General features: G+C 68.8%; 39 protein-coding genes, 1 pseudogene and 1 riboswitch (1 of these 41 running past the window's edge). Of the genes and pseudogenes, 15 read left to right on the top strand and 25 right to left on the bottom strand.

Annotated features, from left to right (window positions below; all coding sequences use genetic code 11):
• Nucleotides 1-649: 649 nt before the first annotated feature.
• Together D4740_RS00905 and D4740_RS00900 are read left to right on the top strand one after the other, a co-directional pair.
• A complete protein-coding gene (locus D4740_RS00905) occupies nucleotides 650-1,588 on the top strand; it encodes an N-acyl homoserine lactonase family protein (RefSeq protein WP_119835056.1) in 939 nt (312 codons plus the stop codon).
• A gap of 124 nt (nucleotides 1,589-1,712) precedes the next feature.
• Nucleotides 1,713-2,258, top strand: coding sequence for a GNAT family N-acetyltransferase (locus D4740_RS00900; RefSeq protein WP_310732057.1), 546 nt, complete (start codon nucleotides 1,713-1,715; stop codon nucleotides 2,256-2,258).
• On the opposite strand, the gene D4740_RS00895 is transcribed toward D4740_RS00900, so the two are convergent.
• Nucleotides 2,255-3,376, bottom strand: a complete 1,122-nt coding sequence (locus tag D4740_RS00895) for a 6-phosphofructokinase (protein ID WP_119835055.1) — start codon at nucleotides 3,374-3,376, stop codon at nucleotides 2,255-2,257. The two genes, D4740_RS00900 and D4740_RS00895, sit on opposite strands and share 4 nt — an antisense overlap.
• Before the next feature lie 226 nt (nucleotides 3,377-3,602).
• On the opposite strand from D4740_RS00895, the gene D4740_RS00890 reads away from it, so the two are divergent.
• Nucleotides 3,603-3,959 (top strand): RNA polymerase-binding protein RbpA, encoded by a 357-nt coding sequence (locus D4740_RS00890; protein ID WP_119835054.1) that lies wholly within the window; start codon nucleotides 3,603-3,605, stop codon nucleotides 3,957-3,959.
• Here the strand turns inward: D4740_RS00890 and D4740_RS00885 are convergent.
• The 7 genes from D4740_RS00885 to D4740_RS00855 form a co-directional block, all read right to left on the bottom strand.
• A complete protein-coding gene (locus D4740_RS00885) occupies nucleotides 3,941-4,714 on the bottom strand; it encodes a polyprenol monophosphomannose synthase (RefSeq protein ID WP_119835053.1) in 774 nt (257 codons plus the stop codon). The two genes, D4740_RS00890 and D4740_RS00885, sit on opposite strands and share 19 nt — an antisense overlap.
• Nucleotides 4,715-4,792: 78 nt before the next feature.
• Nucleotides 4,793-6,445 carry an apolipoprotein N-acyltransferase gene (gene lnt, locus D4740_RS00880; protein ID WP_259390575.1) on the bottom strand — a complete coding sequence of 551 codons (1,653 nt, stop codon included), beginning with the start codon at nucleotides 6,443-6,445 and terminating at the stop codon, nucleotides 4,793-4,795.
• Entirely contained in the window at nucleotides 6,430-9,549 is a 3,120-nt protein-coding gene (locus tag D4740_RS00875; protein ID WP_119835052.1) for an RNA helicase, read from the bottom strand. The genes lnt and D4740_RS00875 overlap by 16 nt, the downstream gene beginning before the upstream one ends.
• Before the next feature lie 79 nt (nucleotides 9,550-9,628).
• Nucleotides 9,629-10,456, bottom strand: a complete 828-nt coding sequence (gene tatC, locus D4740_RS00870; RefSeq protein ID WP_119835051.1) for a twin-arginine translocase subunit TatC — start codon at nucleotides 10,454-10,456, stop codon at nucleotides 9,629-9,631.
• A gap of 166 nt (nucleotides 10,457-10,622) precedes the next feature.
• Nucleotides 10,623-10,895, bottom strand: a complete 273-nt coding sequence (gene tatA / locus D4740_RS00865; RefSeq protein ID WP_119835050.1) for a Sec-independent protein translocase subunit TatA — start codon at nucleotides 10,893-10,895, stop codon at nucleotides 10,623-10,625.
• A gap of 143 nt (nucleotides 10,896-11,038) precedes the next feature.
• On the bottom strand, nucleotides 11,039-12,256 hold the full coding sequence (locus D4740_RS00860; protein ID WP_259390574.1) for a WYL domain-containing protein: 1,218 nt from the start codon (nucleotides 12,254-12,256) through the stop codon (nucleotides 11,039-11,041).
• A gap of 16 nt (nucleotides 12,257-12,272) precedes the next feature.
• Nucleotides 12,273-13,448, bottom strand: coding sequence for a YafY family protein (locus D4740_RS00855; RefSeq protein ID WP_119835049.1), 1,176 nt, complete (start codon nucleotides 13,446-13,448; stop codon nucleotides 12,273-12,275).
• A 68-nt stretch (nucleotides 13,449-13,516) separates the two neighbouring features.
• Here D4740_RS00855 and D4740_RS00850 point away from each other — a divergent pair, with 68 nt between their 5' ends.
• Nucleotides 13,517-14,728: a DUF3866 family protein gene (locus D4740_RS00850; RefSeq protein ID WP_119835048.1), complete on the top strand. Its 1,212-nt coding sequence runs from the start codon at nucleotides 13,517-13,519 to the stop codon at nucleotides 14,726-14,728.
• Nucleotides 14,729-14,857: 129 nt separating this feature from the next.
• On the opposite strand, the gene D4740_RS00845 is transcribed toward D4740_RS00850, so the two are convergent.
• On the bottom strand, nucleotides 14,858-15,595 hold the full coding sequence (locus tag D4740_RS00845) for a DUF6882 domain-containing protein (RefSeq protein WP_119835047.1): 738 nt from the start codon (nucleotides 15,593-15,595) through the stop codon (nucleotides 14,858-14,860).
• Between the two features lie 143 nt (nucleotides 15,596-15,738).
• Here D4740_RS00845 and D4740_RS00840 point away from each other — a divergent pair, with 143 nt between their 5' ends.
• Nucleotides 15,739-16,002, top strand: a complete 264-nt coding sequence (locus D4740_RS00840) for a phosphoribosyl-ATP diphosphatase (RefSeq protein ID WP_119835046.1) — start codon at nucleotides 15,739-15,741, stop codon at nucleotides 16,000-16,002.
• Nucleotides 16,003-16,114: 112 nt separating this feature from the next.
• The gene (hisG, locus tag D4740_RS00835) at nucleotides 16,115-16,960 is read left to right on the top strand and encodes an ATP phosphoribosyltransferase (RefSeq protein ID WP_119835045.1); all 846 of its coding nucleotides are present in this window, start codon (nucleotides 16,115-16,117) and stop codon (nucleotides 16,958-16,960) included.
• A 20-nt stretch (nucleotides 16,961-16,980) separates the two neighbouring features.
• Here the strand turns inward: hisG and D4740_RS00830 are convergent, their stop codons facing one another.
• From D4740_RS00830 to fmt, 11 genes are all read right to left on the bottom strand, one after another.
• Entirely contained in the window at nucleotides 16,981-18,036 is a 1,056-nt protein-coding gene (locus D4740_RS00830) for an ABC transporter substrate-binding protein (RefSeq protein WP_119835044.1), read from the bottom strand.
• An 86-nt stretch (nucleotides 18,037-18,122) separates the two neighbouring features.
• The gene (locus tag D4740_RS00825; protein ID WP_310732056.1) at nucleotides 18,123-18,851 is read right to left on the bottom strand and encodes an ABC transporter permease; all 729 of its coding nucleotides are present in this window, start codon (nucleotides 18,849-18,851) and stop codon (nucleotides 18,123-18,125) included.
• Between the two features lie 294 nt (nucleotides 18,852-19,145).
• Nucleotides 19,146-19,283, bottom strand: a riboswitch (FMN riboswitch).
• Between the two features lie 50 nt (nucleotides 19,284-19,333).
• Nucleotides 19,334-20,818, bottom strand: coding sequence for a sodium/proline symporter PutP (gene putP, locus D4740_RS00820; RefSeq protein WP_119835043.1), 1,485 nt, complete (start codon nucleotides 20,816-20,818; stop codon nucleotides 19,334-19,336).
• A gap of 279 nt (nucleotides 20,819-21,097) precedes the next feature.
• Nucleotides 21,098-22,558, bottom strand: coding sequence for a sugar porter family MFS transporter (locus D4740_RS00815; RefSeq protein WP_119835042.1), 1,461 nt, complete (start codon nucleotides 22,556-22,558; stop codon nucleotides 21,098-21,100).
• A gap of 185 nt (nucleotides 22,559-22,743) precedes the next feature.
• Nucleotides 22,744-23,286, bottom strand: a complete 543-nt coding sequence (locus tag D4740_RS00810; RefSeq protein WP_119835041.1) for a holo-ACP synthase — start codon at nucleotides 23,284-23,286, stop codon at nucleotides 22,744-22,746.
• A gap of 195 nt (nucleotides 23,287-23,481) precedes the next feature.
• A complete protein-coding gene (locus tag D4740_RS00805) occupies nucleotides 23,482-33,012 on the bottom strand; it encodes a type I polyketide synthase (RefSeq protein ID WP_119835040.1) in 9,531 nt (3,176 codons plus the stop codon).
• A gap of 215 nt (nucleotides 33,013-33,227) precedes the next feature.
• A complete protein-coding gene (locus D4740_RS00800) occupies nucleotides 33,228-34,796 on the bottom strand; it encodes an acyl-CoA carboxylase subunit beta (RefSeq protein ID WP_119835236.1) in 1,569 nt (522 codons plus the stop codon).
• A gap of 66 nt (nucleotides 34,797-34,862) precedes the next feature.
• On the bottom strand, nucleotides 34,863-36,737 hold the full coding sequence (locus D4740_RS00795; protein WP_119835039.1) for a biotin carboxylase N-terminal domain-containing protein: 1,875 nt from the start codon (nucleotides 36,735-36,737) through the stop codon (nucleotides 34,863-34,865).
• A 511-nt stretch (nucleotides 36,738-37,248) separates the two neighbouring features.
• Complete coding sequence (rpe, locus tag D4740_RS00790) at nucleotides 37,249-37,908, bottom strand: ribulose-phosphate 3-epimerase (protein WP_119835038.1); 660 nt, start codon at nucleotides 37,906-37,908, stop codon at nucleotides 37,249-37,251.
• A gap of 48 nt (nucleotides 37,909-37,956) precedes the next feature.
• Nucleotides 37,957-39,567: an RsmB/NOP family class I SAM-dependent RNA methyltransferase gene (locus D4740_RS00785; protein WP_119835037.1), complete on the bottom strand. Its 1,611-nt coding sequence runs from the start codon at nucleotides 39,565-39,567 to the stop codon at nucleotides 37,957-37,959.
• A complete protein-coding gene (gene fmt / locus D4740_RS00780; protein ID WP_119835036.1) occupies nucleotides 39,567-40,526 on the bottom strand; it encodes a methionyl-tRNA formyltransferase in 960 nt (319 codons plus the stop codon). The genes D4740_RS00785 and fmt overlap by 1 nt, the downstream gene beginning before the upstream one ends.
• Before the next feature lie 222 nt (nucleotides 40,527-40,748).
• On the opposite strand from fmt, the gene D4740_RS00775 reads away from it, so the two are divergent.
• The 9 genes and pseudogenes from D4740_RS00775 to D4740_RS13060 form a co-directional block, all read left to right on the top strand.
• A complete protein-coding gene (locus tag D4740_RS00775; RefSeq protein WP_119835035.1) occupies nucleotides 40,749-41,975 on the top strand; it encodes an arginine deiminase in 1,227 nt (408 codons plus the stop codon).
• 87 nt (nucleotides 41,976-42,062) lie between these two features.
• Nucleotides 42,063-43,073 (top strand): ornithine carbamoyltransferase, encoded by a 1,011-nt coding sequence (argF, locus tag D4740_RS00770; RefSeq protein WP_119835034.1) that lies wholly within the window; start codon nucleotides 42,063-42,065, stop codon nucleotides 43,071-43,073.
• Between the two features lie 2 nt (nucleotides 43,074-43,075).
• Complete coding sequence (gene arcC / locus D4740_RS00765; protein WP_119835033.1) at nucleotides 43,076-44,011, top strand: carbamate kinase; 936 nt, start codon at nucleotides 43,076-43,078, stop codon at nucleotides 44,009-44,011.
• A gap of 142 nt (nucleotides 44,012-44,153) precedes the next feature.
• On the top strand, nucleotides 44,154-45,281 hold the full coding sequence (locus D4740_RS00760; protein ID WP_119835032.1) for a serine/threonine protein kinase: 1,128 nt from the start codon (nucleotides 44,154-44,156) through the stop codon (nucleotides 45,279-45,281).
• 165 nt (nucleotides 45,282-45,446) lie between these two features.
• The gene (locus tag D4740_RS00755; RefSeq protein WP_259390573.1) at nucleotides 45,447-46,463 is read left to right on the top strand and encodes a DMT family transporter; all 1,017 of its coding nucleotides are present in this window, start codon (nucleotides 45,447-45,449) and stop codon (nucleotides 46,461-46,463) included.
• A gap of 122 nt (nucleotides 46,464-46,585) precedes the next feature.
• Nucleotides 46,586-47,362, top strand: a complete 777-nt coding sequence (locus D4740_RS00750) for a creatininase (protein ID WP_119835031.1) — start codon at nucleotides 46,586-46,588, stop codon at nucleotides 47,360-47,362.
• A gap of 257 nt (nucleotides 47,363-47,619) precedes the next feature.
• Nucleotides 47,620-49,260, top strand: a complete 1,641-nt coding sequence (locus tag D4740_RS00745; protein WP_119835030.1) for a BCCT family transporter — start codon at nucleotides 47,620-47,622, stop codon at nucleotides 49,258-49,260.
• Between the two features lie 231 nt (nucleotides 49,261-49,491).
• On the top strand, nucleotides 49,492-50,862 hold the full coding sequence (locus D4740_RS00740) for an MFS transporter (RefSeq protein WP_119835029.1): 1,371 nt from the start codon (nucleotides 49,492-49,494) through the stop codon (nucleotides 50,860-50,862).
• Between the two features lie 223 nt (nucleotides 50,863-51,085).
• A pseudogene (locus D4740_RS13060) lies at nucleotides 51,086-51,313 on the top strand (TetR/AcrR family transcriptional regulator); the annotation flags it as partial.
• Nucleotides 51,314-51,743: 430 nt separating this feature from the next.
• On the opposite strand, the gene D4740_RS00730 reads toward D4740_RS13060, so the two are convergent.
• From D4740_RS00730 to gmk, 5 genes are all read right to left on the bottom strand, one after another.
• Nucleotides 51,744-53,840, bottom strand: a complete 2,097-nt coding sequence (locus D4740_RS00730) for a primosomal protein N' (protein WP_182911295.1) — start codon at nucleotides 53,838-53,840, stop codon at nucleotides 51,744-51,746.
• 86 nt (nucleotides 53,841-53,926) lie between these two features.
• Complete coding sequence (gene metK, locus D4740_RS00725) at nucleotides 53,927-55,135, bottom strand: methionine adenosyltransferase (protein ID WP_182911294.1); 1,209 nt, start codon at nucleotides 55,133-55,135, stop codon at nucleotides 53,927-53,929.
• 60 nt (nucleotides 55,136-55,195) lie between these two features.
• Nucleotides 55,196-56,605 carry a phosphopantothenate--cysteine ligase family flavoprotein gene (locus tag D4740_RS00720; protein WP_119835027.1) on the bottom strand — a complete coding sequence of 470 codons (1,410 nt, stop codon included), beginning with the start codon at nucleotides 56,603-56,605 and terminating at the stop codon, nucleotides 55,196-55,198.
• 130 nt (nucleotides 56,606-56,735) lie between these two features.
• On the bottom strand, nucleotides 56,736-57,164 hold the full coding sequence (rpoZ, locus tag D4740_RS00715; protein ID WP_119835026.1) for a DNA-directed RNA polymerase subunit omega: 429 nt from the start codon (nucleotides 57,162-57,164) through the stop codon (nucleotides 56,736-56,738).
• Nucleotides 57,165-57,208: 44 nt separating this feature from the next.
• On the bottom strand, nucleotides 57,209-57,671 hold the 3' portion of the coding sequence (gene gmk, locus D4740_RS00710) for a guanylate kinase (protein WP_119835025.1). It continues 137 nt past the right edge of the window; 463 of the gene's 600 nt are visible here — the last part of the coding sequence; its start codon lies off the right edge, out of view; its stop codon occupies nucleotides 57,209-57,211.

The following is a 57,671-nucleotide window of genomic DNA, read 5'->3' as shown; positions in this document are numbered from 1 at the left end:
TCGGCGGGGACGGACGGGAGGGATGTGGTCGTCGGTCGCTCCGATAATGACATAATGTACATTATCGGATCAGGTGGACGGGGAGCGGAGAGGGCGGGACGCGCGAACTCACCTCACCCGCTGGACCCCTGCTGCCGAGCCGTCTGCGCACGACGGATGGCAGCGGCAAATGGCCGCCTCTCACCTCCAGGTGGGTGGCACCCTGAGGCCGCCTTGACGCCACCGCAAGGCCGAGCCGCCGGGGCGACTTAGGCCAGACCATGGCCACACCATGGCCACACCATGGCCACACCATGGCCACTCTGTCATTGCCGAGAGCGAACGCGAGGAGATTGTGACTAATATGTGTAGTAGGTCACTGCGTATACGCGTTACGGTACTCGGACAAAGTTATGTTATTTCAGTTCCGGTGTAACGTCATTGGCGCGTTGATGGGCTGACAGGGGTACTGCTCCTGCCTGGTCCCGTACCCGCCTCACGTGGTCGGGCCAGGTGGCCACGGCTGTCCGGGGTCTCTTTTGCGACCGGGTACCCGTCGGCTACCGGGGACTGCGCGTCCTGTTCCCTGTGAGACCAAGAGCAGACAGGTCCCAGGATCTTTGCGGCGGCCTCTGACCTCTGGCACCGGTCAATCAGGAAAGAGGCCCTGATGCTCTCCACTGCTACATCCACTATCTTGTCCCCCAGCAGGTCGGCAGCAACGTCGGCCACCTCCCTGACCGTCCTACGGACGGGCTCGGTCGTCGTTGACGAGGCGCTCCCGTACTACCGTGACAGCGACAGCCCTCTCGCCTGGGCGCACGTCGGCCGGGGCCGCAGCCACCTGGTCGAGATCCCGGTGTCCTGCTATCTCATTGAGGGACCCCACGGTCTTGTCCTTATCGATGCCGGGTTCAGCATCCACAACCGGACGCTGCTGGGCCAGGTTGCCAATATCCGTTTTCAGCGCACCATAACCAAGATACTGTTGCCGAGTGGTGCTGCCATCCACGAGCAGCTGGAGGAGCGTGGCATCCGTCCGCAGGACCTGGATCTTGTGCTTATGAGCCACCTCCACTGCGACCATGTCGACGGCGTGACCCACCTCAGGGAGGCGCCGCGCATCCTGGTGTCGGCGCCCGAGTGGAAGGCAGGTAACACCGACCCCTTCCACTACCACCGGCACGAGTGGAAGGACGCGCAGATCGACACGTTCTCATGGAACACCGTCGTCGGCCCCTTCGGTGCAGGCTATGACGTCTTCGGAGACGCAAGCCTCGTCATGGTTTCCCTACCCGGGCACTCCCACGGCATGTGCGCCACTGTCCTGCGGTCCCAGGACCAGCAGGTCGACGCCGGTCCGCAGACATGGGCCAACGGGGCCGACGCTCCCGGGGTGCATGACCCCCGCAGGTTTGTGCTCCTCAGTGCCGACGCCAGCTACGGGCAGGCCTCCTACGAGGAGGGGCTGCGTCCCAGCGTCGTTGTCAACGCCGACCAGGCGCAGCGCTCTCTCGACTGGGTGCGCTCTGTGAGGAAGGACCCGCGCTGCCTGGGCGTTCTCGCCAACCACGACCCCGACGTGCTTCCGGGAACCTGGCACCTCTAGCACAGAGCCCGTACGCAGTCCTACCCGGCCAGCCACAGACGTGGACCCGTAGGTCAGGTGCGGTGCGTCAGGCTACTCAGCCGTGTCCCTGGAGCAGGTAGGAGCAGGTCCTAGAGTGGGCGCCGTGACTCAGCCTGTCCGCATCCGCTCCGCCGTCATGTCAGACTCCCCCGCTGTGCGCGAGATCCGCAATCGCGCCGTCCGGGAGTCACTGGCTATCTGGACCAGCCGTGAGCAGACACCGCAGGAGGCTGCTGCCTGGCTGGAGCCGCAGGTTGCACGAGGTACCGCTCTTGTTGCCGTCGAGGACACCGACAGCGACTCGCGGGTCCTCGGGTTTGCCGTCGCCACACCGTGGCGCAACTATGAGGGCTACGCGCGCACGGTGGAGGACTCGGTCTACCTCTCCCCCGCTGCCCAGGGCCAGGGCACGGGTGGTCGGCTTCTGGACGCGCTCGTCACGGCCTGCCAGCAAGCGGGCGACCGGACCATAGTGGCAGCCATTGAGGCAGGAAACACTGTCTCTGTGCGACTGCACCAGCGCCACGGCTTTACCGTCGTCGGCACCATCCCCCAGGCTGGCGAGAAGTTCGGTCAGATCCTGGATCTGACCCTCATGAGCCGCACGCTGCCGGGGGCGGCTCCCGCTGCGACTTTTACGAGCCTCTAGTCTCCCAGCGCTGTCCCGACGGCGCGGGCCGCCTGGATCCACTCGTGGTCGGCTGGCACGTACTTGACGTGCCCGGCGACGTCCTTGAGCGGGACCAGGGCGGTGCCCTGCCCCCGGTCAGCGACCATGACCCCGTACCTGCCCTCGGCAATAGCGCTGGCGGCGGCGACGCCCAGGCGAGTTGCCAGCATACGGTCCGCCCCGCACGGGGACCCGCCTCGCTGCACGTAGCCCAGGATGGACACCCTGGCCTCCAGGCCGGTAGCCGCCTCCAGCTGCTCGGCCAGGGTGAAGGTGTTGGCGCGGTGCGAGGCCTCCAGGGCCTTGACCCCGCGCTTGGCCACGGCCTTGCTCTGCGGTGAGGAGGCGTCCTTGACCAGTGCCCGGGCGTGCTCCAGCTCCTGGTAGTCCGCCAGGCTCAGGGCGCCCTCGGCTACCGCCACCACTGAGAAGCTGGAGCCGTGCGCCCTGCGTCGCTCGATCTTATTGGCAATGGCCTCCACCGAGTAGGGGATCTCAGGCAGCAGGATGACGTCGGCACCTCCGGCTATACCGGCGCCCAGCGCCAGCCACCCAGCACGGTGACCCATGATCTCGGTGAGGATGATGCGGTGGTGGGAGTGGGCGGTGGAGTGGAGGCGGTCCACCGCCTCGGTGGCGATTTCCAGGGCCGTGGCGAATCCGAAGGACGTGTCGGTGTGGACGATGTCGTTATCAATAGTCTTGGGCAGGTGGACGACGTTGAGGCCCGCGTCCATGAGCCTACGGGCGTTCTTGGCGGTGCCGCCCCCTCCCAGGCAGACCAGGGCGTCAAGCTGGTCCTTCTCGTAGTTCTCGACGATGGTGGGCACCATGTCCCGCACCTCGCCGTCAACCAGCATGCGGTGCACCTTGTCCCGGCTGGTCCCCAGCATGGTGCCGCCAGTGGTGAGGATGCCTGACAGCGCCGAGGAGTCCAGCCTGGTGAAGCGGTTCTCTGCGAGTCCGCGCATCCCGTCACGGAAGCCGATTAGCTCCCACCCGTGCTCCTGGATCGTGGCCTTGCCAAGTCCCCGAATCGCCGCGTTGAGGCCGGGGGCGTCCCCGCCCGCTGTCAGGATGCCGATGCGCTTGGTCATGGGCTAAGTATGCCGTGTGTGCCGTGGTGCCGTCCTGCTGCATGGTCACCGGGCACGGTGCCCCACCGTGACCTGTCGGGGCTGCCCTCGGTAGGACCAGTAGGGCGGCCCGTCCGGGACCCGGGTTCGGATGGCGTCGGGAACAATCTGGGGCACCTCCCTGTTGATACCTGGTGTGCCTGCCAGCCACGGCACGGCAGCAGCGACAGACGGGAGAAGGCAGCACATGGCAGACCGAGCACTACGGGGTATGACCATTGGCGCGAAGTCGATGGAGTCGGAGGACGGCGTCGAGTTCGCCGAGCGGATGATGGTCACCTATGAGTGCCCAGTGGCTCACGTCACTACGATTCCGATGTCTACCGAGGCGGAGGTGCCTGCTTCCTGGGAATGCCCGGAGTGCGGCAGGCCAGCGGCCCGGCGCGGGGAGGACGAGGAGTCTGACTCTGAGGACCCCCGCAAGATCCCGCGTACGCACTGGGACATGCTGCTGGAACGCCGAGGGGTAGAGGAGCTCCAGGCACTGCTGGACGAGCGCCTGGAGATGCTGCGCAGCGGTGCGGTCTATCGCGAGCGGTTGTAGCGGGCCGCTCGCGCCACCCTGCCTATGGCCGCGCGCAGCTGCCTGCTGCGTCTGGCCAGGCCCCAGCGTGTGACCAGTGCCAACTCCTCGGTGACGATCCCTCGGGACAGCTTGGACTGTCCTGCCTGTCGCTCCACAAAGGTGATGGGCACCTCGACGATGCTGCCTCCGGCCTCGTCGATGATTTTGGTCATGTTGACCTGGAAGCCGTAGCCCAGAGCCTCGACCTCTCCCAGGCCCACCCCCTGCAGGAAGGAGGCGCGGTAGACCCGGAACCCCGCTGTCGCGTCCCTGACGTGCATGCCCAGCATGGCGCTGATGTAGAGGTTGCCCGCACGTGAGAGCACGACCCGCCTTGTGTCCCAGCCCTGGGTGGCCCCGCCGGAGACCCAGCGCGAGCCGATCACCAGGTCAGGCTCATCGACCATCTGCGCCCTCTGCACAAGAAGTGCCAGGTCCTGTGCCCTGTGGGAGCCGTCGGCATCCATCTCGACCAGCAGCTCGTAGCCAGAGGCCAGTGCCCAGGAGAAGCCTGCCAGGTAGGCGGGCCCCAGGCCGTTCTTACCCGAGCGGTGCAGGACGTGGACGTGGTCGTCAGTCTGGCAACGCTCGTCGGCGTAGTCGCCGGTGCCGTCCGGGGAGCCGTCGTCAACGACAAGGACGTGTGCCTGCGGGACGTAGTGTCTGATTCCCTCCAGTGTGGTGGGCAGGGAGTCGATCTCGTTGTAGGTGGGGATGATGACAAGTGTCAGCACGGGGTGTCTCCAGAACGGCGCGTGGCTTGCAGGGCTGTGACGCAGGGCCGAACAGCGGCCCGGTCGGCAGCCGGGGTCTCAGGAGCCCGGCCGTGGCGCTGCCACCCGGTGGCGCGCCGCCCCCACCATACCTGCTAGGACCAGGATCGCTGACAGGCCGAGCACGCCACGCCCGGGCCAGTCACCGAGCCGGTCCGCGACAGTCACCGAGCCGCGCAGCCCGACGTCCGCCACGAGGCTCGCCTGGGTGTACGGCTCGACGGCCTGCTGCACCACCCCGTCGGGACTGATGACTGCCGTGTGCCCCACGGTGGAGACCTGGACCAGGCTGCGCCCGTGGATGACCGCCTGGACCCGTCCCTGGGCAAGCTGCTGGGCTGCCTCGCCCGAGTGCAGGAAGGAGGCATTGTTCGTGGGGATAATGATGGCCTGGCCGCCCTGGAGCACCCCGGAGCGCAGCGTGTCGTCGTAGGCGACCTCGAAACAGATACCCACCGCCAGGGTGACCTCACGGTCCTGGGCAGCGGCTGGCACCGTGAGAGTGTGGGGGCCGGTGCCAGGCAGCAGGTCAACGCTGACGCGGTCAACCTGGGTCGTCACCTGCCGCACCAGGTCACGGGCCGGGACGTACTCCCCGAAGGGGACAGGGCGGTGCTTGCGGTAGTAGTCCCCGGCTCCCTCCCCTGCGGTCCAGACGAGGACGTCGTTGTAGCGCACGCCGTCCTCGTAGGGGACGGCTCCCAGGAGAAGGGGCGTACCGACGGCACGTGCGGCGTCATCGACGACGGCGGCACTGGCGGCGTGGGACCGGGGGTCCAGGTCAGCCGCGTTCTCCGGCCAGACAACCAGGTCGAGGGTACCGGCGCCCGCGTCGGCTGCCAGCTGGTGCGTGGCCTCAGCGTGGTTACTGGTCACCTCCAGGGCGCGGGCGAAGGCGTCCTCAAAGTCCTCGGCTACATTGCCCTGGACGGCACCGATGCGGACGCTGCCCTCGTCCTGGGCCTGCAGCGCGGAGGAGGCCCAGGCGGCAGCAGTACCGGGGGCCAGGACCAGTACCGCGGCACCAGCACTACCAGCGAGCACTGGCAGGAGGCGTGCGCGCCTGAGCCCGCTCAGGGCCTCAGCCCCACAGGCACCGGCGGCGGCGACCAGGAAGCTCAGACCCAGGCTGCCACCGTAGGCGGCTGTCGGCAGCAGCGGTGCGTCCGCCATGGCGAAGGCCAGCCGACCGAAGGGGAACCCTCCCAGGGGCCAGGAGGATCGCAGCTCCTCCGTCCCTGCCCACAGGAGGGCGAAGACCACCACGCGAAGCACCCCGCGCGCAGCCGGGAGCGGGACTTGGCGAGCCCACGCGGGTGAGTCGGTCCCACCCGAGACCGCCCCGGACTCCTCCAGGAGCGGTAGGCGGCTGACCGTGGCCCAGGCACTGCCTAGGAGCGCCAGGTAGAGGGCCTCGAAGGCGACAAGAGCACTCCAGCCCACGGGATTGCCCATGGCTACGGCAGTGAAGTGCAACAGTGGCGTAAAAAAACCCACCCCATAGGCCAGTCCGAGCCCGCTTCCGGCCCAGGCACCTCGTCCCTGGGTCAGGGCCATGAGCCCGCCCGGCCCTGCGACGGCAGCGGGCCACAGGTCCAGTGGGGGGAAGCCCGCCCAGGTGAGCGCTCCTGCAGCCGTGGCCAGGAGCACCGGAAGCAGGCTCCTGACGTTCCCGGCTACACGCCCGACCACGCCACGACTCCCCGGTCCAGCTCCCGTGCCGCCTCAGCAGCACGCTGGGACACGGTCCTGACTGCCTGTGCCCGGGCCGGGTCCGCCGACAGGGTCGGTAGGGAGGCGACCTGGCTGACCACGTCCAGGACCTGCTTGCACCAGCGTACGAAGTCCCCCGCGGTCAGCTCGCCGCCGTCCATGACCTCAGCCAGGTCTGCACCCTGGCACCAGGCCAGGACGGAGCCGGCCAGAGCAGGCTCTGACCCGGAGGAGGGCTCGATCCCTGCCAGCTGCTCCAGGTCGTTGACACGTCGGGCCACGTTGTGCTGGGCACGCAGCGCCTGGCCCAGGGACGATCCTGGCGCCACGGGCGGGCCCACCAGCCGGGCTGGTACACGAGGCTCGTAGACGAAGGCACTCAGCGCCGCCGCGAGCTCGTCTGACCCCAGGCTCTCCCACACCCCGGTGCGTAGGCACTCGGCGACAAGAAGGTCCCGCTCAGCGTAGATACGGGCCAGGAGCCTGCCCGCACCGGTGACACGCAGCTGCTCGTGCTGCCCTCCGACCGGCTCCAGGTAGCCCAGGTCAACCAGGACCTGGCACACGGCGTCGAACAGACGCGCGATGGTGCCGGTGCGGGTCTCCACCCGGGCATGGAGCCGATTGATCTCAGCGAGCTGCTTGGCCCACCTGCGCCCTGTACGAGCGTGCTCCTCCCTGTCCGGGCACCCGTGGCACGGGTGGCTGCGCATCTGCTGACGCAGCTGGTCGATGCGGGCTGCTATGTTTCCCGCGTCCTCCTGATTTGCGCGGTCTTCGTGCGCGCGTGCCCGACCCGGACGTGACCGATGTGGGCGACGCCCCGTATCCAGCTCTCCTGCGCGCAGGGCGTGTCGCAGTCTGCCGACCACCCGCTCGCGGTCCCGGGTGCTGCGCGGGTCTGTTCCCTGGTCCACCGGCAGCCGCCCGACACGCAGCACTCCCTGCGGGGAGGTGTCCGGCGTCAGGGTGTGCACGCGGCCGTCCTCACCCACGACTGTCAGCGCCGGGGTGCCGCTGCGGTCGGTACCGACCTCGAGCACGACTCCGTGCAGGTGACGACGACCCTTGCGGTAGGTCACGACGTCTCCCCTGCTCAGGGAGGTCATCGTCCGCGCTGTCTCGGCGCGGTGGGCAGTAGCCCCCTGACGGGAGAGGTCGGCCTCGGCCTCGGCGATGTCCTGACGCAGGCGTGCGTACTCTCGAAAGTCCCCGAGGGAGCAGGTCATAGCCTGCTCCAGGTCCTCAAGCCGACGGCGCTTCCGGCGGATCTGGGCCGCGGTCTCCACCACGCTGCGGTCAGCCTGGAACTGGGCGAAGGAGGACTCCAGGATCTCTCGCGCCCTGGTCCGGGAAGTGCGAGCCAGGAGGTTGACTGCCATGTTGTAGGTCGGCCTGAAGGCGGAGACCAGCGGGTAGGTGCGGCGTGACGCCAGTGAGGAGACGGTGTCTGGCTCGACGTCGTCAGCCGCCAGGACCACGGCATGCCCTTCCACGTCGATGCCTCGTCGTCCTGCGCGACCAGTGAGCTGGGTGTACTCCCCGGGGCTGAGGGGAACGTGGGCGGACCCGTTCCACTTGCGCAGGGACTCCAGGACGACAGTCCGCGCTGGCATGTTGATGCCCAGTGACAGGGTCTCGGTTGCGTAGACGACCTTGACCAGGCCGGCGCGGAAGAGTTCCTCGACAGTCTCCTTGAATACTGGAAGCAGACCCGCGTGGTGAGCCGCGACGCCACGCTCCAGGGCGTGTGTCCAGGCGTGGAAGCCGAGCACGTCTAGGTCTGCGGAGGGGATGGTCGCGGTACGTCTCTCGATGACCTGGCGGATCTGCTCAGCCTCGCTCTGCGTGGTCAGGACGGTTCCAGCGGCCACGACCTGGCTGACAGCCTGCTCGCAGCCTGCCCGGGAGAAAACGAAGACGATGGCTGGCAGCAGCCGGGCCCGCTCAAGAGCTGTCACCACAGCCACACGTGAGGGAGGACTCAGGCGGCCGTGGCGGATGCCACGGCCGTATGCGCGGTCACGGCTGCTGCGTTCGCGGCCGTATCCGCGGTCCTGTCCCTGTCCTGCCCGGGAGGCACCTGCGCGGTCGCGACGTCTCCTCTCCCGTACGCTACCGCCCCGGCGCTGACCCGGGACCCGGCTCCCTCCTGCCCGCCGGGGACGGTAGGCCCGGCCTGTCGAGGAGTACCCCAGGCTGCGGGAGTCAGGCCGCGTGGTGGCCCGGCGGGCGGCGTCCACCGCTGTGAGCAGCTCAGGATTGATCTGGGGGCTGTCCTCTCCTGCTCCCTTCGGGGAGACGGACGGGCTGGGCGGCTGCGAGCCCGTAGGGGCACCACCGGAGGCACCGGGGTCCTCATTCAGGTTGTCGTCCAGGTATGCGACCGGGTCTGGTGAGTCGGAGGAGGCATACAGGGGAAGGATGCGACCCCCTACCATCATGTGCTGGGTGAGGGGTACAGGGCGGTGCTCAGAGACCACGACCGCCGTCGAGCCTCGGACCTCCCCCAGCCAGGCGCCGAACTCCTCTGCGTTGGACACCGTGGCAGACAGGGAGACCACTCGGACCTGCGGCGCCAGGTGGATCATCACCTCCTCCCACACCGGGCCGCGGAACCGGTCAGCCAGGTAGTGGACCTCATCCATGACGACGTACCCGAGCTGGTCCAGGTCGCGCGAGCCGGAGTAGAGCATGTTGCGCAGCACCTCGGTGGTCATGACGACAACCTGGGCGCGGGGGTTGACCGAGGTGTCACCGGTGAGCAGGCCGACGCGGTCCGCCCCGTGGCGCTCGACCAGGTCCAGGTACTTCTGGTTGGACAGAGCCTTGATAGGGGTGGTGTAGAAGGTCTTGAGACCCCGGGCCAGCCCCAGGTGGACCGCGAACTCGCCGACCACGGTCTTGCCAGCCCCCGTCGGAGCGGCGACGAGGACGCCGTCGCCTCGCTCCAGGGCCGAGCAGGCCTCCTCCTGGAAGTCGTCAAGCGGAAAGGGGCAGGTCGAGACGAACCGGGCCAGCTCACTGCGCAGCGCTGCCTGGCGGCGTCGAGAGTCAGCATAGCGTTCTGCAGGCGAGCTCATGGGCACTACCCTACGTCTCCCTGCCGACACTGCTGCCAGGCCCTGGCCACCATACGGGCAGGAGCAAGCCGGCAGCCTTCTAGGAGTCGGCCAGGGCAGCGTCCAGCTCCGCGTCAAGCCGGGCACGCCGACGCTCCACGCGCTTGTCGTGGTGCACAGCAATGAAGCATGCCAGGAAGTACAGCCCACAGATCGGCAGCGCCATAAAGATCATGGACCATGGGTCCGGCAGCGGGTTTGCCACTGCCATGAGGGCGAAGATGCCCACCACGGCCCAGCGCCACCCCTTGAGCAGGGTCCTGCCTCGCACCAGTCCCAGCTGATTGAGCGCCACCATGAGCTCGGGCAGGAGGAAGGCCAGGCCGAAGACCAGGACCAGTCGCATGACGAAGGACAGGTAGAGGCTGGCGTCGATAAGCCCGGTGGCGGTGACGAAGGAGGGGATGAATCCGGTGAGGATCCACACGGCGTGCGGCAGGATGAAGACACCGACCCCTACCCCGGCGGCAAACAGCAGGAGGCCAGCCAGGCCGTAGGCCCAGGTGTACATCTTCTCCCTGCGGGTCATTCCCGGGCCGACAAAGGCCCAGAACTCATACATCCACAGGGGTGAGGAGAGAATAAGCCCCAGCCACAGGGAGACCCGGATCCGCATGTCGAAGGAACCCAGCACGGTGTTGAAGTTGATGGCCAGGTCCGCGCCCCTGGCGTTGGCGTTCTCGATCGGGTAGGCGATGATGCTGAAGGCCCACTCGTAGGCCAGGTAGCCAACAACCGCCCCCACCAGGATCCCGATGACAGAGATGATGAGGCGGTTGCGCAGTTCTCGCAGGTGCTCCCCGACCGACATCCGCGCCTCGGGGTTGTCCTTGCGTCGGGCCATGGAGACCCTGGGAAGCTTGGGCACCGCGTGAGTCCTCTGTGTGCTGGAGTAGATAGTGCTGGCTCTGGTTCACGCGGGCACCGTAGCCCCGCCAGGCGGGGCCACGGCACTCGCATACGGCCACGTACGACACCTGCGGCGCGCCGACCTGGCGCCGACACAGGCTGGGCCGACCTGCAGAGGGTGGCGGCTACTGGCGGGACCCGGTCTGCTGGCCCTGGTGGCCAGCAGACTGCCCCGGCTGAGTCGGCTGGGTAAAGTAGGTACCCTGCTGGGGCTGCTCGATCTGAGCGGCAGGCTCGCTGTCCTTGTCCTCATCTTCGCGGAGGTCCTTGACCTCCTTCCTGAACACCTTCATGGACTGCCCGACGCTCCTGGCGATGTCGGGCAGCCGGTTGGCTCCGAAGATGAGGATGACGATGATGATGAGGACGACCCAGTGCGTAGGCCTCAAGGCTCCCATGGCTGTCTCCTGCCTCTGACGAACTCGCGCCCGCCTGCTCAAGCTCGCGCCCGAAGGCGGCCGACGTGCTGGTGTACCCGCATGCCGACGGGCCAGGTCGCGGCGGACCGGCCCGAGCCAGGACCAAGCGAGGCAGTAGGAGTCTACCGCTTGCCCGGCCGAGGCTCTAGTGCGCCTTCTGTGCGTTCTGCCTCCGCGCGCTCCCCCGTCCCTGGCACCTGCTGCCGACCGTTCCCAGCCTGCTGCCCCACGCCGCTGACGTCACCGCTGACGTCACTACTGACGTCACCGCCGTGCGGGAAGTCAGGCAGGAGCCGGTAGTAGGACTCCAGTGCCTGGTTCGCGGAGGCCGCGGCCTGGCTCAAGAGCTCCTGCGGCTCGACGCTGACCAGGTGCGCTCCGCAGGACAGGACCAGGCTGGTCAGCCAGACCTGGTCGCGGCCTTCCACCTCTGCCCGGATTGTCCCGTCAGGCAGTTCCTGGACGCTGTCGCAGGGGACCTGCTCCACCAGCCAGCGCCCGGAGGGGCGCAGGACCAGGACGGCACGGGGCAGGGGCTGAGCCGTCGCGCTGTTCCCGCCGTCGGTGACGCGGGAGGAGGCAGGGGTGTCGGCCGCGACGGGAAGAACCGTGGCAGCCAGAACCCGGTCCAGGCGAAAGGTACGCTCCGCCCCGGCAGACAGGCACCACCCGCGCAGCCTCAGGAAGGTACCGTCGCTGGTGAGCTCGACAGGGTCTACGTCGCGCTCGGAACGGGTGTCCGTGGCTGAGACGTAGACCAGGTGCAGGCGACGTCGCCGCTCCAGCGCCTCACGTACTGCTGCCAGCACCTGGGACGAGTGGCTGACCTCGGGCTTGCCCGGCAGGTCCTGGTCTGCTGTGCGCGTACCACCTCCCGGCGCAGGCGCCCAGGGACCGTGCGTCTCGTGGCCCTGAGTCCCCCTCTCGCTGTCTTTCCCACCATCCTTCCCGTCAGGTCGCTCAGAGGTCAGCAGGTCGGACAGGACCGTCTCGGTGGAGGCCAGCACCTGCGCCGCTGCCGCGTCTGGGGCGAGCACGGAGCGCAGGACGCGCACCGCCAGCAGCAGTGAGGTCGCCTCCGGGCGTGACAGGCGTACGGGGCGGTCGAGTCCCAGGGGCTCGACCAGGCTGAGACGGCCCTCCTCAAAGCGTGCGGCGTCGAAGTCGACCAGGTCGCCGGGCATTCCGCCGGGAAGTCCCGAGACCCACAGGGTGTAGACGTCCTGCCTGATGACGGTCGGGGTGACACCAAAGTGCGCCGCGGCCTCCTCCAGGCTCGCCCCGTCGTGCTGCGCCACCCAGGCAGGCAGGGCTAGCAGGCGGGCCAGCCGCTGAGTCATCGGCTGCCGAGCCACCTCAGCACTCTCCTGCGTGCGCAGCCAGGTGCCCGGCCTGCCCGTCCCGGTGCAGGGCCTGTGCTCGTGGCAGGCCACCCGCTGCCAGCGCTGCAGTACCGTGCAGGTGGGACAGCACCATATCGCGCAACAGGGGCGGGTCCAGGACCAGCACGGCCTCCCCCAGCCCGGCCAGGCTCCCGGCGAAGGCGTAGGAGTCCTCGTAGCGCACGCGCAGCAGGTCGTAGCCAGCCAGGCGGGCGCAGGGACAGAGGTCTGCCAGGCTGCCAGCACTCGCACCGGTCCCGTCACTAGTACCGTCACCAGCACCGCTGTGCTCCCGCTGCTGCGAGGGTCCCGGTACTGGAGGCTCGCACAGCGATCCAGAGGGGTCGGGCTGGTGAGCCTGGCGGACAGGGAGGTAGTCCACGGCCTGCGACCTCAGGCTAAGCCCGCGGCCAGGAAGCAGAGCGAGCACCGCCTCGTGCGGTGTCGGCTCCTGCTGCGGCGCGGCAGGGGTGAAGGCATGCCTGTCACTGACTACCGTGACCTCGCCACGCAGGCGGGCCAGACGGAAGGTGCGGTACTCGCCGGTGTCCGTCTCCAGACCGTCGAGGTACCAGGCACCGTTACTCAGACGCAGCCGGTGGGGCTCGACTGTGCGGGAGCGGGTGGTACCTGAGTGGGCCGAGAGGTAGTCAAAAGTCACCCGTCGCCGCTCGTCGACGGCAGTGACAAGCATCTCAGGAAGCTCCTTGCCCACCAGGTCGGCGCTCAGGGCGGGCAGAAGGGGATCCTCCGCCCCCTGGGCAGAGCGGCTGACAGCACGCAGCTTGGTGAGCGCACGACGGGCGGTGGCCGGGAGCCAACCGTCCTGCCAGGCCGAGGCAGCCAGCTCCAGCGCGGCCACCTGACCCGGCTCCAGCCTCAGCGGCGGTAGCACATAGTCTAGGTCCTCGATGCGGTAGCGAGTCTCCTCCAGGCTGCCCGTCGTGGTCAGGGTGATGCCCAGGTCGCGTAGCGTCTCCTTGTCCCGCTCCAGCTTACGGCGGGCGGAGTCCGGGCCCGTGGCGTCGTAGCCGGGAACCTTTCGGAGAATCTCGCTGGTCGTCATCCCTGTCGCCGTGCTGCGCAGGGTCACCACAAGGCTGACCAGGCGCTCGTCGGGGCTGTGCGGTGGGGTGATGTCCTGGCTCACGGCACCCAGCGTAGAGGGTGGGAGGGCGACCGCTGCGCTGCCACAGGTCGGTCGCTAGGCTGGCACCTATGATGTGGCGCGACGGCACCGTGCTCAGGCTGCTGCGGACCTGGGGCTGTCCGCCCCTGCGATGCGCCCTGCTCGAGGTGGAGATATCGGCGGCTCCCACAGGTGCTCGTGGGCTCCAGCCCGGTGAGCGGGTGCGCGCCCTGGTCTACGAGGCGGTCACCGGGCTACCGGGCACCGGTGAGCGCCTGCGCCTGGAGGTCTCCGCACTGGACCGTGCCCTGGGGACGGGCGGGCACGCCATGGTCTCCTCCCGCCCCGACGTGCTGCCGCCGGACTCACCGCCCCGGGGGCACCTGGTCAAGGCTCGCTACATGCCTGACCAGGTCATGGTTACCGGTGTCGACGAGCAGGGAACCACGCACCACCGGCTCCTGTCCTCCCCTGTCGGCGCTCTCACCCTGGAGGGGATGCCGGTGGTGGTCGCGGACCTTCACTCCAGCCTCCCCGCCGTGCTGGCGGGCCTGCGCAGCCCCGGCAGCCAGGCGCAGGACGCCCCGGCCGCACCCGGCCCGGACCTGGAGGCACCCGCACGGGTCGTCTACGTCATGACCGACGGTGGCGCCCTGCCCCTGCCCTACTCACGGACGGTATCTGCCCTCGTGGAGGCCGACTGGCTGGTCGGCACGGTCACTGCCGGCCAGGCCTGGGGCGGGCAGGTCGAGGCCGTCTCCGTCCACAACGCCCTGCTGGCAGCCCGCCACGTCCTGGGTGCTGACGTCGCCGTGGTCACCCAGGGGCCGGGCAACCTGGGCACGGACACGCCCTGGGGCTTCTCCGGCACCGCCTGCGGCGAAGTCATCAATGCAGCTGCGGTCCTGGGGGGTCACCCAGTGGCCTGCCTGCGGGTCTCCCAGTCGGATCCTCGACAGCGGCACCGAGGTGTCTCCCACCACTCCATGACCGCCTACGGGAAGGTGGCGCTGGCTGCCGCCGACGTCGTCGTCCCTCGGTTGGAGGGTAGCCTTGGCGCCCAGGTGCTGGACCAGGCCCGGGCACTGACCGCCCCCCGGGCCGGAGCACATAGGCACCACCTGGTGCAGGTTGCTACCGACGGGCTGGTTGCCGCGCTCCACCACGCCCAGCGGGAGACGGGTACAGTCCTGTCCACCATGGGCCGGGGCCTGGAGGAGGACGAGGCTGCCTTCGTGGCAGCAGCAGCGGCGGGCCGACACGTCCGTGACCTGCTGGCCAAGGGGCAGGCTGCGGCCTGAGCCTCTGGGCGCAGCCAGGACGCCGAGAGCTACCCATACGGGTCACACGGGTGAGGCAGCGGACACGGCAGGCGGGCAGCACCTACAGGTAGGGCACGGGCCTGCGGCTCCTTGAACGGCTCGGCCAGGTCAGGTCATGAGGACGTCGGTGACACGTCCCTGGGCGTCGCGAGTGACAAAGAGCGTGTAGACATGGCCGACAGCGTCAGCCAGCCGGTAGGTCGTGGTGGCCCCGCTGACGTGGCGGCTCAGGCTCCAGCCCGGCATAAGGTCCACCAGCCCGTCCAGGGACCAGTCGATGTCGTCAGCGGCCAGGGTGTAGCGGGTCAGGGAGGGGAAGAGCCGCGACAGCGTGGGCTCGGGGACCGGCAGGGACAACCCCTGGAGCAGGAACACCTGACGGGAGCCGCCGCTGCCCACAGCCCCCGAGTAGTACATGGCTCCGGGGCCGAAGACCACGGTCGCCAGCATCCCCACGTCGTGACTGAGCGCCTCGGCAGCCTCCACCGGGTCCTGGCCCTCCTCGACCTCGTAGCCCGCCTCCTCCTGCTGAAGCACCTCGATACCGTGGGCTGCGCCGAGCTGGCGAATCCTGGCCGCTGCGGGGTCGGGACCCACGTAGGGTGCGAAAGGAGCCGCAAAGCCCCACACGAGTGACGGGGGCGTCACCGCGACGGAGGCCAGGACCTGCGCCTGAGCACGAACCTCGCCCCGTGGGGAGCTAAAGGTGATACGGCGTTCCGGCAGGTCAGCCTCCCACTGGTAGTCCTTGCCCAGCCTCCTGCCCAGGACCTCTGTGAGAGCCTCCTGACGGGCCAGGGCGTAGACTGCCGCGCGCTGGCTGACGCGACGAAGCTGGGCGATCACGGCTCCAACGTTAGCAAGACATTACGAGAAAGTTACGACATTGTTCCCGGCCGTGTGCCCCGCTGCTGCCCAGATGCTGCGACGCCGGGGCACCCCGAGGAACCAGCTCGGCCGCGCCCTCCGGGCTCGGCTAGCCTGTGCCTATGAAGAGCTTTGAGGACCTGTTTGCCGAGCTAGAGCACAAGGCTGCTACCCGTCCCGAGGGCTCCGCTACGGTGGAGGAGTTGGACCGCGGCGTGCACTTCATCGGCAAGAAGCTTGTCGAGGAGGCTGCTGAGGCCTGGATGGCCTGCGAGCACGAGTCCGACGAGGCCGCCTGCGAGGAGATGAGCCAGCTCCTCTACCACCTCCAGGTCATGATGGTCGCCAAGGGATACACGCTCCAGGACGTCTACCGCTACCTGTGACGCCTCGCCCAGGTCCCACCGCTCTGCCTGTTCTCCCGCTCTGCCCGTCGTGTCGGCGGTCTCGGTGGCCCCGGCTGCCGCGCCTACGTCGTCCCAAGTAGTCAGGATCATTGTGCTGCGCATCGCTGTCCCCAACAAGGGCTCCCTGTCGGAGCCCGCCGTCACCCTCCTCACCGAGGCCGGCTACCGCACCAGGCGCTCCGGCCGCGAGCTGGTGGTGCTCGATGAGGCGAGCGAGGTCGAGCTGTTCTTCCTGCGTCCCAGGGACATTGCCGTCTACGTGGGCCAGGGAACCGTCCACGCCGGCATCACGGGACGGGACCTGCTCCTGGACTCCGGCGTGGACGCCGTGGAGCACCTGCCCCTGGGCTTCGCCCGCTCCACCTTCCGGTTCGCTGCACCTGCAGGAACGATGTCCACGCTGGCTGACGTCGAGGGAAAGCGGGTGGCGACCTCCTACGACGTCCTGGTCAGCCAGTACCTGGAGTCTCATGGAGTCCAGGCGCAGACCGTCCACCTGGACGGTGCCGTGGAGTCCTCGGTGTACCTGGGAGTCGCCGACCTCATCGCTGACGTTGTCGAGACCGGGACCACCCTGCGCGCCGCAGGCCTGGAGACCTTCGCGGACCCGATCCTCACCAGCGAGGCTGTGCTCATTACCACCCGACAGCTCCAGGACGAGCCGGGGCTGGCCACACTGGTACGCCGTCTCCAGGGTGTGCTCAGGGCACGTACCTATGTCCTGGTGGACTACGACGTCCCTGCCGACAGGCTGGACCTGGCCGCGCAGATCACCCCGGGTATCGAGTCCCCTACCGTCTCACCGCTGCAGAACCCCGACTGGGTCGCGGTGCGCGCCATGGTGCCGCGTAGGGAGGCCAACCGTGTCATGGACGAGCTCTACGAGGTGGGCGCGCGCGCCGTCCTGGTGTCCTCGCTCCTGGCCTGTCGGTTGTGATCGCTGCTTGCCGGCAGGCCTCACCCCTGTACCAGGGGGTCGCACACGGACGCGACCTCGGTGGCGGTGGAGCCCAGAAGGCTATGCGTCTCCAGGAAACCCAGCATCTGTGCCACGCTCTGGCTGGACAGCGCCCCTACCGGCGTGTCCGTCCCAGGACGGATCAGCTCTGCGGTGGCGACGGCGACCTCGCGAGCCTCAGCGGCACGCGAGGGGTCAGCCAGGTCGGGCACATAGTCCCTGGCCGCGGACACGGCGCCGTCAGGGTCGTCGACGAAGGCCTCCATGCCCGCCACCGAGGCACTGACCAGCCGGGCTAGCTCGTCCCTGCGCTCGTCAAGGACTGCGCCGGTGGTCACCACGGAAGCCCCGACAAGGGGGACCTCCTCAGCGACGGCTACCGTACGCACCGGTGTGCCTGCCTGGGGGATCTGGACGGCGTCGTTGTTGGAGAAGCCGATGATGGCGTCCACCCGGCCACCCACCAGGGCGGCCTGCTGGGTGTAACCGATCTCCGTGATGGTGAGGTCGTCCTCACTGAGGCCGGCAGCGTCCAGGGCAACCTGGAGGGCGTACCAGCTCTCCCCGAATCGTCCCGGTATGCCGATGCTCCTGCCCTCAAGGTCGGCAGGCGTGGAGACAGGTGAGTCCTGCGCCACGATGATGCAGGCAGGATGCACCTGGTAGAACCCGCCGACCACCACCAGGTCCGAGCCGTTGGAGGCGGCGACGACGGCCTCGTCGGCACCCGCGACAACCACCTGCTCGCTGCCTGCGGCAAGCGCGTCGAAGAGCCCCTCGCTGGCACCGTGGTGACGCAGGCTCACACCGGGGTCGTAGTGGCCCTCCGCCAGCGCCATGTAGAAGGGGGCGAACTGGATACTGGGCGTGTAGGTCAGTCCGATCACGAGGCCTCCCTCTCCGGCCGAGGCCGTAGCGCCTGTGCCGGACCGGCTGGTCGTGCCGTCGGCGCAGGCGGCCAGAGCCACCGCTGCGGGCAGAAGACCTGCAGTGCCGACTAGGCGACGACGGGTCGTAGGGTGACCGATGATGTCAAGGGTCGTGTCGGGGGTCATGCTGTCTCCTCCGGGTAGGTAGGGGCGTGCAGGCGTGCCTGCGCGCTGGCTCGTGGGCGGGCGGGTTGCTGCCAGCCTCCGCCCCGTCACGTGGCACGGCGACCGCGCAGGGCACTGACGGTGCGGCTGCGCCGCTCCAGCTCGTAGAGGATCCAGTGAATTGCCGAGGCCAGGCCGCACAGCAGGACAATCGTGGCGAACAGCCCCGTGGTGTCCACCGCGTCGCGCTGGGAGGACAGCGCCATTCCCAGTCCCTGACCGCCCATGACCATCTCGCCGACCACGGCACCGGTCACCGACAGGGTGAACCCCGTGCGGGCACCTGACAGCACGGCTGGCAGCGCCATGGGCAGCTCGATGTAGACCACCATGGACAGCCCGTGGGCGCCGTCGAGCCGAGCCGCGTCAACCACGTCGGCGTCAAGGCCCCGCAGCCCCAGCAGGACGCTGACGGTAATAGGGAAGAAGACCATGAAGGCGCACAGGAGCACCACGGGTAGCGTCCCGTACCCCACCCACAGCACGAGCAGGGGTGCCAGCGCCACGACAGGAACAGCCTGGCTGGCCGCCACGTAGGGCAGGAGCGCCCGGGAGAACAGGCTCCAGTGGTGGAGTCCCCAGGCTAGCGGCAGCGCGCAGGCCGACGCGGCCAGGCATCCCAGCACAGCCTCGCGCAGCGTGACCCAGGCGTAGCCCAGGAGCCCGGCCTCACGCACGGACAGCCACAGGCGCTGCGCCACCTCAGACGGGCCGGGCAGGAGCATCTGGGGCACCACGCCGCAGGCTGTCGTGACGTACCAGGCCACAAGGATCACAAGGCCCAGGAGCAGGCTGGGCCACGGGCCACGGGAGGACGGGCGTGCGTACCCTCTCCCGGGCTGAGGAGGCTCCACTGGCTCCGTACGACGTGCTGACGTCCTCGGCGCCGCCGACAGCGTGGTCAGGGTGGCCACCGCTTCCTCCCTCCTGGATCGTCCGGGGGGCGGGTGCTCCCCGGCAGGCGCGTCCGGGAGGGAGTGTTCCAGGGAGGCTGGCCCGTCCCCAGGGGCTCGCGAGGCAGCCCTGCTGCCGTGCGTAGAGACCACCGTGGGGCGGCTACTGCCTGCGCCTCGTGCCTCCTCCCATCCGGACTCTCACCGTCGGTACCGGAGTTCCACCGGTTCAGCCAGGAGCCGGTCTGCTCGGACCAGCTCCTGGGTCGCGGACTGTTACCGCCGGCTCGGACTTTCACCGACCCCGGAGCACGTGCTCCCAGGGAGAGTAGCCGACCGGGCGCGTCAGGACAAGTGAGAAGCGCTCACCCGCGAGCTGCGGCGACCGCCTTGTCGAACTCGGCCTCCACCGAGGGCTCAGGCGTTCCTGCCTGCGACACGGCCCAGGCCACCACCAGGTTCCCGACGAATCCCGGGAGGATCTCGTAGAGGTCGAAGATGCCACCGGGACCTCCCGCCAGGTTGCCCCACACCCCGACGAGGACCGCACCCGTGACCATGCCGACCAGGGCTCCCCAGGAGGTCAGGCGCTTCCAGTACAGGCACAGCAGGACAGTCGGGCCGAAGGAGGCTCCGAAGCCCGCCCAGGCGAAAGCAACCAGGGACAGGATCGTGTCGCTAGGGGTCCACGCCATGAGTGCGGCTACGACGGCGACACCCAGGACAGAGACACGTGAGGCGATGACCAGGTGCGAGGCGGAGGGCTGTGACGTGCGCACGGTGCGGTAGAGGTCCTCGATGAGCGCTGAGGAGGTCACCAGGAGCTGGGAGGAGATCGTGGACATGATCGCGGCGAGGATGGCGGCCAGCATGAACCCAGCAACTAGGGGGTGGAAGAGCAGCTGGCCCAGGGTGATGAAGACTGCCTCCGGGTTGGCCAGTTGCTGGGTGTCGTGCTGGTAGACAGCCACCCCCACGACAGCGGTTCCGATAGCCCCAAGGACGGCGAACAGCATCCAGCTGATGCCGATAACACCACCGCGCAGCGCCTCCCGGGCAGAGCGGATCGCCATGAAGCGCACGATGATGTGGGGCTGGCCGAAGTAGCCCAGGCCCCAGGCCAGAGCCGAGACCACGCCGAGGACGGAGACGCTCGGGCCCGCCAGGGTCCAGTAGTTGGGATCAGCCTCGCGCACCGCGTCAAGGACCGCGCTCGGGCCGCCGACGTGGACGACGCCTACCACAGGCACGGCGATGAGCGCCGAGACCATCATGAGCCCCTGGACCAGGTCCGTCCACGACACGGCCAGGAAGCCGCCCACCAGGGTGTACATCACCGTGATAGCCGCGACCAGCGTCATACCCAGGCGGTAGTCCATGCCGAAGGAGGACTCGAAGAACGTGCCTCCTGCCACCATCCCCGAGGAGACGTAGAAGGTGAAGAACACCAGGATGATGAGGCCCGAGGCCCAGCGCAGCAGGTGCCGGGAGTCGTGCAGCCTGTTGTCCAGGAAGCTGGGGACGGTGATGGCGTTGCCGGCGACCTCGGTGTAGGTCCGCAGGCGCGGTGCTACAAGGAGCCAGTTGGCCAGAGCGCCCACGGTCAGGCCGACAGCGATCCAGGCCTCGACCAGCCCCGACAGGTACAGCGCCCCAGGCAGGCCCATGAGCAGCCAGCCGGACATGTCCGAGGCTCCTGCTGACAGGGCGGCGACAAAGGGGTTGAGCCCACGGCCGGCCAGCATGTAGTCGTCGATGTCAGTGGTGCGGGTGTAGGCCCACAGGCCGATCATGATCATCCCGACGAAGTAGATGATCATCGCGATCGCTTCATAGGTCGTTGTGGTCATCACGGTACCTCGGGTCAGGGGATGGGCGGAGGAGCGGCACCGACGCTGGAGCCGCCCACGCAAGAGGTACAGGCTACCCCCCGCTGCCACCTGTGGTGTTACATACGTGTGTACGCGGTCTGGTGTGGCTCCGAGGCGTTGCCGCGCAGAGCCGACTGGCAGACTGGTGCGCCTGGCGGCTGCTGGTGCACAACCTGCCCCCGGAGACCTGGTCCCCGGGGGCAGGCAGCCAGTGGCGGCTAGCGACGACGAGGCGCTCCGCACGTGAGCGCAGGCACGCTAGCCCCTGCTCCGATTGAACAGCTCACCACTCATGACGTCCTCCTCCAGCTGCTCCAGGGTGCGGCCCTTGGTCTCGGGCACGAACAGGAAGAAGAAGGTGAAGGCGACGGCGTTGAGGATGGCAAAGCCGATGAAGGACATGGACAGCCCGACTGCAGCCAGGACGCTGTCAAAGACCAGGCTCAGGAAGGAGTTGGTCATCCACAGGACAAAGACGGACAGCCCCATGCCGAAGGCCCGCATCTTCAGCGGGAAGATCTCCGAGAGCGTCACCCAGGTGGCCACGTTGAGGCACAGCTGCATGGAGCCGACGAAGAACACGATGAGGGCCAGCAGGACGAAGGGCCGGATGCCTCCCTCCGGCAGGAAGGTGGCGGCGCTGGCGATGAGCACGTGCGTGACCGCCACCAGTCCGTAGCCCCACAGGAAGGTCTTGCGGCGGGAGAATCGGTCCATCATCTGCAGGGCGATAATCGCGGCGATGACGGAGATGGTGGCCGGGGCAATATTGGCGATAAGCGCGCCTCCCCGGGAGAACCCGGACTGCTCCAGCACACGCTCCCCATAGTAGAGGATAGAGTTGATTCCGGTGGTCTGCTGGAAGAAGCCGATGCCGCAGCCGATGAGGACGATGCGCACCAGGTTCCGGTTGGAGAAGATCTCCGAGATGCTCATGTTGACCCTGCTGGCCTCCTCCTGGCTGGCGGCCTGGATCTCGTCCAGCTCGGGCTTGGCCCGGCCCTCGGGCCGCAGGGAGTCCAGGATCGCCAGCGCCTCCTCCTCGCGGCCCTTGTCCGCCAGCCAGCGGGGGGACTCGGGCAGGCGGGTGACACCCAGCAGCAGGAGGATGGCGGGGATAGCCGCCAGGGTGAACATGACACGCCACACCCAGGGGTACTGCTCGCCCCAGACGTTGCCGATGATGGCGTTCATGATGATGGCCAGGAGCTGTCCGGTCACGATCATCATCTCGTTGCGCCCGGCCAGGGAGCCGCGGATCTCATAGGGGGCGAGCTCGGCCAGGTAGACCGGCACCACCACGGAGGCGGAGCCCACGGCGAGCCCCAGGATGACACGACCGATAGCGAGTACCAGCAGGTTGGGGGCGGTGGCGACCACGGCCACGCCCGCGATGAACAGGGTGGCCATGATGGTAATCGTGGTCTTGCGGCCGATCCTGTCGGAGATACGGCCTCCGGTGAGAGCGCCCACGGCACTGGCGAACAGCAGCGAGCTGACGGCGATGCCGATGCCGCCCGAGGTGAGGTTGAGCTGGTCAGGCTGCTCCATAAAGCTCATGGCGCCGTTCATGACGCTGGTGTCGTACCCGAAGAGCAGACCGCCCAGGGTGGCGATAAGGGCGACGACGGTCAGCCGGGCGCGGTAGGGACCAGGCGTGAGCGGAGGCAGCTTGACGGCACCGCCCTGGGTGGCGGTGGTGGTGGGGCCATGCGACACAGTGACTCCTTTGTCGGTTCGAAAGCGGAGCCAACGCTAGCACGGACGTTGACCAAATGTCATGACAAGTAGCCTAGGTGACTTATACCACTATCCTGTCCGAAGGCGTCCCGTTCAAGGAGGCGGCCGGGTATGGGTCACCACCTGTCCGGCCGCCTGCCGCGGCGTGGTGCCTTCCCCCGGTACTATCCCACCGCCAGCACCACGGAGGCAGCATAGTCGCCGTCGTGGGACAGTGACACCGGCCAGTGCTCAGGACGGGACCGCCCCCGCCCCAGGCTGGTCTCCACCGCCTGGGCCAGCTCTCCCGACAGGCGCAGCCAGGGGCGCCCCCAGCGGTCTGTGGCGACCTCGACCTCCTGCCAGTCCAGCCGCTCCGGAGCTATGACGGGTGCCACGCCCCCGAGGGTGCCGTGGGCACCGTCGCTGCTGTGGGCGTGCAGGGCCAGTGCCTGGCTCCAGGCCTTGACGAAGGCCTCCTTGGCCGCCCAGCGCGCCGCCAGGTGCTGGACCTCTCCCTGACCGCCCGCACCGCGCGCCTGCGCTCTCCTGCGGGCCTCGCGGCGCTCGCGCGGGCTGAAGGCGCGGGTGGCGAAGGCGGTCCCCGGGCTGTCCAGCTGCTCGGCGAGGCCGGGAACGTGGACCAGGTCGACGCCGACGCCCAGGACCGGCCCCCCGGGCGGCGGCTGAGGGACCGGCGGGACCTCGGGAGGGGTGGGGTGGCTCATGGGGCCAGTGTGCCGGTCGCGAGGACCGGGCGTCTGGCAGCCACTCCCGCCAGCCGCACCAGGGCACCGAAGCGATGCTGCTGTAGGTGCTGTAGCACGCGGACACCTCGCTACCCGCCCTCAGGCGGATTATGGACTGCCGGCCCGCGTATCGGGTGCTTGCCCGATACGCGGGCCGGTCAGGCCCCTGGGGGCTCAGTCCTGCTCGCCCGCGGTCTCACCGGCGTGGTAGATACCGTCGGCGTCGAGCCGGGCCTGCGAGTCAAGCAGCATGGCAGCCTCGACCTCGTGGGGGTCACGCTGCTTGGTCTGCTCACCCAGACGACGACCCTGCACCGGCTCGAACAGCGGCGCCCGGCCGATCATCCCGGCACGGCGGCGCCTGGTTCCCGCAGCCAGCCTGGCGTTGGCTGAGGCCAGCCAGGCCTCCACCGCCTCCTGGCCGCCCTCCTGGCGCAGTGCGGCCTCGAAGGCTCCGGGGTGGACCAGGGCGACGAGCCCGGAGACGTGCCCGAAGCCCAGCGAGGTCAGCAGGCCGGCACGCACCGGTCCCGCACCCGGGACCCGGCCAGACTCCCCACCCCGGCCCGCCAGGCGGATCGGGGTGCGCGGCCACACCCAGAAGACGTCGCGCTGCAGCGGAGCGTCCACGACATCCAGGGAGGCGTTGCCCGGTGCCACCCCGGTGGCGAGGATCTCCGTCAGGCCGGAGACCTGGAAGACAGCGGCCCCTCCCTTGGCGTGACCGGTGATGGTCTTCTGGGAGACCGCTACCAGCGGGTTGCCCTCGCTGCGTCCCAGTGCCCGAGCCAGCCGGGTGTGAAGGTCGGACTCGTTGGGGTCGTTGGCACTGGTGGAGGTGTCGTGCTTGGAGACCACGGCGATGTCGTCGGCCTCGACGCCTAGGGCTGTCAGCGCCCGGGCCAGACGGGAGCCTGGGCCTCCACGGCCCGCACCCAGTGCCCCCAGCCCGGGGGCGGGGATCGAGGTATGGAATCCGTCGGCGTAGGAGGAGACGAAACCGACCACACCGGCCACGGGCAGGCCCAGGCGGGCCGCGACGGACCCGCGTGCCAGGATGACGGTGCCTCCGCCCTCGGCCTCCACGAAGCCGCCACGGCGGCGGTCGTTGGCCCGGGAGAAGTGTCGGTCGGAGATCCCCTTGGCGCGCATCGCGGCGGCTTCTGCCGTAGCACTCATGTTGCCGAAGCCCACCACCGACTCGATGGAGATGTCGTCGATGGCTCCCGCCACGACCACGTCGGCCTTGCCCAGGGCGATCTTGTCCCACCCCTCCTCGATAGACACAGCCGCGGTAGCGCAGGCCGAGACCGGCTGGACCATGGAGCCGTAGCCGCCCACGTAGGACTGCATAACATGCGCGGCCACCACGTTGGGCAGCGCCTCCTGGAGGATGTCGCTGGGACGCTCCTCACCCAGGAGACGGCCCACGAACATCTTGCGCATAGACTCCATCCCGCCGAACCCGGTGCCCTGTGTGGAGGCGACGTCCGAGGGGTGTACCGCGGCCAGCAGCTCGGCGGGAGTGAAGCCCGCCGACAGGAAGGCGTCCACCGCCGTCACCAGGTTCCACGAGGCCATGATGTCCATGCCCTGGACCATGGAGGCGGGGATGCCCCACCGCTGCGGGTCAAAGTCGCGCGGGAACTGGCCTCCCACCGTGCGTGACAGCGCGGCCCTGCGGGGCACACGTGCCAAGGAGCCCACCAGGCGGGTCACCGTCCACTCCCCCGTTTCGGGGTCGGGTGCCACCAGGGTGTGCTCGGGGTCGGAGTCCTCGATCGTGCGGGCGGTGGCCTCGTCGGGAACGCTCAGGGTGATGTCGTGGTCCAGGTAGACAGCCACCTCCTCGTCGGCCACCGGCGCGATAACACCGTCGTCGACGAACTCGCGGATACCGCAGCGGGCCACGACCTCGTCACGGTAGCGCTCCAGGACGTCGGACTCCTCGACCATCTCGCCCTCGGTGTCGTACCAGCCGGCCCTGGGACTGTCCTGCCAGGTGAGCAGGCCCATCCCCCAGGCGAGCTCAAGAACACCCGCAGCGGTCAGCTCGACGTCCTCGCCCCCGGTCATCCCCAGCTCGGCCTCGCGACGCGTCCGGGCAGACCCCCAGGTGGAGACCTCACCGGTGGAGACCACGACGACCATGTCCTCCAGGTCGGTGTCCACCTCCCCCCAGTCCGGCGCGGTGGGCTGGGTGGGTACCACGGGCGTGGGCAGGGCCTTGATCGTCGCGGCCACCTCGTCAGGCGGGGCGGGCGCCTCCGCCTGGGCGGCTGCGGCCTCACGCAGCGCCACCAGGTCGAGGTCGTCACCCATCCCACCAGTCAGGTCGGCCAGAACCGGGGCCGTGGCGGCCTGGGCCCGGACCTCCGGGCTGCACAGGCCGGTCAGCTCGGCCGCCATCTCCTGGGTGGACCAGGTGCGCACACCAGTGGCCTCCACGGCGGCCACCAGTGGGTCGTTGCCGCCCATGAGTCCGGTGCCACGCACCCACCCGATACGCGGGTGGGCCAACGTGACCCGCTGGGACCAGGCCCGCTCGGAGGACCAGCGGTTGACCACGGCGTCCAGCGCGGCCTTGACCTCGCCGTAGGCGCCGTCTCCACCGAAGGTGCCACGGTTGGGGGAGCCGGGCAGGACCACGTGCAGACGGTGGTCCACGTGGGTGTCGGTACCGATGGCGCTGAGTGCGGCGATGGTGCGCTCCACGCTCCACAGCAGCAGCCGGGTCTGGGACTCCGCCCCGGGACCAGCGTCAGCCAGGGTCCCGGTCACCCGTGGTGCGGCGAAGGGGAACAGGAGGGTGGGGACCAGGGCCTCCTTGACGACAGTCGTGCTCCCGCCGGAGGTGACCACCTGCTCGTTACCGATCCACTGGGCCAGGGCGTCCACGTCCCGGTAGGAGGACAGGTTCGCGGGAACCATCCACAGCCGGGCACCAGCCACCGCGTGGTCACGGTAGAGCGAGGTCACGAAAGTGAGACGCTCATGGGTCAGCCGTGAGCTGGTAGCGACCACGGTCGCGCCTCCGGCCAGCAGCTCGCCCACGACGGCCGCCGCGATGGAGCCCGGTGCCACGCCGGTGACCACGGCGACGTCCTGCGCCCACCGGACCGTGGGGTCCTGGGGCTGCGGGCGGGTCGCGGCCGCCTGGCTGATGGCTTCGGCAAGAGCGGCGCGCTCAGCACGGTCGGGCAGGTCCGTGTCCCGCAGGGTGCGGGCCCACCAGGCCGCCTGGTCGGCCACGGCCTGGCCCAGGCCGGTGTAGCGTCCAGGTGCCAGGGTGGCGCGGGCGGCCTCCAGGTCGGTCTCCCCCGAGCCCAGGCGGGCAAGGTCCTCACGGGCAGTGGCCCAGCGGTCGTCAATGAGCACGGCCTGTTCAGGTGTGAAGGCCGGGGTCACGGAGTTCACCCAGCCCGAGCCGAGCTCGGCGTCCAGCGCCTCCAGGGCAGCCCTGGTGCGGGCCTCCTCGTCACCGGCGTCGGCTGGTACACCGGTCTTGTCCGCCAGTCCCAGGGCGTCCAGGAGGGTGCGCGCGGTCGTAGCCAGGACGCCCTCCTCCCCGGTCACCGTGGCGGCGAAGGCGTCCAGGGCGGCAGAGTCCACGACGGCCCCACCACCGGCACCGCCAGCGCTGGGCATGGACACGGTGACACTGTGGTCGCTGGCGACCGCCTGCACGGCGGAGTCAATGAGCGCGTCCACTGCGGAGGCCGAGGTCAGGGGTGCGGAGGAGCCCAGTGCAGCCAGGTCCCCGCCCCTTATGGAGGCGCCCTCCCGGGTCCCCAGGAAGATCGCGGCGGTGACATGGGAGACCCAGCCGGGTCCCAGCCCCCAGGTGGAGGTAACCCGGTCGGCTACGCGGGAGGCGCGCACGCCCGAGGGTCCCAGGATCCGCGACAGGCCCGAGCGGATCGCCTCGGTGAGCACCGGGCCGAATGCCTTGTAGCCGGGAGCCCCCTTGGCGACCGTGCTGGCCAGCGCCGTCATGTCGGCGTCGGCAGCGCCGTCGATGGAGGCTAGCTCCAACTCGGTGCCCAGGTCCATGAGCAGCTGGTTGCGCCGCGAGGAGACCCCGTTGGTCAGCGTCTCGGTGGTGTCCGTCGCGCCGATCTGGGCGGGCAGGATCCGGGCGGCATGGGCCAGGAGCACGGTCAGCGCGTCGGTGGCGGTGAAGGGGAGGTCCTCCGCCGGACCAGAGGCAGCAGGTGCTGGATGGGCCGACGGCGCTGGCTGCGCGGCGGGCACCGGCCCTCCCTGCGCGGGCTGTGGCGCGTCAGCAGGCTCCGCAGCCTTGTCAGCGGACTCGACGGAGGACTGGGAGGCCTCAGCGGTACCGGGCTCCTCCGTCTCGGTGGTGCCGAGGTCCACGGCGGGGTCGGTGTCGGTGGCCAGAACCCTGGCCTCGTCACGCCGCACGTTGTGCACGGTGACGTGGCGGCCCGCGTGCTGGGGCAGGCGCAGGGTGTTGGTCGCCAGGTTGGCCAGGGTCGGTGAGTTGGCCAGGCCGACCTCGATAAGGTGCTCGGTACCCAGCCCACCCTCTTGGGGGGAGGACAGCAGCACGTCCTGGGTCTCGATCCAGCGTACCGGTGAGGCGAACTGCCAGGCCAGGAGCTCCACCAGCAGCAGACGGGCCAGCTGAGCGGGGCGTGACGCCCACGAGTCCCAGTCCGCCAAGGCGTCCTCAACAGGCTGGGAGGGCACCACCTCCAGGATCGAGCGGGCGAAGTCCTGGGTCAGGGCGAAGGGCTGAGCCACTAGGTTGGGCACGTAGTGGCCCACGAGTCGTTCGACGTCCAGGTCGGTGGGGACCAGCTCCAGGAGCCGCTCACGGAACTCCGGTACGCCGGGGCGCAGCACCTCGGAGTGGAAGGGCACGTCGATGCCGGGCACGAACATGAAGGGGTTCTTGCCACCCCGGGCCGCGGCCCTGGACCTGGAGTCCGCAGCCAGCGCGTCCAGGCCCTTGATCGTGCCCGCGACCGCGTACTGCACGCCCGCCAGGTTGTAGTTGACGATCTGGAGGAACTCCCCCGTCTCCCGGGAGATCGAGGCGACATAGTCCTCGACCTCGTCGGCCCTGATCCCAGCCTGGTTGGGCCGCAGCGCACCCATCCGGTAGTTAGAGGCGCCCTCCTCGTCCCTGGGGACGAGGGAGTGCATGGTAGAGCCGCGCTGGAAGACGATGGAGATCGTGGTCTCCACCGGCATGACACGCCCGTAGGAGCTCAGCGCCGTGTACTCCCCCAGCGAGTGGCCGGCGAAGGCCGCACCCTCCACGAGGGCTCCGGCCTCGGCCAGACGCGCGGTAGTCGCCATGGCCACGACAGCCAGGGCTACCTGGGTGAACTGGGTGAGGTTGAGCAGTCCCTCGGGGTGGCGGTAGGTCGTCCCCCGGGCGGTCATCTCCGTGGGGTTGTCCCGCACCAGGTTGATGACGGAGAAGCCGAGCTCGGCACGGGTGTGGGCGTCAGCCCTATCCCAGACCTCGCGGGCGGCCCTGGAGGAGTTGCGCTCGTCCAGTCCCATGCCGGTGGCCTGGATGCCCTGCCCAGGGTAGACGTAGGCGGTCGGCTCAGGAACGGTCACGGCCGTGCCGCGCGAGACGACCTCTCCGCGGACGCGGCAGACCGCCTCCAGGACGTAGCCACCGCCAACCACCAGGCCGGTGCGCTCCACGGTGACCTCGACCTCGTCCAGGAGGTCGACCGGGCCGGTCATGACGTAGGTCCACCCCGCCAGGACGTGGTGCGTCCCGTCAACGGCGGTGGCGGCCGCTACCTGCTGGGCGGTGGCGGACAGCCACATGCCGTGGACGAGAGGCGCGTCCATACCCGCCACCCTGGCGGCGTTGTAGGAGGTGTGGATCGGGTTGAAGTCGCCGGTCACCCGGGCGAAGGCCGTCATGTCCGCAGGTGCGGTCACCGTGGCACGGCGCAGGATACGGCGAGCGGCGGGAGCGGTGGGACGCCCGGTGCCACCAGCGGGATCCGGAGCAGTGGGGATGTCAGTTCCCGAGGCCCGGCCGCGGACCGCGAATCGCTCCCGCATGAGCGCCACGAGGGTGCCGTCGGAGGCGTCGACCAGCTCCAGGCGCACGTCCACCACCCGTCCGGCGCTGGAGTCCTCCAGGGCGTCGACCCATCCGGTGACGTTGATAGTCGGGCTGGTAGAGGCGGCCTGGGCCAGCTGGCCCAAGGTAAGGCGAAGATCCACCGTGTGGTCGAGGTGAACCGCGCCGAGAAGGCCCTCGATGAGGGGCATGCCGTCCTCGACCACCGACCCCAGCGCGGCGTAGACGACAGGCCAGCAGGGCCCCAGGAGGGCGTCGGGTACCAGTGGTGCCGCGGACAGGTCTGCTGGTAGCGCGTCAGCGGTGACCGAGGCGTGGTCGTGCCCCAGGGCCGCAGCCAGGGTGAAGGAGCCGTGGATGGTCCCGAAGTCTTGCGTTACCGGGCGTCCCAGGGCGTCGGTGGCCCCCGGCACGGCCGGGCGAACCTCAGGCAGGTGGTCCACGTGGTCACCGGTGACAGAGACCGCGCCCACGCCGGCCGTGGCGCGCAACAGGTCGTTCATGGTCTCCGAGATTCGCTCGGGGTCCACCAGGGGCGCGGCACCGTCCCACGCCCGGGCCAGACGCAGCGGGACGACGAGTCGACGTACCGCGTGCACGGCGTCCCCGCCAGGGGTGGAGTCCCAGTGGGTGTCCAGGCGGATGTCAAGGTCGTAGGCGTCCTCAGCCAGGTCCGGACGGGCTATGACGGTGTAGGCGTCCTCAGCCAGCACCGTGGCCGGGTTGACGGTGAGGTGCCCGTTCCACAGCACGTGCGGGGTCGCACGGACCAGCTCGGTGGCGTCGGTAACCGGTGAGGAGGTCATGACCTCAGCCCTGCTGCCGGCACCCAGGCGCCCAGCAGCCTCCTGCTGCGTCGCGTCGGCAGCCTGCAGTGCCTCCACAGCCGCAGCCTCGAACCGTCCCAGCAGGTCGCCAACCGGCTCGTTGATAGTCGTGATACCCGCGACGGCCACAGGTCCAGGGATGATACGGACCTGGTCGGCCGTGTAGCGGGGGTCCTGGGACTGCCACAGGGAGTCGGTGCCCCACCACCGCAGGATGTCGGCGTCCAGGACCGGAACAAAGGGGACCGGCTTGGGGTGCTTACGGCACAGGTCGACAAACCAGGCGGCGTCGACCGGCTCCACCCGGGTCGTGGCAGCAGCCGGGTAGCGCTGGGCCAAGGCGGCCAGGGCGGTGTCGGCGTCGATGACGTCGTCGTACCCGGCGAACAGGGTGGGGACCTCGCCATGGTCGGCCTGAACAAGACGGGCCTCGATGCGGTGAAGCAGGTCGAGGAAGCGGTCGTACCAGCCCTCGTCAGCCCAGTCCTCCAGGGTGGCTGAGCGTCCCTCGTGCGGTGACACGCACAGCTCGGCGTACCGGCAGGCCCACTCCAGGTAGGTCAGCTCCTCGACGTCACCGAAGTAGGGCTTGGCCGTCTTGGACAGCGCGGTGATCATCTCCTCGCGACGCCGCGCCATGGCCTCCTCGTCCCCGGCCAGCTCCTGGATGAGTCGCGAGGCGCGGGCGGAGGAGTTGTCGATCTCGTAGAGGTCGGCGCGCAGGTGGGACAGGCCCGAGGTCATCCCCCCCACGGAGTCGCCCGAAGCGACCCAGCCTCCCTCGACTCCGGAGTCCTCCGGGATCCCGGGAGTGTCGACGAGGAGCTGCTTAACGTCGTCGTTGGTCCGCGCCTCCAGGCAGGTCATGGCAGCCGTGCCGACCATGACCCCGTCCACGGGGGCGGCGGCCGTGCCATAGGCCAGGGCCCAGCGCCCGGTGAGGTAGTCAGCGGCCCTGGACGGGGTGCCGATACCGCCACCGACGACGAGGACCACGTTGCTCACGGCCCGGATGGCGTCGTAGGTGGCCAGGAGCATCGTGTCCAGGTCCTCCCACGAGTGGTGGCCCCCGGCGTGGCCGTCCTCGACCTGCATGATGATCGGGGACTGCGGGACGGCCTGGGCGATGGCCAGAACCTGCCGGATCTGGTCGACGGTTCCCGGCTTGAAGGCCACGTAAGGGAAGCCCTCGCCGTGGAGGCGCTCCAGCAGTGCGGTCGCCTCCTCCATCTCGGGGATCCCGGCGGAGATGACAATGCCGTCCACCGGGGCGCCCCCGGCACGGGCCTTGGACAGCAGCCGCTGGCTCCCCAGGTGCAGGTTCCACAGGTAGCGGTCCATGAACATCGCGTTGAACGCAGCGGTCCGCCCCGGCTCCAGGGCCTGCTCCAGGCCCGACAGGTTGTCGGCCAGGACCGTGGCGGTGGCCTGGCCGCCGCCGGCCAGCTCCGCCCAGTAGCCCGCGTTGGCTGCCGCCGCGACGATGGCAGGATCCACGGTGGTGGGGGTCATCCCAGCCAGGAGCACGGCGCTGCGGCCGGTCAGCCTCGTGAAGGCGGTATCCAGCGTGAGGCGGCCGTCAGGCAGCCGGGTCAGCCGCGGGGCGAAGCGGGAGCGGTCCACGCTCGGTGCGGGAGCGGCTCCGGCCCGGTCCAGGTTGTCGATGTCCTTGGCCGTCCCCGCAGCCACCACGGTGGTCCCAGTGCCAGCGACGACCCTCTCAGTCAGACGCACAGTGACGTGACCGGGTCCCAGGTCCAGCACGGTACGCACTCTCTGGCCCCCCTCGCCAGGCTCCAGGGCGCTCGAGACGAGGGCGGGCCAGTCAACCGGGTCGGTCAGCACTGCCTGGGCCAGGTCACGGGCCAGGGCCTGGTCCAGCCCGCAGGCGTCGGCCCACGCGACGACGTCGTCGACGGCGGAAGCCAGCAGCGGGGTGTGGAAGGGGACCGATGTCGCCAGGAACTCGGTCACCGGGCTGAGTACAGCGCCGCCGCGACGACGCTCCCGACGTGCCGTGGCGCTGCGCTCGGCTGCGGCTTCCAGGGCGGTGACCACCCGCTCCAGATCGGCGGGCCGCCCCGACAGGATGTGGGCCTGGGGGCCGTTGGTCACCCCGACGGCGATCCGCTCCGAGCCGGAGATCCCCTCCAGGACGCTGTCCAGCAGCTTTCGGGGTACCCCACGCACCGAGAGCATCGGGGTGGACTCCCCCACGGTCCCCAGGTCAAGGCGCCGCGTCACCCGGGCGGCGGCGGCCCCGATGAGCCTGGCGAGAGCATGCACCTGCACGACCGCCTGATGGGACTCATCCCGTCCGCTCCCCTCACCGACCTGCTGCATCGCCTCCAGGAGGGCGACCGCCAGCACCCCCTGGGAGTGGCCCAGGGCGGCAGCAGGGGGAACTGCAAGCAGGTTCACGCCTGCGGCTGGCAAGGAGGCCAGGACTGCGTGCTGGGCCATGAGGATGCCCGGCACGGAGACGTCAGCACTGTCGGCCTTGGAGCGTCGCTCCGGGGCGACAGGAGAGCCTGCCTCGTCCAGGAGACGGGCACCGCGCGGGGTGACAGTGAGCAGGTCGGTGGCCACCGGTGCCAGGCAGGTCGCCACGGCGTCGTCCACCGCCGTCAGTGTGGCAGCCAGTTGACGGTCCAGGCCGACAAGGTCCTCCAGGGTGGATCGCCAGGGAGTCGCCTGGCCGCCAAAGGTGACGACGAAGGGCTCTGCTGCGGAGCCCAGCCTGTCTGCGACGGAGGCGTTGGACGTGGTCGGTGCTGTGTGCGCGGTCGTGTGCACGATCGTCGGGTCCTTCTTCAGTGTGTCGGTACTGGCTTCGGGAGGCCATGCGGGCTGGTCGGGGCACGGTTGTGGTGACCCACGTGTCACTGGGTCACCACAACCGTGCAGGAGGATCTCCCTGATCCTAGGTGCTGCTGGTCATAAGTCCGTCCTGAGCGGTAGTACGGGGGATGTGCGGGCAAGCCTGACAGGCCCCCTCGAGGTGCACGGTGCTAGAGGGGCACATTGTCATGCTTCTTGGGAGAAGCGGGTCTCGCCTCGTTCTTGGCACTCAGCGCCGCCAGGGAGTCAACAATAACCGTCCGGGTGTCCTCCGGGGCGATCACGGCGTCGATCTCACCGATAGCGACTGCCTTGTCAGGGTTGATGACCGACTCGGTGTACTCGGTGGTCAGACGCTCCTGCTCGGCGGCGGCAGCCTCCTCGCCCTGCTCCTGTCGCACACGCGCGAGGTCTCTGCGGTGGATGATGCCGACGGCCCCGGCCGCACCCAGTACCGCGATCTCGGCACCGGGCCAGCAGAAGTTGAGGTCCGCTCCGATCGCCTTGGAGCCCATGACGATGTAGGCACCGCCGTAGGCCTTGCGCAGGACCACCGTGACCAGGGGGACGGTAGCGGTGGCGTAGGCGTTGATGACCTTTGCCCCCCGGCGGATGATGCCGGCGTGCTCCTGCTCGGCTCCGGGGCGGTAGCCGGGCACGTCCACAAAGGTCACCACCGGAAGCCCGAAGGCGTCACAGAACCGGACGAAGCGCGCCAGCTTCTCCGAGGAGTTCACGTCCAGGGTCCCAGCGTCCACCAGGGGCTGGTTAGCCACGATCCCCGTGGGGCGTCCCCCGAAGCAGGCAAAGCCCACCACGACGTTGCCCGCGAACTCCTCCTGGACCTGGACCAGCTCGCCGTGGTCGACCAGGGCCGAGATGACCTCGACGACGTCATAGGCCTGCCGGGTCGAGGAGGGCACCAGGCTCCCTACCTCCCGGGCAGCCTGAGCGTCCGCCTCGGAGTCCTGCTCCTCATAGGAGTAGCGGGGCGCCTCCAGCTCGGCCGAGGAGGGCAGATAGGCCAGCAGGGTGCGAACCTGCCCCAGCGCGTCGGCCTCGTCCTCGGCCACGTAGTGCACCACGCCCGATACGGAGCCGTGGATACGTGCTCCGCCCAGGTCCTCGGCGCTGATAGACTCCCCGGTCACGGCGCGGACCACGTCCGGTCCGGTCACGAACATATGGGAGGCCTCGCGGGTAGCGATGACGAAGTCGGTCAGGGCCGGGCTGTAGACCGCGCCTCCGGCGCACGGACCAAGGATGACGCTGATCTGGGGCACGAGCCCGGAGGCGGCACAGGTCCGGTTGAAGATCCGGCCGTATTGGCGCAGCGCCCCCACCCCCTCCTGGATCTTGGCACCGCCGGAGTCGATCAGGCCGATCACGGGGACGCGCAGCCGCAGGGCGTCGTCCAGCAAGCGGACGATCTTGTCCCCCTCGACCGTGCCCAGGGCACCGCCTGACACGGAGAAGTCCTGGGAGTAGACAGCCACCTGGCGGCCGTCGATCTGTCCGAAGCCGGTGACCACGCCTGAGGGGCGAGCATGGTCACCGGCCCCGGAGCCGCTGTAGCGACCAATCTCCAGGAAGCTGGAGTCGTCGAGAAGGTCGTCGATGCGCTCACGCGCAGTCCGCTTGCCCTTGGCGTGCTGCCTCTGGGCGGCACGCTCCTCGGCCTCGCGGTCAACCCTGGCCATACGCTCGCGGAACGCTGTGGTCACCGCGGAGTCCGCCATGGAGCCGCCCCCGGCGGCCGTTGCCTCTGCACCGGTTGACGGTGCTGTCGCGTTGCTGGTCACGGCTCAGGCCTCCTTGCTGGTGGTGTCGGTGCTGTCAGAGTTGCCAGCGCTGTCAGGGCTGTCGCTGGCAGCAGCCAGGTTGACCAGGACCTCCCCGGCGGAGACGGTGCGCCCCGCACTGACGGGAATGTCCTTGACGGCGCCGTCATAGGGGGCGTGGACGTAGTTCTCCATCTTCATGGACTCCAGTACCACCAACAGGTCCCCCTCGTACACCTGCTGACCGGGCTCCACGCAGATACGGGTCACGATCGCCTGCATCGGGGCAGCGATCGACCCCGACTCGGAGCCCAAGGCGTCAGCACCCGCGCCCCCTGGTCTGGAGGAGCGGGCAGCACCCGCCGATCCACGGGAGCGCAGAGGCTGCATACGCCGTCCCCGAGATCCGACCCCCTGCCCCGGTGCGGAGGCAGTGAGGATCCCGTCCGGCAGCGTCAGCTGCACGCGACGGCCGTTGACCTCAATGACGTACTGGGAACGTGTCCGGGGCGAGGAGGGCGGCTCGGCCTGGACACCCGCCGCCGCGGGCGGGTTCTGGGCCAGGGCCGGGAGCACCTCGTTCTCGATCCACCGGGTCGTGACCCCGAGGCGGCCCTCCCGGTCCGGGTAGGTGAAGGCCTCCCGGCCGAGGACCTCCTCGTGCAGGGACGTGCACACGGTCACGCCCTCCACGACGGTCTCCCGCAGCGCCCTGCGCGCCCGGGCCAGGGCCTGGTCACGGGTGGAGCCGGTCACGACGATCTTGGCGAGCATCGGATCGAACATCGGGGTGACCACGTCTCCCTCGGTCACGCCTGACTCGATCCTGATACCCGGCCCCGCTGGCCAGCGCAGTCGGGTAATGGCCCCGGTGGAGGGGGCCAGCCCTCGCGAGGGGTCCTCGCAGGTGACGCGCATCTCGAGGCAGTGCCCGCGAACCGTGCCAACCTCACCGAGGGGCTCCCCCTGGGCCAGCCGCAGCTGAAGCTCGACCAGGTCGGTGCCCGTGACCTCCTCCGAGACACAGTGCTCGACCTGGAGACGAGGATTGACCTCCAGGAACCACAGGTCGCCCTCGGGCGTAAGGAGGAACTCACAGGTAGCCACCCCCACGTAGTCCACTGCGTCCATGAGGCGGCGGGACGCCTCAACCAGGCGCTCGTGCAGGCCCGGTGGCAGGAAGGGGGCAGGAGCCTCCTCAAGAAGCTTCTGGTTGCGGCGCTGGAGAGTGCAGTCGCGGGTCGAGACCACAGCAAAGCCGCCGTGGGCGTCACGGGCGCACTGGGTCTCGACGTGCCGCGCCTTCTCCACAAACTTCTCCAGAATGAGGGTCGCGCTCCCTGCGGCCGCAGACTGAAGGGCGGGCGTGGAGCCCACCTCCTCGTCGGAACGCAGGACGGTGATGCCCCGGCCGCCACCACCGTCAGTGCGCTTGAGCGCGACGGGATAGCCATACCGGGCGGCGAACTGGGTGACCACCTGCGGGTCGGTCACCGGCTCCGTGACTCCAGGAACCGGCGCGACGGCAGCCGTCTCTGCGGTCTGGCGCGCACTCATCTTGTCCCCGAGCGCCTCCATCGCCGTGGGCGAGGGGCCGATCCATGTCAGGCCCGCCTTGATGACGGCCCGGGCGAAGGCGGCGTCCTCGGACAGGAACCCGTATCCGGGGTGGACAGCGTCCGCCCCCGTGGTACGGGCCAGCTCCAGGACCGCGTCAGCATCTGTGTAGGAGGACCCCTCGGGCAGGGCGTAGGCCTCGTCAGCGAGCTCTGCAGCCGGGCTCATGAGGTCCTCAGGGGTGTAGGGAAGAAGGGATGTCGCACCGAGGTCACGGACTGTGCGCACGACACGCAGGGCGATCTCACCACGGTTGGCGACAAGGATACGGGAGAGGGTCACCGATGTGCCTCCTTAAACTCATAAAACTCATAGTTGTCCCGCGTCCGCCCTGGTCCAGGTCGTGCAGGCGTCCTTGACACCCACCAGCCTCGAGGCAGCCAGGCCGAGTCGTCCGAGGCCTGAGCAGCAGGACGTGCGGCCGACAGACGAGGCCCGCCTACCCGAGAACGCAGGGCGACGAACGTCGGGCAAGCGCTATTAGGCGAGACGTTACGGGATGACGCCCCCGGAATCCATTTGTGGAAACCTCACAAAGAAGCCCGCAGGTGTTGGGGTGGGAGGCGAGAGGCTATGCACGGCGCGGCGCAACAGAGTCGAGAAAGGCCTCTCTCTGACCCTCTCGCGAACTTGAGGTTTCCCACAATGAGTGCGGACACCCTCTCCTTTGGACACATCTACCACACCAACCCCTTAGACCACACAAGTCACTTGCTGCGTCGCGGTCGATCAGGCTCGCACTGTGTGGCTGCGCAAGTGATCGTGCAAGCGGCCGCACACTGACCGCGTGGTCTCAGCAGCAGTGCCTCCCGGCAAGGCTCCGCAGCTCGGAGATCGCCGCCTGGGCGTCCTGTGCCCGGTAGACCGCGGACCCGGCCACGAACACCTCCGCTCCCGCCTCGGCCGCTCGCTCGATGGTCTGAGGGGTGATGCCGCCGTCGACCTGGAGGCGTATCCCGGCACTGCCCACGAGCCGACGGGCACGCTCGATCTTGGCCAGCATCGGCTCCAGGAAGCGCTGACCGCCGAAACCGGGCTCGACGGTCATAACGAGCAGGAGGTCGAAGTCCTGCACGACGTCCGCCACGGCCTCGACGCTGGTCGCCGGCCTCAGCGCCAGCCCTGCCCGCGCGCCCAGGCGGTGCAGCTCGTGGGCCAGACGCACAGGAGCCGCCGCCGCCTCGGCGTGCACGGTGACCACGTCGCACCCCGACTCCGCGTAGGCTGGCGCCCAGCGGTCAGGGTCCTCGATCATGAGGTGGGCGTCCACCGGAAGCGACGTCGTCGCCAGCACCGCTTCCACGACAGGCATGCCCCAGGACAGGTTGGGCACAAAGTGGTTGTCCATGACGTCGACGTGCACGCCGTCGGCGCTGCTGACCCGGGCCAGCTCATCGGCAAGGTGGGCGATGTCGCAGTTGAGGATTGAGGGGTGGATCGCTGGTGACCTCATCGTGGCTCCTGGGCTAAGGGTAGTCGCCTGCCGGAAGGCTGGGCGCGGTCAGGCGGAGGGACTGGCAGCCGCGGCACCGGGCCGGGGCGGGGAGGCGGCTGGCGCCGCCGGACGCAGCAGGGTGCAGAACATGGCGTCGGTGCCGTCCAGGTGCGGCCACAGCTGCAGCATCGGACGGGACGCCTCCGCGGGCGGATGAGGAGAGACCTCGGCGCAGAGGCGTCCGGCGTGCAGGACCTCGACGACCTTGTCCTCCCGTTCCAGGTGCCGCAGGACGTCCTGGACGACCAGGACCGTCTCCAGCACGTGGGGAGAGCAGGTGACGTAGGCGACGACTCCCCCGGGGCGCACGGCAGACAGCGCGCTGGAGAGCAGCTCGCGCTGGAGAGCGGCGAGCCCGACCACGTCGGCCTGGGTGCGCCGCCACCGGGACTCGGGGCGGCGCCGCAGGGAGCCCAGCCCCGAGCACGGCGCGTCAACCAGCACGCGGTCGTAGTGCCCCGGCTCCTCCTTGCCGATGTCGCGTCCGTCGCCACTGCGGACCTCGACAGTACCCGGTGGTAGCGCGCGGATAGAGTCCCGCACCAGGTCAGCCCGGTGGGCGGCAGGCTCGTTAGCCACCAGGTGCGCGCCGCTCTGGGCGGCCAGGGAGCCCAGCAGCGCCGCCTTGCCCCCGGGACCGGCGCACATGTCGAGCCAACGGGAGTCACTGCCATCAATGCCAGCCCGGGCCAGCAGGAGAGCCACCAGCTGGCTGCCCTCGTCCTCCACGCCAGCCCGGGCCTGGGCGACCGCGGTGACCCTCCCAGGGTCTCCCCCCTCCATGACGACGGCCAGGGGGCTGACACGCCCGGCCTGCGCCCGCTGCCCGGGGTCGGAGGAGGCCTCATCCACGAGCGCGGGGACCGAGACGAGCCCAGGACGTGCGCACAGCACCACCTCAGGGTCCTGGTTGTCCGCCGACAGCAGGTCGCCCAGCTCCTCGGCAGACCTGCCGTGCGCAAGAAGTGCCTGTCGCATGGCCTTGACAACCCACAGCGGGTGGGACTCGGTGGCCGCCAGCGCCTCCAGGTCATGGTCCGTGTCCTGGCGCAGCCGGGCGAGCCACTCCCCCAGGGGCCTGCGCCCCACGCGGCGCAGCACCGCGTTGACCAGTCCCGAGGCCCGGCGTCCCGACGTGCCCCCCACCAGGTCCACCGAGGTCGACACGGCGGCGTGGGCCGGGACGCGCATCCCCAGGAGCTGGTGCGCCCCAAGGCGCAGGACGTCAAGGACGACGCCGTCCAGCGTGGCGATCGGCTGGTCAAGGCACAGGCCGATAATGGCGTCGTAGCGGCCTTGGAGGCGTAGCGTCCCGTAGGTCAGGGCGGTGACGAAGCCAGCGTCGAGCCGGCTCAGCCGGGCCTCCTTGACCAGGGAGGGCAGCACGAGGTTGGCGAAGGCGCCCTCGGTGCGCACCCTGGCCAGGACCTCCAGGGCGATGGCGCGGGCGGGATCAGCCTGCCGTGGTCCCCGTGTACGTCCTGGTGCGCCGAAGCCGGCCGGGTCGTGGGTGCCGTCTCTGCGCGAGGAGGCCCTGGACGGCCCGCCGCGCCGAGGCCGTTGCCCCCGCTGGTCACGGGACGGGACTGGTAGGTCACGGCCGCTGTGTGCGGGCATCACGACACCGCCTCGTCCTCGGCGCGCGGCTCAGTCCCCAGAAAACTGCCCTGCGGCGGACGCGCTCCTCGCGCCCAGTCCTCGGCGTCCATCCAGCTCCTCCCCGCTGGTGCCACCCTGCCCAGACGCACGGCGCAGCTACCGGTACCGACAAGGACCTCGTGCTTGGAGACACGCAGCTGACCGGGCTGGAGGACGGTGTCCGGCGGTACCGGGACGACGCTGCCCAGAAGCAGCCTCCTGCCCTGGAAGGTGGTGTAGGCACCTGGGGCCGGGGTGACGCCCCGGACCTGGCGCGCCACGGTCGAGGCCTCCTCAGCCCAGCGGATACGCCCCTCCTCCGCGGTGAGCGCAGGAGCCAGGGTGGCCCTGGACCCGTCCTGGGGCTGCGCCCGGGCCGTGCCCTCTGCCAGACAGCGCAGCACGTCGAGGACGAGGGGGGCGCCTGTGGCGGCCAGGCGTCCCAGGAGGTCACCGCTGGTGTCCTGGGGGCCGACCGGCTCCGGGAGCCTGGCGTATACCGGCCCGCTGTCCAGCCCCTCCTCCAGCCGGAACACGCTGACGCCTGTGACCTCCTCACCTGCGAGAACAGCACGCTGGACAGGAGCGGCCCCCCTCCAGCTGGGCAGCAGGGAGAAGTGGAGGTTGAGCCACCCGTGGTCAGGCACCTCCAGCAGCGTCGGCGGCACCAGCCGGCCGTAGGCCACCACGACGGCGACCCCGAGGTCCAGGGAGCGGACCCACTCACCCACGCCCGGATCCCTCAAGGTGGTGGGAGTACGTACACCCAGTCCCGCCTTCCGGGCCAGGGCCGCGACGGGAGAGGGCTGTCGTGCCCGCCCTCGTCCCCGGCGCGCGTCCGGCCGGGTGAGGACCCCGACCACCTCGTGCTCAGAGTCCAGGAGGGCGTGCAGGCAGGGAAGAGCTGTCTCGGGGGTTCCGGCGAACAGGACGCGCATAGGTCACACTCTACGAGGTCTGTGAGGTCCCGAGGCTTGTCGACCTACAGGTCGACCTGCAGACCCGCGCGTCCTGGACTCGCCCTTCACGCCAAAGTCTGGTACGCTCGTACCACTTCAAGGCGCGAGCCCCACGGCTGTGCTGGCCGGTACCAGCCGGTACCAGGCAGCGCGCGGCGCGCACCGACAGTCTTGGCACACCGTCGTGCCAGAGAGGAAATCATGAGTTTCTCTGTGGACTCCGAGATCGGCAGGCTCAGGCAGGTTATCTTGCACCGGCCGGGACGCGAGATGCTGAGGCTGACCCCGCAGAACAAGGACAGTCTCCTGTTTGACGACGTCTTGTGGCTGGAGAGGGCGCAGCAGGAGCACGACCAGCTGGCCCGCACTCTCACCGACCGGGGAGTCGAGGTCCTCTACCTCGGCGACCTGCTCGCCCAGACCCTGGAGGTCGCCGAGGCCCGCGACTTCGTCCTGGCCAACACGTTCAACGAGAACACCTGCGGCCCCCGGGCCGCCGAGGCCCTGCACGGGCTTATGCAGGGGCTGCCCGCCGCGGAGCTGGCCGAGATCCTCGTCGCGGGCGCCACCAGGCGCGAGCTCCAGGAGCGGGTGCCCGTCGCGGACTCCCTGGTCCTGTCCCTCCTGGAGGATGACGACCTCCTGCTCGCTCCGCTGACCAACCACCTGTTTACCAGGGACACCTCCTGCTGGGTGTACGGCGGGGTGTCCATCAACTCCATGACCAAGCAGGCCCGTCGGCGTGAGACCGTCAACTACCAGGCCATCTACCGATGGCACCCCTTCTTCGCTGACCAGGAGTTCCCGGTGTGGTCCGAGGGGCTCGCGGCGGGGCCTGCTACCGTGGAGGGAGGCGACGTCGAGGTCATCGGCAACGGCGCCGTCCTCGTAGGAGTCTCCGAGCGTACCTGTCCCCAGGGCGTCGAGAGGCTGGCCTCACGGCTGTTCACCAGCGGGGAGGTCTCCCAGGTGATCGCTGTGGAGATGAGCAGGAACCGGGCCCAGATGCACCTGGACACCGTCATGACAATGGTTGACGTCGGCACCTTCGTCAAGTACGCCGACCTGGGAATGCTTCCCACCGTGACCCTGCGTCCCGACGGGGCGGGAATGAGCGTGACACGTCACGCTCCCGAGGACATGCACCGTGTCATTGCCCAGGCCCTGGGCCTGGACGACCTGAAGGTGCTCACCACCCCCCAGGACAGCCTGGCCGCTGCCCGCGAGCAGTGGGACGACGGCTGCAACACCCTGGCCGTCTCCCCCGGTGTCGTCGTCACCTATGAGCGCAACGTGGCGACCAACGACTACCTCGCCAGCAACGGGATCGAGGTGCTGCCGGTTCCTGGCTCCGAGCTCGGCCGGGGACGCGGCGGTCCTCACTGCATGAGCTGCCCCGTCCTGCGTGACCCGGTCCCGGCTCTCTAGGCAGGACCTGCCGGGGCTCACTAGGATACTCGCTCCCTCACTGCTCTCTTTCCCCCAAGCAGCACCTATTATCACCAAGGAGAAGTGATGACCCACCACCCACTGCACAACCGCAGCTTCCTCAAGGAGCTCGACTTCACCGCCGAGGAGTGGAAGTCCCTGCTCGACCTGTCCGCACAGCTCAAGGCGGACAAAAAGGCGGGACGCGAGGTCAGGCGCCTGGTGGGCAAGAACATCGCCCTCATCTTCGAGAAGACCTCCACGCGCACCCGCTGCTCCTTCGAGGTCGCCGCCTACGACCAGGGTGCGCAGGTCACCTACCTGGATCCCTCGGGTAGCCAGATGGGTCACAAGGAGTCTGTCGCCGACACTGCCCGCGTACTCGGCCGCTTCTACGACGGAATCGAGTTCCGCGGCAAGAAGCAGGAGCACGTCGAGCAGCTTGCCGCCCTGTCCGGGGTCCCGGTGTGGAACGGCCTGACCGACGAGTGGCACCCCACCCAGATGCTCGCCGACCAGCTCACCATGCTGGAGCACTCCGGCAAGCCCATTGAGGAGATCTCCTTCGCCTACCTGGGCGACGCCCGCAACAACGTCGCCAACTCCCTCCTGGTCGCTGCGGCTCTGACCGGCATGGATGTGCGCATGGTGGCCCCCGTCGAGCTGCAGACACCCCCCGAGGTCGTGGCCGAGGCGCAGCGCCTGGCCGAGTCCAGCGGCGCGAGGATCCTCATCACTGACAACGTCGCCAAGGGCGTGGCCGGGGTGGACTTCCTCTACACCGACGTGTGGGTCTCCATGGGCGAGGCCAAGGAGGTCTGGGACGAGCGCATCGCCCTGCTACGGCCCTACCAGGTCAACGCTGCGCTCGTGGAGACCACGGGCAACCCTGACGTGAAGTTCCTCCACTGCCTGCCGGCCTTCCACGATCGCAACACCACTGTCGGCGAGGACATCTTTGTCAAGACCGGCATGGACGGCCTGGAGGTCACCGACGACGTCTTCGAGTCGGAGCACAACGTGGCCTTCGACCAGGCGGAGAACCGTATGCACACGATCAAGGCCGTCATGGTCGCGACCCTGGGCGAGTGGGACTGAGCATGCGTGTCGTAGCCGCACTAGGAGGTAACGCCCTTCTGCGTCGTGGTGACAAACCAGACGCCCGTATCCAGATCGCCAACGTGGAGCGCGCCGCTGGCCAGCTCGCCAGGCTGGCCAGGGACCACGAGCTCGTCGTCACCCACGGCAACGGACCCCAGGTGGGTGTCCTGGCCCTGGAGTCGGCCAACGACGACCGGCTGAGCGAGCCCTACCCCTTCGACACCCTCGGTGCCCAGACCCAGGGGATGATCGGCTACTGGCTGCTCCAGGCCCTGCGCAACGAGCTGGGGCAGCGTGAGGTGGCCGCCCTGGTCAACCAGACCCGTGTCCGGGCCGACGACCCGGCCTTCGCCAGTCCGACAAAGTTTGTCGGAGAGGTCTACGACGAGGCGACCGCAAGGCGGCTGGCGCGCGAGCGCGGCTGGCAGGTCCGGGCCGACGGTGAGCACTTCCGCCGGGTGGTGGGCTCTCCCGAGCCCCAGGAGGTCGTCGAGACCGAGACGGTCCGTGCCCTGGTAGACGCCGGGACGGTGGTCATCTGTGCCGGAGGAGGAGGTGTGCCGGTCGTCCGTGACGAGGCGGGCAGGCTCACCGGTGTCGAGGCTGTCATCGACAAGGACCTCACCGCCTCGGTCCTCGCCCGGGCACTGGGGGCCGACGCGCTGCTCATCCTCACCGACGTCGACGGGGTCCTCACCGACTTCGGCACCCCCAGCCAGCAGCGCCTCAGCCGCACCACTCCCGACGTGCTGCGCAGCATGGGCCTGCCAGCAGGATCCATGGGCCCCAAGGTTGAGGCGGTGAGCCGCTTTGTCGAGGCCACCGGCGGCATGGCTGCCATCGGACGCCTGGAGGACGCCACTAGGCTCCTCACGGGCGAGTCCGGAACCCTCGTCACCCAGGACGGGAGCAGGCACGAGCCACGGGCCGCCTGACCGACAAGAGTCGTGCCGCGCACAGGAGAGGAGGCGATGCCGACCCGCCACACCGTATGGCACGCACGGTGCCCTTGCCCCGGCCCTCCGGGAACGGGCACGCCACCTGTCAACGTGAACCAAGCACAAGGAAGTGACAACAATGACCAAGATCGTCAGCTCGTGGAACGACTTCGACCCGCTCAAGCACGTCATCGTGGGCCGCGCTGACTTCTCCGTCATCCCCCCGGAGGAGCCTGCTACCTCTGAGAAGGTTCCGATCGACTCCGAGATGCGTGGGATGTGGGGGCCGCGCCCCACCGCCACGGTCGAGGCCGCCAACGAGCAGCTGGACAACTACGTCAAGATCCTTGAGGGTCTGGGCGTCAAGGTTGACCGGCCGACGCCGCTGCAGTGGAACCAGGCGATCACCACGCCTGACTTCCGCACCGAGTCCGGTATGACGCAGATGCCTCCGCGCGACATCCTGCTGACTATCGGCAACGAGATCATGTCCTCGGCGAACTCCTTCCGCTGTCGCTACTTCGAGTACCTGGCCTACTGGCCGCTCATGAACGACTACTTCGACAACGACCCGGAGTTCAAGTGGACCCAGGCGCCTCGCCCGCGTCTGACCGACAAGTCCTACAAGCACAACTACTACGACGAGCAGATCTCGCTGGAGGAACGCCTGGAGCGCACCGCTGCCAAGGACTTCGTCACCACCGAGGTGGAGCCCATGTGGGACGCCGCCGACGTCATGCGTGTGGGCAAGGACCTGTTCATCCAGCACGGCCTGACCACCAACCGCAAGGCCATGGAGTGGTTCAAGCGCTACTACCCCGACCTGCGGGTGCACGCGGTGAACTTCCCTGGTGACCCCTACCCGATCCACATCGACGCGACCTTCGTGCCGCTGCGGCCGGGCCTGATCATCAACAACCCGCACCGCCGCCTGCCCGAGGAGCAGCGCAAGATCTTCGAGGCCAACGACTGGGAGATCGTCGACGCCGCCCAGCCGGCGCACGACACGCCCCCGCCGCTGTGCTACTCCTCCGTGTGGCTGTCCATGAACTGTCTGGTCATCGACCACAAGACCGTGTGCGTCGAGGCCAGCGAGGTCCACCAGATGGAGCAGATGGACAAACTGGGCATGAACGTCATCCCGGTTCCCTTCCGTGACGCCTACGCCTTTGGTGGCGGCCTGCACTGCGCGACCGCCGACGTCTACCGCGAGGGCACCTGCGAGGACTACTTCCCGAACCAGATCGAGGACCCGACCCTCGTCTGACTCGGCACCACCGGGGGCGGTGGCCGTCAGGCCGCCGCCCCCGGCCGCCCGTCCGCCCCAGGGCGCGCACCGGCACAGCTCTTCCCATCACTACAGACAGTACCCACCTGCCGAGAGGACCGAGCGGCAGTGGCGATAACCGCAAAGGAGCGGACGTTGGACTCAATGGGTCAAGCAAAGCTGAAGGGCTTTGCCTTCATGTTTCTTTCCTCCAGCCTCATGGGCGGCATCGGCGCGTTCGCCCGCTACATTGAGGCCCCGGGTATCTTCATCTCCTTCAACAGGAGCTTTGCAGGGTTCATCGGGATGACCCTGATCTTTGTCGCCACCCGTCGGTTCCACAAGTTCAAGGGGTTCCGCCTCACCCCGGCCGTCCTGCTGACCGGCGTGTTCCTCGGACTCCTGTCAGGGCTGTACGTCATGTCGACACAGATGACGACGCTGTCCAACGCGGCGTTCCTCATCTACACCGGCCCCATCTACTCGACGCTCCTGGCCACGATATTCCTCAAGGAGCCCTTCACCAGAACCACCGCCTTCTCCCTTGCCGCTGTGGTGGTGGGGTGCCTTATGATCATCGGTGTCATCAACTACACCGCCGAGGGTGGGCTCGACGTCAGCCTCAGCCTTGACCCGCAGTACATGGTGGGCAACCTCGTCGCCCTGGCCTCTGGCGTGGCCTACGGCCTGTTCCTGTTCTTCAGCCGCTACCGCACCGACGTCGACTCCGACGTCCGCTCCTACTGCAACTTCACGTTCGCCATCGTCACGCTGGGCGTCATCCTCATCTTCATGCGCCCCGACCTCAGTGAGATGACGACCCGCGGATGGCTGACCCTGGTGGTCGCCGCCTTCGTGACTGGCTTCGGCGCCTTCTTCTTCCTGACCGTCGCGTCACGAATCCTGCTGGCCGGGGAGCTGGCAACTATCTCCTACCAGGAGACGATTATGGCGACCCTGCTGGGCATGGTGCTGTTTAGCGAGCCCCTCACCCTCATGCAGGCGCTGGGTGGGGCGCTCATCATCACGGGCGGGGTGTCACAGATACTCTTCTCCACCAGGAGAAACAACGGCCAGGACAAGGAGGTCTCTGCCGTCAGCCGAGATGACGCGACCGGTGAGGACGATGACCAGGACGCCGTCACGAAGGCCCCGGCAGTGCTGAGCCAGCATCCGCGGTGACTCCGCGCCCCCGGTGGCGGCGTCCTGCGGTAGCGGTCCACTCGCCGCCGAGCACTCCTGCCTTCCGGGAGCCCACCGGGAACGAACCTTCCGCCTACCTGACAAGAAAAGGACTCTCACACATGACTGACGAGCACAGCATCACGCGGATGGACGCCTTCACCTACCGTCGGGTCCTGGCTGAGGAGGACCCCGTGGTCCTCATTCCTGTCGGGGCCATGGAGCAGCACGGACCGCACATGCCGATCAGCGTCGACGTCCTGCTGTCCACCAGGATCACCGAGCTCGTGGCCGAGGAGCTCGGGGCCGCCCTGGTCGCCCCCGCCGTCACCACCGGCTACAAGTCCCAGCAGCGGTCAGGGGGTGGAAACCACATCATCGGGTCCTTCGGCTTTGACGCCAGCACGGTCGTGTCGGTGTGCCAGACCCTGGTACGCGAGCTGGCGCGCCACGGTGCCCGGCGTATCGCCTTTGTCAACGGGCACTACGAGAACTACCAGTTCATCTACGAGGGCGTCGACCTGGCGCTGCGTGAGCTTGGCAGGCAGCGAGCCGGGGTCCAGGTCATGATGCTCTCCTACTGGGACTACGTCACTGACGACGTGATCTCGCGGCTCTACCCGGACGGCTTTCCTGGCTGGGACGTCGAGCACGGGGGCGTCATGGAGACCTCGCTCATGCTGGAGTACTTCCCCGACCTGGTCGCCATGGACCGGGTCATGGACCTTCCAGCCGCCCAGCTGCCCCTGTACGACCTGCTCCCCGTGGACCCAGGCCTGACCCCCGACTCCGGCTGCCTGTCGTCCGGGCGGCAGGCCAGTGCCGAGAAGGGCAGGGTGCTCGCCTCCTCCATCGTGCCGGGTATCGTCCAGGCGGTCCGCAACCGGCTGGAGGTGTAGCGCAGGTGTCGGGGCTCGTGGCCCGCCGCCTGTCAAGCCAGCCCTACCTGGACAGACCATGGGGGCAGACAACCAGGGTAGACCATGGCCCTGAGACAGGCGGTGGGCCGCCTCTTCCCGTTGCTATATAGTTGCGGCCGACACGTTCACACAGTGCGGGTACCGCGGGTACTAGGCCTCTAGCCTCCGGGCCTGCGCTGCCAGCAGATGCCTCAGCTGCCTGCACCGAACGACGAGTACTCACAGGACTGGGACCAATGGGCACTACACCCTCTCATCACGCCACCGACGACCACAATGACACCAGTGCCGGTCCTGTCTCCAGGCCCTCGCCCCTGGCAGCGGGGTCAAGCCGACGCCGTGAGGACTGGACGGTCAAGACGGTCAGTCTCCTGCTTGTCAGCCTGGTCATTATCCTCACCGTAGCGCACGGCGACACCGCAGCCAGCGTCATCAGCTCCTTCAGGACCGCGGTCACCAGCAACTTTACCTGGTACTTCGTAGTCCTGGCCACGCTTGCCCTTCTCTTCTGCGTCTACATGGCTACAGGACGGCGTGGGGCCATTGTCCTGGGCGGCCGAGGCGCGAGACCCGAGTACGGCCGATTTGCCTGGTACTCCATGCTCTTCGCCTGCGGGCAGGGAATCGGGCTCATCTTCTGGTCCGTTGCCGAGCCTCTCCTGCTCCGGTCGGACAATCCTCTCAGCGACGTGGTCGGCACTGACGACACTGACGGCGCCCTGATCTGGACCTACTTCCACTGGGCGGTCCACGGGTGGGCCATCTACTGCGTCGTCGCCCTGTGCCTGGCCCTGTCGTTCCACAACCGAGGGTCCTTCATGACGTTCAGGGACGCTGTGACCGACATGTTCCCCGAGCGCGTCCGGGGCGTGGTCGGCGTGGTCGTGGAGACCACCGTCATCCTGGCCACCGTCTTCGGCCTGTCCACCTCCTTCGCCTTTGCCGCCATGCAGCTGTCCTCGGGCATCGGCCAGACCTTTGGTGGCGTCCCCGGCCCGGCCGTGCGCACCGTCGTGATCGGCGTCATCGGCCTCCTGGCGGCGCTCAGCGTCTACCTGGGCGTCGAGAAAGGCATGAGGAGGGTCAGCGAGGTCAACTCTGTGCTGAGCATCGTCCTCATGGCCGGGGTCCTTGTCGCAGGCCCGACGGTCTACCTGTTGTCCGTCCTCCCCCAGACGACCGGGCAGTACCTGTGGTCCATGTGGTGGATGGGAACGTGGACAGACGCCGCCTCGGCCGCCACCGCCCTGGAATCATGGGACTCCAGCTGGAACGGGACTTGGACGGTGTTCATCTGGTGCTGGTCCTGGGCCTTCTCCACCTTCGTCGGCTCCTTCATCGCACGCATCTCCCGGGGGCGCTCACTGCGCGAGTTCGTTGTCGGGGTCCTGGGCATCCCCTCCCTGGTCTGTGTCGTGTGGATCGGGCTGCTGGGCGGGGCAGCGCTCTACTACGACGACGCCGGGCAGGGAGCCGTCAGCCGGGCCACGCAGCAGGACACCTCCCTGGGGCTCTTTGTCATGCTCGGCGAGATTCCCTACCGTCCGGTAGCCCTGGCGCTCCTCCTCATTGCCACCATACTGGTGGGAACGTACTACCTCACGTCGCTGGACTCCGGTATCCACGCGCTGAGTGGATTCGTCTCCTCCGCAGCGCAGCCGTCGAGGTTGTTCCGAGTGGCGCTAGTAGCAGGAATAGCCGGGATCGCTTTCCTGCTGCTCACTATCGGAGGCGAGACCGTTGTGGGAACCGTCCAGACAGGAACTATTATCGGGGCGCTCCCCTATACTGTGGTTACTTTACTCATGATGGCCAACACCTTTCGTCACGTCTCGCGGGAGACGCGTGCCGGGCAGGAACTGGGGGTGGAGATATAAAAGGGGCACGCGTTGCTGTTGCCGCCGACGCTGCCCACCGACGTCAATAGGGTTCCAAAATACCCTAGGCACTTACGGCACGTCCTGGGCGCAGCACGGCATCATACGCTATAGTATGACGAACTTCACCCATTAGGCTCCGCCGCGAAATTGACGGACGGATAACCTTTTCTGCCCGTCCGGACCCACGTCGCGGTCGGACGCCCCCAGACACTGGAGACCAGAGTCAGCATGACTGAATCCACGACACGTGCCGACATGCACGACAACCGCGCCCAAGCCTTAAGAAAGGCGGCAACGGCAAGCTTTATAGGCAACTTTATCGAGTGGTTCGACTATGCCTCCTACGGCTACCTGGCTGTTGTGATCGGTAGGGTATTCTTTCCCGAGAGCGACGAGTCGGTCCAAATCATGTCCTCCTTCGCGGTATTTGCCATGTCCTTCGTGCTGCGGCCAGTCGGGGCGGTAGTATGGGGGGCATGGGGCGACCGCAAGGGGCGCAGGTGGGCACTGTCGTGGTCCATCCTCCTGATGTCCGGCTCCACCTTCCTCATTGGGCTGCTGCCCGGCTACGCCACGATCGGCCTCGGCTCAGCCGTGGGCCTGCTCCTGCTGCGCATGGTCCAGGGCTTCTCCGCCTCCGGGGAGTACGCCGGCGCGGGCACCTTCCTCGCGGAGTACGCCCCCACCAGCCGACGCGGGATGTACACCAGCCTGGTTCCGGCCTCGACCGCGTGTGGACTGCTGGCCGGCTCCCTCATGGTCTCCGGTATGTTCGTGCTCCTCGACGACGCGGCGATGTCCTCCTGGGGATGGCGTGTCCCCTTCCTCCTGGCCGGACCCCTGGGGCTCATCGGGCGCTATATCCGTGTGCACCTGGAGGACTCACCCGTGTACCAGTCCATGGTCGAGGACATGGGCGCCGAGGACACGCAGGAGACCCCGGACCGGCCTGGGACACGGTGGGTGGAGCCGCTGCGTGAGCTGCTGGCCCACCACAAGCGCGAGACTCTCATCACCTTTGGTGTCTCCTGCCTCAACGCCGTCGCCTTCTACATGCTGCTGACCTACATGCCCACCTACGTCCACGAGGAGCTGGGCTTCTCCCAGGACACCGCCACGATGGCCACCTCCGCCATGCTTACGGTCTACATCGGCTCGATCTTCCTCATGGGACACCTGTCGGACTCCTTCGGGCGCCGCAAGATGCTCATCGCCGCGTGCCTCACCTTCATCGTGCTCACGGTCCCGCTGTTCGTCGTCATGATGAACGCCTCAGGGAACCTGCTGGTCGTCATCGCGTGCCAAATCGTCTTCGCGGTCGTCCTTACGGCCAACGACGGGACCCTGGCGACATTCCTGGCCGAGTCCTTCCCCACCAGCGTCCGCTACTCCGGGTTTGCCCTGTCCTTCAACGGCGCCAACGCGATCCTCGGAGGCACGACCCCCTTCATCGTGACCTGGCTCATCACAGCCACCGGGTCAGGACTGGCGCCGGCCGTCTACCTCACCGTTGTCTCCCTGGTCGCCCTGGTAGCGATCACCATGTCACGCACCCTCCACGGCTCTGAGCTCACGCAGGTTGGTGGACACCAGTCGTAGAGCCGACCCCGGAGGGGCTACGCGGGCAGGGACACAAGCAGCCGCACAGGCGTGGCCTGTCTCAGCGCCTACGCGGCACCTCTGTCCCGCCCTGGCCGAGGCAGACGCATCAGGCACAGTGTCATTGTCGATATAATTCGATATAAATGGGGCCGTAGCACCGACACCGTCTTACCGACACCGTCTTGGAGTGCCACCACCGCCGACAGCCAAGGAGCCCGTCATGACCGGTACCGGACCAGGAACGCAGGCTGGCGCGCCCTCCTCGTGGAGCACACGACCAGAGGCAGGCAGCACCTCGCGCGGGGAGGACCGCAAGCAGGCCATTACCGAGGCCGCTGCCGCTCTCATCCGTGAGGCAGGTCCTTCTGCCGTAAGCCACCGCAGCGTAGCCAGGCGGGCCGGGTGCTCGCTGTCTGCGACCACCTACTACTTTGATGGGCTCGACGACCTCCTCCACCAAGCAGGTCTGCTCAATATCGGGCTGTGGGCCTCGCGTGCTGAGCGCGTCGCTGACTGCGTGGAAGAGCTGGGCGAGACTCCCAGCCCCGCACGACGGATCGAGCTCCTGCTCCAGGCGACCCTCCCCAGCCACGGACGCTACCTGGGCCACTACCTCCAGCTCATCGGAGCGGGCAAGGTCGAGCCCGTGGAGCAGGCCTACCGGCAGGGTCGTCAGCGTCTCAACACTGCTGTCGGCAGGGTGCTGCAGCGCCTCGGCAGCCCCTTGGAGCCCGAGATGGTTATCGCCGTCGTGGACGGCGCCGCCGTCACTGCGCTCAGCGAGGGCCGCGACGTCAAGGCGACTGCCACCACGCTGCTCTCCCAGCTGACAGCATGGGCGCACCCGGGTCCCGCGGTGCAGTCGACCACACCAGCATCTACCACAGGGAGGTCGGGTCCAGCTCAACACGAACAGGATCCTCACGACGAACTGACCTCTCCCGAAGGTGGTGGCGCAGCATCGCGGCAAGCTCAGACCCCCTGGAGGCAGGACAACGGATAAGCCCCCTGGCCTCCCCCACTCCGCCGTCACCCGCGGTCTCCCCTACCGGTCCCGGCAGCACCGGTCCCAAGGTCTCGAAGCCCTGCTCCTGCGCCTGGGCAAGGAAGCCCTCCACGGACCACTCGTGCCCGTCCAGCCGTGCGGCCCTCCACGCGGGAGGGAGATGGAGCTCGTCACGCTCACGGAGTTCACGACGGGCGAAGCCGACGTGGTCCCACCGCAGGAACGCCTGAGCCACAGCCGGGGCCGGACGTCCAAGGAGAATGACCCGTGCCCCGGGGGCAGCAAGAACTGCCGCCCCCGTCCACAGGCGGAGCGCCTCCTGAGCGGACCCCAGCTCAGGGCGGCTGGAGATGACCGCTCCGTCGAGGATCAGCACCGCCCGGTATCCGCCGTCAGCCACGGGCTCAGCGCCAGGCGTCGCCACGATGATCCGTGGCCGTGGCCCCACGGTGCTGACCACGCCGTGGTCCTCCCTGGCGCCTGAGACCAGGACAGGGACGTGGGGGAAGGCCCGGCCCAGCTCCTCACCGGTACGGGAGGAGCCGACGGTGACCATCCGAAGCCTCGTCCCACCACACTGGGGGCACTGCCACTGCCCAACCGGACGCGCGCACCAGCGGCAGGTGGTACGCCCCCCGCGCGACATGGCCAGAGGTCCTGAGCAGTGAGGGCAGCGGGCGACCTCGCGGCACTGCAGGCAGGCAACTACCGGGGCGTACCCACCTCGCGGCACCTGGACGAGGACAGGCCCTTCTGTCAGTGCCGAGACCAGGGCACGGTGCGCCAGGGACGGCACCCGGGCGGTGCCGGAGGCCCCCTCGGCCTCGAGCTCGGGGGCACCGGGGACCTCGATCCGAGCCGTCGCACGACGAGCCACCTCGCGTGGCGCCGACAGCTCGGTGCACCAGCCCCGCTCAACCAGGGCCTGCGTCTGCGCAGAACGTGAGTATCCTGCAAGAAGAAGACCGGCTCCCTCCAGGGAGGAGCGTAGTGCCAGCACGGTTCGCGCGTGCACGTAGGGGGCGTGGCGCTCCTCAAGGCGGCTGTCACCGTCGTCCCACACGACCGCCAGTCCCAGGTCAGCCACGGGTGCAAACGCCGCCGACCGGGTCCCCACCACGACACGGGCGCGCCCTAGCAGGACCTGGAGGAAGGCACGATACCGCCGAGAAGCCCCGTGCTCGGCCGACAGGAGCGCAACCCGCTCCCCCGGGAGCTCACGCCGCAGCACGTCGGCAACAGCCTCCGCCTGCCCCGTGGTGGGTAGCACCACCAGCACACCTCGGCCGCTGGCCAGGCTTGCCTGCGCAGCCACCGCCACACAGCGCTGCCACGCCGCGCTGACACCTTCCCGACGGGGCAGCGCGCACCACCCTGCTCGCGGAAAGCCTCCCGCGGCCAGGTCGGCAAGGAGCTGTGCGCCACCGTCGTAGACCCCCCAGGTACCCTCAGCCGACGGCACCGCCCACGCCGGGGACTCCTCGGGCGGCGACGACGTCCGCTCCAGGCGCTCCGTCGCCGCGTGCCGTGAGGGCAGTGCCAGCCGGACCACGTCGGAGCGCACGCCGGCACTACGTGCTGCCACGGCCTCCACCAGCCGCCGGGAGGCGGCTGGCAGCACAGACAGGTCCGAGATCACGCGGCGCAGGGGCGCCAAGCGTCCCAGGTGGGTGGTGGTATCAGCGCGTTCCCAGACCCAGCCGCGCATCTCCTTGCCGCCGAAGCGGACCACGACCCGTGTCCCGGGTGCCGCCTCCTCCGTCATGGTGTCAGGGACGCTGTAGTCGAAGGTGCGGTCCAGGTGTGGTACCGGGGAGTCCAGAAGCACCCGGGCCACAGGGAGCCCGGAACCTGGCACCTGTAGCGGACGGCCGTTACCACGCGGCACGCTGAGGAGCTCCCCCTGGGAGCCGGTGCGCTGCCTCTCCTGGCTGGGCGCGATCCTGGCCACGCCGCCGACCACGTCCATGAGGGGCCTCCTTTACCGCGCTTTACCGCGGCTCTCGTGCCAGCGCACCGGCGCCCGCCACGGCCTGGACATACTAGCCGGACAGGCTAGACGGCACGGAGAAGCTCCTGTGTGCGGTCAAGCCTCTCCCAGGCGAACCCGGGGCGTCCGAAGTGTCCGTACGCACTGGTGGAGGCGTAGATCGGACGCCGCAGGTCGAGGTCACGCACGATAGCAGCCGGACGGAGGTCGAAGACCTCCTCGACAGCCGAGGCGATACGCTGCGTCGGCACGGTCTGCGTGCCGAACGTCTCCAGGTAGAGGCCGACAGGACGAGCCGAGCCGATGGCGTAGGCGACCTGGACCTCGCAGCGCCGGGCCAGGCCCGCTGCCACCACGTTCTTGGCGACCCACCGCACGGCGTAGGCAGCCGAGCGGTCGACCTTGGAGGGGTCCTTCCCGGAGAACGCCCCGCCGCCGTGACGGGCCATGCCCCCGTAGGTGTCCACGATGATCTTGCGGCCGGTAAGCCCCGCGTCGCCCGCGGGCCCGCCTACCACGAACTGGCCGGACGGGTTGACCAGAATCTCCGTGTCGTCTGCGGCCAGGTCAAGCCCCTGCTCTGCCTGCTCCTGAAGGACCGGGGCGACGACCTGAGTAGTCAGGGCGTCGGTGAGCCAGGCTCGGGTGCGGTCCTGGTCGTGCTGGGCAGAGACCACGACCGTCTCCAGGCTGACCGGGCGGTCTGCCTCGTAGCCAACTGTCACCTGGGTCTTGCCGTCCGGGCGCAGACCCTCCACGATCCCCTCCTTGCGCACCTCAGCCAGTCGTTGCGCCATGCGGTGGGCAAGAAGGATGGGGGCGGGCATGAGGACCGATGTCTCGTCACAGGCGTAGCCGAACATGAGCCCCTGGTCCCCCGCACCCTGGAGGTCCAGGGGGTCGGCCGGATCGTCACCGCCCTCACGCGCCTGCAAGGAGATGTCCACCCCGGCGGCGATATCCGGGGACTGCTGGCCGATCGACACCGAGACACCGCACGACCCAGCGTCAAAGCACACCTGGGAGGAGGTGTAGCCGATCCTCGAGATCTCCGAGCGGACGATCTCGGGAATCTCCACGTAGGCGTGCTCAGTGGTCACCTCCCCAGCGACGTGGACCAGCCCGGTCGTCACCATAGTCTCCACCGCCACCCGGGCGCCAGGGTCCTGCTCCAGGATGGCGTCCAGGATGGCGTCTGAGACGCGGTCACAGACCTTGTCCGGGTGACCTTCCGTAACCGACTCCGACGTAAAGAGCCGCACCGTTGACTTCACCAGCCCATCCTAACCACTGGCCACGGGCGCGAACCGGCAGTCGCGCCGGTAGTCCTGCCGCTACCGCCCACCCGCAGGCAGGCACTGTACGACCAGGTCGACCAGGGCCTCGGCAACCTGCGCCTTGGTACCCCGGGCACGGGTGACCTCGTGCCCCTGGTGGTCCAGCACGACGACGGCGTTAGGGACGTCCCCGAACCCCAGGCTCTCCCCCACCACGTTGACCGCCAGCAGGTGCGCCCCCTTCCGACGGGCCTTGGCCGTGCCGTGGGCAAGAGCGTCCTGGTGGCTGTCCCCGGTCTCAGCGGCGAACCCGACCAGGAGCTGGCCCGGTCGGGGCGGGTCGGAGACCAGGCCAGCCAGGATATCGGGGTTCTCGACAAGCTCCACCGTCGTCAGCCCCGCAGGCTTCCCGTCTTCTGGCTGCGGGAGGCTCTTCTTGAGCTTGGTCGCCGAGACGCTGGCAGGACGCATGTCGGCCACGGCCGCCGCCATGACCACGACGTCCGCGTCTCGCGCCTCCTGGCGCACGACACGCTCCATGTCGACGGCAGTGCCCGCCTCCAGGACACGTACCGTTCCCGGCAAGGTGTCCAGGACGGCCTGCTCCACATGGGCGTGGACCAGAGTGACCTGCGCGCCCCGTGCGGCCACGGCCGCCGCCAGGGCTGTGCCCTGGCGGCCCGAGGAGCGGTTGCCCAGGAACCGCACGGGATCAAGTGGCTCCCGTGTGCCCCCGGCCGTCACTAGTACGTGACGACCCTGCAGCGCTGGTGACGGTGCTGCTGAGGGTGCCGCCGACGGTGCCGCCGACGGTGCCGCCGACACTGCCACTGACTGGGCGCGCGCAGCCGGGTCGGCTGGCGTCGTCTGGGAAGAGGCAGCGACAGGATCCTGGGAGTTCGAGACCGTGCCGCCCGGTGCACTACGGTCCAGGGCCGCCACGGCCTCGCGGATCACACGCTCAGCCTCTGGCAGACGGCCGGGCCCCCAGTCCCCACTGGTAAGAGGCCCCGAGTCGGGCTCGATCACCCGCACCCCACGGCGACGCAGCACCGCGACGTTGTCCACCGTGGCCGGGTTGCGCCACATCTGCGTATGCATGGCCGGGGCCAGGACCACCGGTGCGGTCGTGGCCAGGATGGTAGCGGTGAGCAGGTCGTCCGCCCTGCCCGCACGGACCCGGGCGATGAGGTCGGCTGAGGCCGGGGCGACCAGGACGAGCTCAGCCCACTCAGCCACACCCACGTGCTCGACAGCCGCGGGGTCGTCAAAGAGGCCGCTGGAGACCGGAGCACCTGAGACCGCCGCCAGCGCTGACTTCCCGATAAATCTCAGGGCCGCCTGCGTGGCCACCGTGCGGACCTCGTACCCGGCCTGCCTGAGGCCGCGAATCACAGACGGTGCCTTGTAGGCGGCCACAGACCCGGCGACACCGACCACCACCCGCCGGGCCTTAACTCCTGTCACGGCGCCGTCACCTCCGAGGGCCTTCCCACCAGTCTCCTTGTCCGGCCCCTGCCCTACCGGATCCCGGACGGCCCTGGCCGCCTGGCACCGCTCGCTTGCACCGGCAATACCGCCCAGGAGCGGTCCAGGATCAGAACTGGATGTCCTCAAGACCGGTGACGTCACCCGCGTCCAGGTCCTCCGTCTCCGTCATTGAGACCTCCGTCATTGAGACCGGGGTGCCAAGATCGATGTCAGCAAACATGTCCGCCTCTGCCGCCCGCCGGGCCTCCTCCGCCTCGGCGCGACGGGCGCGCGCTACGTCGCCGGGGATAACCTCCAGCTTGTCCTCAGCGATCTCCCGCAGGGCGATACCCAGCGACTTCTCCTCCAGCTCCGCCTCAACGAGCGGACCGAAGAACTCCATCTGGTTGTCCTCCAGCTGCTGGGTGTAGGCATTGATCTGACGTGCGCGCTTCGCTGCCTCCACGACGAGCCCGTACTTGGAGTCGACCTTGTCCAGGAGGTCGTCAATCGGCGGGTTGGTGATGCCCTCGGGCTGCGGGGAGGTTCCGAGCATGGCGTGGCTCCAGTTCTGTCACGACGGTACTGCGGCCCGTCAGTTTACTCCTCCAGTCCCATGAGAGCCTCCAACTCACTCGTGGCACGCGACACGGTGTCGTTGACGACGGTGTAGTCGAACTCTCCTGCGGCCTCCATCTCCACACGGGCCGTCACCAGGCGGCGCTCCTGCTCGCGACGGTCCTCGGTGCTGCGCCGGGTCAGCCTGCTCACGAGCTCCTCCCAGCTGGGCGGCAGCAAGAACACAAGCTGGGCCTGAGGCATCGCGACCCTGACCTGGCGGGCACCCGCCAGGTCGATCTCCAGCAGGGCAGGACGTCCGGCCCCCAGCTGGTCCTCGACCGGTCCCCGAGGAGTTCCGTAACGGAAGCGCCCGTGGACCTGTGCCCACTCCAGCATCTGCCCCGTGGACACCAGGTCGTCGAAGTCCGCCTCCGACACAAAGTAGTAGTGCACGCCGTCCACCTCACCGGGACGAGGACGACGCGTCGTTGCCGAGACCGAC

Source organism: Actinomyces sp. 2119 (assembly GCF_003591215.1).
GTDB classification, from domain to species: Bacteria; Actinomycetota; Actinomycetes; order Actinomycetales; family Actinomycetaceae; genus Actinomyces; species Actinomyces lilanjuaniae.
Note: the sequence above shows the minus strand (reverse complement) of the source record. Positions and strands in the feature narration are given on the sequence as shown.

What these genes read in the sequence shown, in the direction of transcription:
- D4740_RS00730 (WP_182911295.1), bottom strand. Translation starts at nt 53,840, where the DNA reads ATGGACGTGGTCGGCGGCGTGGCCAGGATCGCGCCCAGCCAGGAGAGG.
- D4740_RS00890 (WP_119835054.1), top strand. Translation starts at nt 3,603, where the DNA reads ATGGCAGACCGAGCACTACGGGGTATGACCATTGGCGCGAAGTCGATG.
- rpoZ (WP_119835026.1), bottom strand. Translation starts at nt 57,164, where the DNA reads ATGCTCGGAACCTCCCCGCAGCCCGAGGGCATCACCAACCCGCCGATT.
- argF (WP_119835034.1), top strand. Translation starts at nt 42,063, where the DNA reads ATGACCCACCACCCACTGCACAACCGCAGCTTCCTCAAGGAGCTCGAC.
- D4740_RS00750 (WP_119835031.1), top strand. Translation starts at nt 46,586, where the DNA reads ATGACTGACGAGCACAGCATCACGCGGATGGACGCCTTCACCTACCGT.
- D4740_RS00810 (WP_119835041.1), bottom strand. Translation starts at nt 23,286, where the DNA reads ATGAGCCACCCCACCCCTCCCGAGGTCCCGCCGGTCCCTCAGCCGCCG.
- D4740_RS00905 (WP_119835056.1), top strand. Translation starts at nt 650, where the DNA reads ATGCTCTCCACTGCTACATCCACTATCTTGTCCCCCAGCAGGTCGGCA.
- D4740_RS00740 (WP_119835029.1), top strand. Translation starts at nt 49,492, where the DNA reads ATGACTGAATCCACGACACGTGCCGACATGCACGACAACCGCGCCCAA.
- D4740_RS00875 (WP_119835052.1), bottom strand. Translation starts at nt 9,549, where the DNA reads ATGAGCTCGCCTGCAGAACGCTATGCTGACTCTCGACGCCGCCAGGCA.
- D4740_RS00745 (WP_119835030.1), top strand. Translation starts at nt 47,620, where the DNA reads ATGGGCACTACACCCTCTCATCACGCCACCGACGACCACAATGACACC.
- D4740_RS00830 (WP_119835044.1), bottom strand. Translation starts at nt 18,036, where the DNA reads ATGACCCCCGACACGACCCTTGACATCATCGGTCACCCTACGACCCGT.
- fmt (WP_119835036.1), bottom strand. Translation starts at nt 40,526, where the DNA reads ATGCGCGTCCTGTTCGCCGGAACCCCCGAGACAGCTCTTCCCTGCCTG.
- arcC (WP_119835033.1), top strand. Translation starts at nt 43,076, where the DNA reads ATGCGTGTCGTAGCCGCACTAGGAGGTAACGCCCTTCTGCGTCGTGGT.
- D4740_RS00860 (WP_259390574.1), bottom strand. Translation starts at nt 12,256, where the DNA reads ATGACTCAGCGGCTGGCCCGCCTGCTAGCCCTGCCTGCCTGGGTGGCG.
- D4740_RS00760 (WP_119835032.1), top strand. Translation starts at nt 44,154, where the DNA reads ATGACCAAGATCGTCAGCTCGTGGAACGACTTCGACCCGCTCAAGCAC.
- tatA (WP_119835050.1), bottom strand. Translation starts at nt 10,895, where the DNA reads ATGGGAGCCTTGAGGCCTACGCACTGGGTCGTCCTCATCATCATCGTC.
- D4740_RS00850 (WP_119835048.1), top strand. Translation starts at nt 13,517, where the DNA reads ATGATGTGGCGCGACGGCACCGTGCTCAGGCTGCTGCGGACCTGGGGC.
- D4740_RS00785 (WP_119835037.1), bottom strand. Translation starts at nt 39,567, where the DNA reads ATGCCCGCACACAGCGGCCGTGACCTACCAGTCCCGTCCCGTGACCAG.
- rpe (WP_119835038.1), bottom strand. Translation starts at nt 37,908, where the DNA reads ATGAGGTCACCAGCGATCCACCCCTCAATCCTCAACTGCGACATCGCC.
- putP (WP_119835043.1), bottom strand. Translation starts at nt 20,818, where the DNA reads ATGACCACAACGACCTATGAAGCGATCGCGATGATCATCTACTTCGTC.
- D4740_RS00840 (WP_119835046.1), top strand. Translation starts at nt 15,739, where the DNA reads ATGAAGAGCTTTGAGGACCTGTTTGCCGAGCTAGAGCACAAGGCTGCT.
- D4740_RS00775 (WP_119835035.1), top strand. Translation starts at nt 40,749, where the DNA reads ATGAGTTTCTCTGTGGACTCCGAGATCGGCAGGCTCAGGCAGGTTATC.
- D4740_RS00800 (WP_119835236.1), bottom strand. Translation starts at nt 34,796, where the DNA reads ATGGCGGACTCCGCGGTGACCACAGCGTTCCGCGAGCGTATGGCCAGG.
- D4740_RS00755 (WP_259390573.1), top strand. Translation starts at nt 45,447, where the DNA reads ATGGGTCAAGCAAAGCTGAAGGGCTTTGCCTTCATGTTTCTTTCCTCC.
- D4740_RS00895 (WP_119835055.1), bottom strand. Translation starts at nt 3,376, where the DNA reads ATGACCAAGCGCATCGGCATCCTGACAGCGGGCGGGGACGCCCCCGGC.